Source organism: Burkholderia sp. MSMB1588 (assembly GCF_001546925.1).
Lineage (GTDB): Bacteria > Pseudomonadota > Gammaproteobacteria > Burkholderiales > Burkholderiaceae > Burkholderia > Burkholderia humptydooensis.
Genome location: NZ_CM003770.1, coordinates 1434398 through 1491091 on the forward strand (window position 1 = coordinate 1434398; position 56694 = coordinate 1491091).

General features: G+C 67.9%; 52 protein-coding genes and 1 pseudogene (2 of these 53 only partly in view). 42 read left to right on the forward strand and 11 right to left on the reverse strand.

All coding sequences use genetic code 11. From position 1 onward, the window contains the following. The 7 genes from WS92_RS05700 to gltA form a co-directional block, all read left to right on the forward strand. On the forward strand, positions 1-136 hold the end of the coding sequence (locus WS92_RS05700) for a GntR family transcriptional regulator (RefSeq protein ID WP_080595196.1). Its footprint begins 665 nt before the window's first position; only the last 136 of its 801 coding nucleotides appear in the window; the start codon falls outside the window, past its left edge; its stop codon occupies positions 134-136. A gap of 199 nt (positions 137-335) precedes the next feature. Beyond that, the gene (sdhC, locus tag WS92_RS05705; RefSeq protein ID WP_015602926.1) at positions 336-752 is read left to right on the forward strand and encodes a succinate dehydrogenase, cytochrome b556 subunit; all 417 of its coding nucleotides are present in this window, start codon (positions 336-338) and stop codon (positions 750-752) included. 4 nt (positions 753-756) lie between these two features. Continuing rightward, entirely contained in the window at positions 757-1125 is a 369-nt protein-coding gene (gene sdhD, locus WS92_RS05710) for a succinate dehydrogenase, hydrophobic membrane anchor protein (RefSeq protein WP_006028606.1), read from the forward strand. Positions 1126-1129: 4 nt separating this feature from the next. Continuing rightward, positions 1130-2905: a succinate dehydrogenase flavoprotein subunit gene (gene sdhA / locus WS92_RS05715; protein WP_009915682.1), complete on the forward strand. Its 1776-nt coding sequence runs from the start codon at positions 1130-1132 to the stop codon at positions 2903-2905. Positions 2906-2926: 21 nt separating this feature from the next. Beyond that, positions 2927-3628, forward strand: a complete 702-nt coding sequence (locus WS92_RS05720) for a succinate dehydrogenase iron-sulfur subunit (RefSeq protein ID WP_006028608.1) — start codon at positions 2927-2929, stop codon at positions 3626-3628. 1 nt (position 3629) lies between these two features. Beyond that, positions 3630-3902 carry an FAD assembly factor SdhE gene (locus WS92_RS05725; RefSeq protein ID WP_006028609.1) on the forward strand — a complete coding sequence of 91 codons (273 nt, stop codon included), beginning with the start codon at positions 3630-3632 and terminating at the stop codon, positions 3900-3902. 52 nt (positions 3903-3954) lie between these two features. After that, entirely contained in the window at positions 3955-5256 is a 1302-nt protein-coding gene (gltA, locus tag WS92_RS05730; protein WP_009915680.1) for a citrate synthase, read from the forward strand. A gap of 97 nt (positions 5257-5353) precedes the next feature. On the opposite strand, the gene WS92_RS05735 is transcribed toward gltA, so the two are convergent. Then, the gene (locus tag WS92_RS05735) at positions 5354-6322 is read right to left on the reverse strand and encodes a helix-turn-helix domain-containing protein (RefSeq protein WP_059931931.1); all 969 of its coding nucleotides are present in this window, start codon (positions 6320-6322) and stop codon (positions 5354-5356) included. Between the two features lie 75 nt (positions 6323-6397). Here WS92_RS05735 and WS92_RS05740 point away from each other — a divergent pair, with 75 nt between their 5' ends. Both WS92_RS05740 and WS92_RS05745 read left to right on the forward strand, forming a co-directional pair. After that, positions 6398-6787: a VOC family protein gene (locus WS92_RS05740; RefSeq protein ID WP_015602997.1), complete on the forward strand. Its 390-nt coding sequence runs from the start codon at positions 6398-6400 to the stop codon at positions 6785-6787. 233 nt (positions 6788-7020) lie between these two features. Continuing rightward, positions 7021-8265, forward strand: coding sequence for a DUF1479 domain-containing protein (locus WS92_RS05745; RefSeq protein WP_009915676.1), 1245 nt, complete (start codon positions 7021-7023; stop codon positions 8263-8265). A gap of 90 nt (positions 8266-8355) precedes the next feature. On the opposite strand, the gene mdeB is transcribed toward WS92_RS05745, so the two are convergent. Continuing rightward, positions 8356-11088: an alpha-ketoglutarate dehydrogenase gene (gene mdeB, locus WS92_RS05750; RefSeq protein ID WP_015603271.1), complete on the reverse strand. Its 2733-nt coding sequence runs from the start codon at positions 11086-11088 to the stop codon at positions 8356-8358. 173 nt (positions 11089-11261) lie between these two features. Here mdeB and WS92_RS05755 point away from each other — a divergent pair, with 173 nt between their 5' ends. From WS92_RS05755 to leuB, 5 genes are all read left to right on the forward strand, one after another. Continuing rightward, a complete protein-coding gene (locus tag WS92_RS05755; RefSeq protein WP_006028615.1) occupies positions 11262-11789 on the forward strand; it encodes an Lrp/AsnC family transcriptional regulator in 528 nt (175 codons plus the stop codon). Positions 11790-11986: 197 nt separating this feature from the next. Then, entirely contained in the window at positions 11987-13396 is a 1410-nt protein-coding gene (gene leuC, locus WS92_RS05760; RefSeq protein ID WP_059931933.1) for a 3-isopropylmalate dehydratase large subunit, read from the forward strand. Positions 13397-13398: 2 nt separating this feature from the next. After that, positions 13399-13542, forward strand: a complete 144-nt coding sequence (locus WS92_RS05765; RefSeq protein ID WP_009915673.1) for an entericidin A/B family lipoprotein — start codon at positions 13399-13401, stop codon at positions 13540-13542. 77 nt (positions 13543-13619) lie between these two features. Then, positions 13620-14270: a 3-isopropylmalate dehydratase small subunit gene (gene leuD / locus WS92_RS05770; RefSeq protein WP_006028617.1), complete on the forward strand. Its 651-nt coding sequence runs from the start codon at positions 13620-13622 to the stop codon at positions 14268-14270. 96 nt (positions 14271-14366) lie between these two features. Beyond that, positions 14367-15434 carry a 3-isopropylmalate dehydrogenase gene (gene leuB, locus WS92_RS05775; RefSeq protein ID WP_015603699.1) on the forward strand — a complete coding sequence of 356 codons (1068 nt, stop codon included), beginning with the start codon at positions 14367-14369 and terminating at the stop codon, positions 15432-15434. Positions 15435-15615: 181 nt separating this feature from the next. On the opposite strand, the gene WS92_RS05780 is transcribed toward leuB, so the two are convergent. After that, the gene (locus tag WS92_RS05780) at positions 15616-15777 is read right to left on the reverse strand and encodes a hypothetical protein (RefSeq protein WP_009915671.1); all 162 of its coding nucleotides are present in this window, start codon (positions 15775-15777) and stop codon (positions 15616-15618) included. On the opposite strand from WS92_RS05780, the gene asd reads away from it, so the two are divergent. The 14 genes and pseudogenes from asd to WS92_RS05850 form a co-directional block, all read left to right on the forward strand. Beyond that, entirely contained in the window at positions 15776-16897 is a 1122-nt protein-coding gene (gene asd, locus WS92_RS05785; protein WP_059931935.1) for an aspartate-semialdehyde dehydrogenase, read from the forward strand. The genes WS92_RS05780 and asd overlap by 2 nt on opposite strands. Positions 16898-17032: 135 nt before the next feature. Then, positions 17033-19423 (forward strand): FimV/HubP family polar landmark protein, encoded by a 2391-nt coding sequence (locus WS92_RS05790; protein WP_059931937.1) that lies wholly within the window; start codon positions 17033-17035, stop codon positions 19421-19423. Then, positions 19423-20235, forward strand: a complete 813-nt coding sequence (truA, locus tag WS92_RS05795; protein WP_059931939.1) for a tRNA pseudouridine(38-40) synthase TruA — start codon at positions 19423-19425, stop codon at positions 20233-20235. The genes WS92_RS05790 and truA overlap by 1 nt, the downstream gene beginning before the upstream one ends. After that, positions 20232-20993, forward strand: a complete 762-nt coding sequence (locus WS92_RS05800) for a phosphoribosylanthranilate isomerase (RefSeq protein WP_015602534.1) — start codon at positions 20232-20234, stop codon at positions 20991-20993. The genes truA and WS92_RS05800 overlap by 4 nt, the downstream gene beginning before the upstream one ends. 70 nt (positions 20994-21063) lie before the next feature. Next, the gene (trpB, locus tag WS92_RS05805) at positions 21064-22257 is read left to right on the forward strand and encodes a tryptophan synthase subunit beta (protein WP_059931941.1); all 1194 of its coding nucleotides are present in this window, start codon (positions 21064-21066) and stop codon (positions 22255-22257) included. A gap of 10 nt (positions 22258-22267) precedes the next feature. Then, a complete protein-coding gene (locus WS92_RS05810) occupies positions 22268-23128 on the forward strand; it encodes a DNA-methyltransferase (protein ID WP_059931943.1) in 861 nt (286 codons plus the stop codon). Between the two features lie 42 nt (positions 23129-23170). After that, on the forward strand, positions 23171-23986 hold the full coding sequence (gene trpA / locus WS92_RS05815; protein ID WP_015603360.1) for a tryptophan synthase subunit alpha: 816 nt from the start codon (positions 23171-23173) through the stop codon (positions 23984-23986). A gap of 81 nt (positions 23987-24067) precedes the next feature. Then, positions 24068-24940, forward strand: coding sequence for an acetyl-CoA carboxylase, carboxyltransferase subunit beta (accD, locus tag WS92_RS05820; protein ID WP_006028626.1), 873 nt, complete (start codon positions 24068-24070; stop codon positions 24938-24940). A gap of 111 nt (positions 24941-25051) precedes the next feature. Further along, positions 25052-26365, forward strand: coding sequence for a bifunctional tetrahydrofolate synthase/dihydrofolate synthase (gene folC / locus WS92_RS05825; protein WP_059931982.1), 1314 nt, complete (start codon positions 25052-25054; stop codon positions 26363-26365). Positions 26366-26484: 119 nt separating this feature from the next. Continuing rightward, entirely contained in the window at positions 26485-27219 is a 735-nt protein-coding gene (locus WS92_RS05830; RefSeq protein WP_171845189.1) for an SPOR domain-containing protein, read from the forward strand. A 6-nt stretch (positions 27220-27225) separates the two neighbouring features. Further along, positions 27226-27720: a CvpA family protein gene (locus WS92_RS05835; RefSeq protein ID WP_006028629.1), complete on the forward strand. Its 495-nt coding sequence runs from the start codon at positions 27226-27228 to the stop codon at positions 27718-27720. Positions 27721-27772: 52 nt separating this feature from the next. Beyond that, a complete protein-coding gene (gene purF, locus WS92_RS05840; RefSeq protein WP_006028630.1) occupies positions 27773-29308 on the forward strand; it encodes an amidophosphoribosyltransferase in 1536 nt (511 codons plus the stop codon). 266 nt (positions 29309-29574) lie between these two features. Continuing rightward, entirely contained in the window at positions 29575-30777 is a 1203-nt protein-coding gene (locus WS92_RS05845) for an O-succinylhomoserine sulfhydrylase (protein ID WP_059931984.1), read from the forward strand. Then, positions 30773-31009, forward strand: a pseudogene (locus WS92_RS05850) (cupin domain-containing protein); the annotation flags it as partial. The gene WS92_RS05845 and the pseudogene WS92_RS05850, both read left to right, overlap by 5 nt. On the opposite strand, the gene WS92_RS05855 reads toward WS92_RS05850, so the two are convergent. From WS92_RS05855 to WS92_RS05865, 3 genes are read right to left on the reverse strand one after another with little or no spacing between them, the layout of a single operon-like run. Continuing rightward, positions 30994-31962, reverse strand: coding sequence for an NAD-dependent epimerase/dehydratase family protein (locus tag WS92_RS05855; protein WP_059931947.1), 969 nt, complete (start codon positions 31960-31962; stop codon positions 30994-30996). The pseudogene WS92_RS05850 and the gene WS92_RS05855 overlap by 16 nt on opposite strands. Next, positions 31949-32992 (reverse strand): GDP-mannose 4,6-dehydratase, encoded by a 1044-nt coding sequence (gene gmd / locus WS92_RS05860; RefSeq protein ID WP_006028634.1) that lies wholly within the window; start codon positions 32990-32992, stop codon positions 31949-31951. Before gmd ends, WS92_RS05855 begins: the two co-directional genes overlap by 14 nt. A gap of 35 nt (positions 32993-33027) precedes the next feature. After that, positions 33028-34086 (reverse strand): acyltransferase family protein, encoded by a 1059-nt coding sequence (locus WS92_RS05865; protein WP_059931949.1) that lies wholly within the window; start codon positions 34084-34086, stop codon positions 33028-33030. 93 nt (positions 34087-34179) lie between these two features. On the opposite strand from WS92_RS05865, the gene WS92_RS35570 reads away from it, so the two are divergent. The 4 genes from WS92_RS35570 (at position 34180) to WS92_RS05880 (ending at position 40786) form a co-directional block, all read left to right on the forward strand. Further along, entirely contained in the window at positions 34180-34485 is a 306-nt protein-coding gene (locus tag WS92_RS35570; RefSeq protein ID WP_156436736.1) for a hypothetical protein, read from the forward strand. Between the two features lie 164 nt (positions 34486-34649). Continuing rightward, positions 34650-36812: an NHL repeat-containing protein gene (locus WS92_RS05870; RefSeq protein ID WP_061083812.1), complete on the forward strand. Its 2163-nt coding sequence runs from the start codon at positions 34650-34652 to the stop codon at positions 36810-36812. A gap of 48 nt (positions 36813-36860) precedes the next feature. Continuing rightward, positions 36861-38327, forward strand: coding sequence for an oligosaccharide flippase family protein (locus WS92_RS05875; protein ID WP_006028637.1), 1467 nt, complete (start codon positions 36861-36863; stop codon positions 38325-38327). Beyond that, positions 38324-40786: a glycosyltransferase family 4 protein gene (locus WS92_RS05880; RefSeq protein ID WP_059931952.1), complete on the forward strand. Its 2463-nt coding sequence runs from the start codon at positions 38324-38326 to the stop codon at positions 40784-40786. Before WS92_RS05875 ends, WS92_RS05880 begins: the two co-directional genes overlap by 4 nt. A 425-nt stretch (positions 40787-41211) precedes the next feature. Here the strand turns inward: WS92_RS05880 and WS92_RS05885 are convergent, their stop codons facing one another. After that, positions 41212-42384, reverse strand: a complete 1173-nt coding sequence (locus WS92_RS05885; protein WP_059931955.1) for an acyltransferase family protein — start codon at positions 42382-42384, stop codon at positions 41212-41214. A 218-nt stretch (positions 42385-42602) separates the two neighbouring features. Between WS92_RS05885 and WS92_RS35575 the strand changes: the two genes are divergently transcribed. From WS92_RS35575 to galU, 3 genes are read left to right on the forward strand one after another with little or no spacing between them, the layout of a single operon-like run. Further along, positions 42603-42746 (forward strand): hypothetical protein, encoded by a 144-nt coding sequence (locus tag WS92_RS35575; protein ID WP_009915643.1) that lies wholly within the window; start codon positions 42603-42605, stop codon positions 42744-42746. Next, positions 42747-43028, forward strand: coding sequence for a hypothetical protein (locus WS92_RS37115; RefSeq protein ID WP_331457919.1), 282 nt, complete (start codon positions 42747-42749; stop codon positions 43026-43028). Further along, positions 43022-43909 (forward strand): UTP--glucose-1-phosphate uridylyltransferase GalU, encoded by an 888-nt coding sequence (gene galU / locus WS92_RS05895; protein ID WP_009915639.1) that lies wholly within the window; start codon positions 43022-43024, stop codon positions 43907-43909. Before WS92_RS37115 ends, galU begins: the two co-directional genes overlap by 7 nt. Positions 43910-44055: 146 nt before the next feature. Here galU and WS92_RS05900 read toward each other — a convergent pair whose 3' ends face one another. Then, positions 44056-45183: an acyltransferase family protein gene (locus WS92_RS05900; protein WP_059931957.1), complete on the reverse strand. Its 1128-nt coding sequence runs from the start codon at positions 45181-45183 to the stop codon at positions 44056-44058. Between the two features lie 274 nt (positions 45184-45457). On the opposite strand from WS92_RS05900, the gene WS92_RS05905 reads away from it, so the two are divergent. Further along, the gene (locus tag WS92_RS05905; protein ID WP_015603490.1) at positions 45458-45901 is read left to right on the forward strand and encodes an HU family DNA-binding protein; all 444 of its coding nucleotides are present in this window, start codon (positions 45458-45460) and stop codon (positions 45899-45901) included. 785 nt (positions 45902-46686) lie between these two features. On the opposite strand, the gene WS92_RS05910 is transcribed toward WS92_RS05905, so the two are convergent. The 3 genes from WS92_RS05910 to WS92_RS05920 form a co-directional block, all read right to left on the reverse strand. Continuing rightward, entirely contained in the window at positions 46687-47841 is a 1155-nt protein-coding gene (locus WS92_RS05910) for a porin (protein WP_059931959.1), read from the reverse strand. Between the two features lie 460 nt (positions 47842-48301). Beyond that, on the reverse strand, positions 48302-49225 hold the full coding sequence (locus tag WS92_RS05915) for a YihY/virulence factor BrkB family protein (RefSeq protein ID WP_015604112.1): 924 nt from the start codon (positions 49223-49225) through the stop codon (positions 48302-48304). A gap of 166 nt (positions 49226-49391) precedes the next feature. Next, complete coding sequence (locus WS92_RS05920; RefSeq protein WP_015603502.1) at positions 49392-49625, reverse strand: DUF7661 family protein; 234 nt, start codon at positions 49623-49625, stop codon at positions 49392-49394. A 279-nt stretch (positions 49626-49904) separates the two neighbouring features. On the opposite strand from WS92_RS05920, the gene WS92_RS05925 reads away from it, so the two are divergent. The 6 genes from WS92_RS05925 to WS92_RS36965 all read left to right on the forward strand — a co-directional run. After that, positions 49905-50927 (forward strand): succinylglutamate desuccinylase/aspartoacylase family protein, encoded by a 1023-nt coding sequence (locus tag WS92_RS05925; RefSeq protein ID WP_059931986.1) that lies wholly within the window; start codon positions 49905-49907, stop codon positions 50925-50927. Positions 50928-51207: 280 nt separating this feature from the next. Then, entirely contained in the window at positions 51208-51759 is a 552-nt protein-coding gene (locus tag WS92_RS05935) for a GNAT family N-acetyltransferase (protein ID WP_015603462.1), read from the forward strand. A 69-nt stretch (positions 51760-51828) separates the two neighbouring features. Beyond that, the gene (locus WS92_RS05940) at positions 51829-52776 is read left to right on the forward strand and encodes an ABC transporter substrate-binding protein (protein ID WP_043283085.1); all 948 of its coding nucleotides are present in this window, start codon (positions 51829-51831) and stop codon (positions 52774-52776) included. Positions 52777-52836: 60 nt separating this feature from the next. Beyond that, entirely contained in the window at positions 52837-53835 is a 999-nt protein-coding gene (locus WS92_RS05945) for an LLM class flavin-dependent oxidoreductase (protein WP_015603538.1), read from the forward strand. Positions 53836-53894: 59 nt separating this feature from the next. Beyond that, positions 53895-55217, forward strand: a complete 1323-nt coding sequence (locus WS92_RS05950; RefSeq protein ID WP_006028667.1) for an LLM class flavin-dependent oxidoreductase — start codon at positions 53895-53897, stop codon at positions 55215-55217. 139 nt (positions 55218-55356) lie between these two features. Beyond that, positions 55357-56694 carry the 5' portion of an amino acid ABC transporter permease/ATP-binding protein gene (locus WS92_RS36965; protein WP_082743713.1) on the forward strand. Its footprint extends 528 nt past the window's final position, so 1338 of the gene's 1866 nt are visible here — the first part of the coding sequence; it begins with the start codon at positions 55357-55359; the stop codon falls past the right edge of the window.

Below are 56694 nucleotides of genomic sequence, written 5' to 3' on the forward strand. Positions count from 1 at the left end.
CGTGCTCCGCGTGCCGCCCGGCTTCCCGCTCCTGTCGGTCGAGCGCGTGTCGTACACGTATGGCGATCGTCCCGTCGAAGTGCGGCGCGGATGGTATGTCACAACCGGGTACTACTATCAGAACGATTTGAGCTGAAATTCGGATTCAAGGTAAGGCTTAGCCTGAACCAAGGTAAGGCGAAACGACAGGTAATTGCGCACCCCATGCGCATAGCACGTTTCGCGGCGCGTTTATACCGTGAATTGCAACGCTCCAGAGCAGAGCTTTCGCTGCAGCGCGAAATAAAAAGGCGCTAAAATCACGGATTAGTGTGACAACATAGTAGGGGTCTAGCATGTCTGAAACAGTAAGAAAACCGAGGCCGGAGTACCGGAACATCGGGTTCGGCGACATCACGCTCAAGTACCGCATGCCGCTCGCGGCCCGGGTTTCGATCCTGCACCGGGTCAGCGGCGCTCTGCTGTTCCTGTTCCTTCCTTTCCTGCTGTACCTCTTCGATCAGAGTCTCACGTCCGAACTCAGCTTCGAAGTCTTCAAGGCCTTCCTCTCCAGCATCATCGTCAAGCTGATCGTCCTCGCGCTGTCGTGGGCGTTCCTGTTCCACTTCTGCGCCGGCATCCGCCATCTGATGATGGACATGAACCACGACGCGGTGTCGAAGGAACGCGGCCAGAAGACGTCGGTCGTCGTGTTCGCGGTGTCGACCCTTCTCACGATCGCCGTCGCGCTCAAACTGTTCGGAGCATTCTAAGAAAATGGCAGCGAATAACCGTATCGGCTCGAAGCGCCTCGTCGTCGGCGCTCACTATGGTCTGCGCGACTGGCTCGCGCAGCGCGTCACCGCCGCCGTGATGGCGATCTACACCGTCATCCTGCTCGTCTGGTTCTTCACCGCGCGCGATTTCTCGTACGAGGGTTGGGCGTCGATCTTCGCGACGCAATGGATGAAGCTCGCGACCTTCGTCACGCTGCTTTCGCTCTTCTATCACGCCTGGGTCGGCGTGCGCGACATCTGGATGGACTACATCAAGCCCGTCGGTGTGCGCCTGCTGCTGCAATCGCTGACGATCGTCTGGCTGCTCGCGTGCGCGGGCTACGCTGCGCAGATTCTCTGGAGAGTTTAAAAGAATGGCTGCAATCAAAACTTCCCTGCCGCGTCGCAAGTTCGACGTGGTGATCGTCGGCGCGGGCGGCTCGGGGATGCGCGCGTCGCTGCAACTGTCGCGCGCGGGCCTCTCCGTCTGCGTGCTGTCGAAGGTGTTCCCGACCCGTTCGCACACGGTCGCCGCGCAAGGCGGGATCGGCGCATCGCTCGGCAACATGAGCGAAGACAACTGGCACTATCACTTCTACGACACGATCAAGGGCTCCGACTGGCTCGGCGACCAGGACGCGATCGAGTTCATGTGCCGCGAAGCGCCGAACGTCGTATACGAGCTCGAGCACTTCGGCATGCCGTTCGACCGCAACGCGGACGGCACGATCTACCAGCGCCCGTTCGGCGGCCACACGGCCAACTACGGCGAGAAGCCCGTCCAGCGCGCGTGCGCGGCGGCCGACCGCACCGGCCACGCGCTGCTGCACACGCTGTACCAGCAGAACGTCGAGGCGAAGACGCAGTTCTTCGTCGAATGGATGGCGCTCGACCTGATCCGCGACGCGGACGGCGACGTGCTCGGCGTGACGGCCCTCGAAATGGAGACGGGCGACGTCTACATCCTCGAAGGCAAGACGACCCTGTTCGCCACGGGCGGCGCGGGCCGGATCTTCGCGGCGTCGACCAACGCGTTCATCAACACGGGCGACGGCCTCGGCATGGCGGCCCGCTCGGGCATCGCGCTGCAGGACATGGAATTCTGGCAATTCCACCCGACGGGCGTCGCGGGCGCGGGCGTGCTGATCACCGAAGGCGTGCGCGGCGAAGGCGGCATCCTGCGCAACGCGAACGGCGAGCGCTTCATGGAGCGCTACGCGCCGACGCTGAAGGATCTCGCGCCGCGCGATTTCGTGTCGCGCTCGATGGACCAGGAAATCAAGGAAGGCCGCGGCGTGGGTCCGAACAAGGACCACGTGCTGCTCGACCTGTCGCACATCGGCGCCGAGACGATCATGAAGCGTCTGCCGTCGATCCGCGAAATCGCGCTGAAGTTCGCGAACGTCGACTGCATCAAGGAACCGATTCCGGTCGTGCCGACGATCCACTACCAGATGGGCGGCATCCCGACCAACATCCACGGCCAGGTGGTCGGCACGTCGCGCGACCACAAGGAGCCGGTCAACGGCTTCTACGCGGTGGGCGAATGCTCGTGCGTGTCCGTGCACGGCGCGAACCGCCTCGGCACGAACTCGCTGCTCGACCTCGTCGTGTTCGGCCGCGCGGCCGGCAACCACATCGTCGAGCACGTGAAGAACCAGAAGGAGCACAAGCCGCTGCCGGCCGACGTCGCCGAATTCTCGCTGTCGCGCCTCGCGAAGCTCGAGAAGTCGACGTCGGGCGAGTACACGCAGGACATCGCGAACGACATCCGCTCGACGATGCAGAAGCACGCCGGCGTGTTCCGCACGTCCGCGCTGCTCAAGGAAGGCGTCGAGCAGATGGCGGGCCTGAAGGAGCGCGTCGCCAACGTCCACCTGAAGGACAAGTCGAAGGTGTTCAACACCGCGCGCGTCGAAGCGCTCGAGCTCGCGAACCTGATCGAGGTCGCGCGCGCGACGATGGTGTCGGCGGAGGCGCGCAAGGAAAGCCGCGGCGCGCACGCGCACAGCGACTACGAGCACCGCGACGACGAGAACTGGCTGCGTCACACGCTCTGGTACAGCGAAGGCGATCGCCTCGACTACAAGCCCGTCCAAATGAAGCCGCTGACGGTCGAGTCCGTGCCGCCGAAGGCGCGTACGTTCTAAGCCAGCGCAAAGGAATCTGAAATGGCAAAACGCATTTTCGAAATCTACCGCTACGATCCGGACAAGGACGCCGCGCCGCGCATGCAGACGTATGAGCTGGAGCTCCAGCACGAGCGCATGCTGCTCGACGCGCTCGTCAAGCTGAAGTCGGTCGACGAGACGCTGTCGTTCCGCCGCTCGTGCCGCGAAGGCGTGTGCGGCTCGGACGCGATGAACATCAACGGCAAGAACGGTCTCGCTTGCCTGACGAACCTGAACGACCTGCCGCAGAAGATCGTGCTGCGTCCGCTGCCGGGCCTGCCCGTCGTGCGCGACCTGATCTGCGACTTCACGCAGTTCTTCAACCAGTACCACTCGATCCGCCCGTACCTGATCAACGATGAGCCGCCGCCCGAGAAGGAGCGCCTGCAGTCGCCGGAAGAGCGCGACGAGCTCGACGGCCTCTACGAGTGCATTCTGTGCGCGAGCTGCTCGACGTCGTGCCCGAGCTTCTGGTGGAATCCGGACAAGTTCGTCGGCCCGGCGGGCCTCTTGCAGGCGTATCGCTTCATCGCGGACAGCCGCGATCGCGCGACGGGCGAGCGCCTCGACAACCTCGACGATCCGTACCGTCTGTTCCGCTGCCATACGATCATGAACTGCGTCGACGTGTGCCCGAAGGGCCTGAACCCGACCAAGGCGATCGGCAAGATCAAGGAATTGATGGTTCGTCGCGCGGTCTGACATGAGCGAATCGTCGCATCAATCCGACCCGCATCGCCGCGCGCGGCTTCGCTGGCGCGCGCGGCGCGGTCTGCTGGAGAACGATCTGATTTTCGAGCGTTTCTTCGCCAGACACGAGCACGACCTCAGCGACGCAGACGTGAGCGCACTGTCGCGCTTGCTGGATCTAAGCGACAACGACCTGATGGACTTGCTGCTCGCGCGCAAGGAACCAGAAGGCGACCTTGCCAGCCCGGACATGTCCAGGCTGCTGGAGATGCTGCGCAGCGTTTGAGAGCGTTGTGCCCGTTATCGAATCCGTTTCTATTTTCGATTGAGGATGTGTCATGACCCCGTCTGATGTTAAAGCCACGCTATCGTTCAGCGATAACTCGCCGAGCGTAGAACTGCCGATCTACAAGGGTACGATGGGCCCCGACGTGATCGATATCCGCAAGCTGTATGGCCAGACCGGCAAGTTCACTTACGACCCGGGTTTCATGTCGACGGCAGCTTGCAATTCGGCGATCACGTACATCGACGGCGACAAGGGCGAACTGCTGTACCGCGGCTACCCGATCGACAATCTCGCTCAAAACGCGGACTTCCTCGAATCCTGCTATCTGCTGCTGAAGGGCGAGCTGCCGAACGCGGCGCAGAAGAAGGAGTTCGTCGCCACCGTCACGAAGCACACGATGGTGCACGAGCAGATGCAGTTCTTCTTCCGCGGCTTTCGCCGTGACGCGCACCCGATGGCGATTCTCGTCGCCGCGGTCGGCGCGCTGTCCGCGTTCTACCACGACTCGCTCGACATCAACGATCCGCGTCACCGCGAAGTGTCGGCGATCCGCATGATCGCGAAGCTGCCGACGCTCGTCGCGATGGCATACAAGTACAGCATCGGCCAGCCGTTCGTGTATCCGCGCAACGATCTGTCGTACAGCGCGAACTTCATGCGCATGATGTTCGCGAACCCGTGCGAGGAATACCAGGTCAACGACGTGCTCGTCCGCGCGCTCGACCGCATCCTGATCCTGCACGCCGATCACGAGCAGAACGCGTCGACGTCGACGGTCCGTCTCGCCGGCTCGTCCGGTGCGAACCCGTTCGCGTGCATCGCGGCCGGCATCGCGTGTCTGTGGGGCCCGGCGCACGGCGGTGCGAACGAAGCCGCGCTGAACATGCTCGAGCAGATCGGCACGCCGGAAAACATTCCCGAGTTCATCAAGCAGGTGAAGGACAAGAACTCGGGCGTGAAGCTGATGGGCTTCGGCCACCGCGTGTACAAGAACTACGATCCGCGCGCGAAGCTGATGCGCGAAACGTGCTACGAAGTGCTCAACGAGCTGGGCCTGCACGACGATCCGCTGTTCAAGCTCGCGATGCAGCTCGAGAAGATCGCGCTCGAAGACGAATACTTCGTGTCGCGCAAGCTGTATCCGAACGTCGATTTCTACTCGGGCATCGTCCAGCGCGCGCTCGGCATCCCGACGTCGATGTTCACGTGCATCTTCGCGATGGCGCGCACGGTCGGCTGGATCGCGCAGTGGAACGAGATGATCGCCGATCCCGAGCAGAAGATCGGCCGTCCGCGGCAGCTCTTCATCGGCGAAACGCCGCGCACGGCGAAGCCGATCGATCAGCGCTGATCGACGGCGCGCGTCGCGTGCGGGCGGGTTGCCGCGCGCAATGTGCGCAACGTGCAATGAAACACCCCGACGGGTCGCCCGTCGGGGTGTTTCTTTTTCAGCGGCCGGTTTTGCCGGTGCGCGGCGGGCCGTGGTCGAGCGAAGGCGGGCGCGCGTCGATGCTGGCTGCATTCGCCGGCGCGTCATCGGGCGCGCGGCCGTGCTCGGCGAGGAGTCGACGGTACGCGCGCGGCGTCATCCGGCGCGCGGCGAGGAACTGACGATTGAAATTCGCGAGGTTCCCGTAGCCGGAGCGCGTCGCGACGAGCGACACGGGCCAGTCGGTCGACGCGAGCAGCCGCGCCGCGTGCGCGAGCCGCAGCCGCTGCAGGTAGCGCCCGATGCTCTCGCCGACGTGTTGCGCGAAGCGCCGCTGCAGCGAGCGCTCGGACAGGTGCGCGAGCGTCGCGAGCTCGGCGACGCGCAGCGGCTCGTGAAAGCGGCGGTCGAGCAGATCGAGCACGCGATCGAGCCGCGCGGCCTCGGGCGCGAGCGCTGCGCCCGAGGCCGCGCGGTAGGCGGCGGCCGTCGCGAGCGGCGCCGCGGGCGCGTCGGCGAGGAACGCGAGCACGTCGAGCGCGGCCGCGAGCCGCACGCGCGGCGCACGATCGACGAGCGCGGGCAGCCGTGCGCGCATGCCGGCGGCGGCGTTTGGCGCGAACGCGAGCCCGGGCGCGGCCCGGCGCAGCAGCGTGCGCAGGCCGGCGAATTCCGGGCAGCAGTCGGCGACGCGTTGCGCCCAGTCGCCGTCGAACCACAGGACGAGCGCGACGAGCGGCTCGTCAGGATCGAGGCGCTCGTCCGACGCCCACGTATGCGGCAGGTTCGGCGGCACGAGCACGAGATCGTCGCCCGCGTAATCGGCGACGTGATCGCCGACGAAGCGCTTGCCGCGGCTATTGAGCGTGAGCGTCAGCTCGTATTCCGGGTGGTGGTGCCATTCGAACGGAATTCGCGCGAGCCGGCGCCGATAGACGCGCACCGAGCAGCCGTCGGGAATCGCGACTCGCTCGTAGCGCGGCTTCATGTCCGCCTCCGTTCGCTCGCGCGCGGCGCGCGCGTGGCATCATCGTCGGGTTTCGACGACACAGGAGGCACGCAAATGTTTTCACATGTCTGCATGGGCGTAACCGACGTGGAACGCGCTTTCGCGTTCTACGCGCCGTTGATGGAAGCGTTGCAGCTCGACCTCAAGTTTCGCGATCCGCACGGCTGGACGGGCTGGAAGCCGGCCGATGCGGCGCGGCCGCTGTTCCTGATCGGCCGGCCGTTCGATGGCGCGCCGCACGCGCCCGGCAACGGCCAGATGACCGCGTTCCTCGCGGCGAACCGCGCAACCGTCGATCGCGTGTACGCGCTCGCGCTGCGGGCGGGCGGCACGAGCGAAGGCGCGCCGGGCTTGCGGCTGCATTACCACCCGAACTACTACGGCGCGTATTTTCGCGATCCTGACGGCAACAAGCTGTGCGTATGCTGCCACGAGCCGGCGTAGCTGTGCGCGTCGCCGCGCTGAGGCGGGTGCGCGCGCCGGCGTTCGGACAGCCCCGTCGACGATCGCCCTGGATTCGGGGCGAGCGGGCAGGCTGTCGGTCCCGGCCGGACGCTTGGCGTCATCGTATCGATAGTTGGCGGGATGGCATCGCTTCGGACGGTTCGGGCGATCTACGCTGAATGCCCGCGTTGCATTGCGCGGCGCCCATTCAGATCAGATCCAGGAGACATCCGATGCCGTTACATATCGACGACCTGCCGGCGGCGATCCGCACGACGAAAGCCACGCTGCGCGCCGCATTGCCGAACCGCACGCAGGTGTTTCGCGAGCTGGAAGGCGAGATTGCGCGGCAGGCCGACGCGATCCTTACCGATCGCGCCCAGGGCCGCGATACCGTCCCCGTGCTGCATTTCGCCGACGTTGCCGCGAACCGCGTCGATCCGGCGTCGCTCGCCGCGCTCAAGACGCGCGGCGCGTGCGTGATCCGCGGCGTGTTCGACGCGCGGCAGGCGAGCGACTGGAACGACGAGATCGCCGTGTACGTCGAGTCGAACCGGCTCGACGACAAGCTCGCGCATCGCGCCGAGGACCGCTATTTCGGCGCGCTCGCGTCGAGCAAGCCGCAGATCTACGGCGTCTACTGGTCGAAGCCGCAGATCGCCGCGCGCCAGTCGCCCGCGCTCACGCAGGCGCGCGTGTTCTTGAACCGACTGTGGCGCGCGCAAGGCGAAGGGCGGGCGCACTTCGATCCGGCGCGTGTGCCGGCCTATGCAGACCGCATCCGCCGGCGGCCGCCGGGTTCGTCGTCGCTCGGCCTGTCGCCGCACGTCGACGGCGGCTCCGTCGAGCGCTGGCTCGGGCCGAACTTCCGGCGCGTGTACCGGCACGTGCTCGCGGGCGACTGGCGTGCGTACGACCCGTTCGACGCGGCGTTCCGGCCGGACGTCGAGGAGATTCCGTCGCCCGCCGTCTGCTCGATGTTCCGCACGTTCCAGGGCTGGACCGCGCTTACGCCGCAAGGGCCGGGCGACGGCACGCTGCAACTGATTCCGGTCGCGAACGCGATGGCCTACATCGTGCTGCGCGCGCTGCAGGACGACGTGCCCGACGACGACCTGTGCGGCGCGCAGCCGGGGCGCGCGCTGTCGGTGCTGCCGGCGTGGCATGCGCCGCTGCTCGCGGCGCTCGTGCCGATTCCGCCGATGGAGCCGGGCGATGCGGTGTTCTGGCATGGCGACGTCGTGCATGCGGTCGAGGATGCGCATCGCGGAACCGGTTACAGCAACGTGATGTACATCGCGTCGGCGCCGGGCTGCGTGAAGAACGACGCCTATCTGAAGCGGCAATTGCCGAGCTTCCTGCGCGGCGAGAGCCCGCCGGATTTTCCGGCCGATCACTTCGAGACGGATTTCGCCGGGCGTGCGCTGGCGGACGATCTGACCGCGCTGGGGCGGGAGCAGATGGGGTTGGGTGCGTGAAGCGCGGGCGCCGTCGGCGGGCTGCGCGATCCGTGCCTGCGCTCGCTCGCCGAAGCGCATCGAGACGCCGCACGCGCCGAATCCGCGTCGTCACAGCTCCCAGGGCGGCGTGCGCGGCGCGTCCTGCTTGCCGTACCGCGCGATCGCATCGCGCACGACCGCGCGCGCGACGACCCCATCGTCGGCGAGCGCATGCAGCGCCGCGATCGCGATCGATGCGCGATCGACCTCGAAGAACGCGCGCAGCGCCTGGCGCGTGTCGCTGCGGCCGAAGCCGTCGGTGCCGAGCGTCACGTAGCGGCGCGGCACGTACGCGCGAATCAGCTCGGGCAGCGCGCGCGCGTAGTCGGTTGCGGCGATCACGGGCCCTTGCGTCGCGGCAAGCGCCGACGCGACGTAGGACGCCGGCGCGCGCCCGCCCGCTCCGTCGGCATCGTCGGCGCCGAACAGGCGCTGCGCGCGCTCGGCCGCGATGCCGTCGCGCTGCAGCTCGGTGAAGCTCGTCACGCTCCAGACGGCCGCATCGATCCGCCAGTCGTTGCGCAGCAGGCGCGCGGCCGCCTGCACTTCGCCGAGAATCGCGCCCGAGCCGAGCAACTGCACGCGCGCGCCGGGCAGCGCGGCCGCATCGAGCGGATACATGCCCTTCAGGATGCCGTCGCGCGCCGCGTCGAGCCGGTCCGCGGGCAGCGGCGGCTGCGCGTAGTTCTCGTTCGTGACGGTCAGGTAGTAGAGCGTGTCGCGCTGCCGCTCGACCATCTCGCGCATCCCTTCGTCGACGATCACCGCGACCTCGTACGCGAACGCCGGGTCCCACGCGCGGCAGTTCGGCACCGTCGACGCCGCGAGATGGCTCGTGCCGTCCTGGTGCTGGAGCCCTTCGCCGCCGAGCGTCGTCTTGCCCGACGTCGCGCCGATCAGGAAGCCGCGCGCGCGCTGGTCGGCCGCGGCCCAGATCAGATCGCCGATCCGCTGGAAGCCGAACATCGAGTAGTAGATGTAGAACGGCAGCATCGGCAGGTCGTGCACGCTGTACGACGTCGCCGCCGCGATCCACGACGACATCGCGCCCGCTTCCGAGATCCCTTCCTCGAGGATCTGCCCGCGCGTGTCCTCGCGATAGTAGAGCATCGAGCCGAGGTCTTCGGGCTCGTAGCGCTGGCCGAGCGGCGAATAGATGCCGACTTGCCGGAACAGGTTCGCCATCCCGAACGTGCGCGCCTCGTCGGCGACGACGGGCACGATGCGCGGCCCGAGCGTCGCGTCCTTCAGCAGGCCGCCGAGCATCCGCACGATCGCCATCGTCGTCGACATCTCGCGGCCGCCGTCGAGCGCGAATTGCCCCCAGGAAGGCAGCGACGGCACGGTCAATGCCGTCGTCGCCGCGGTCCGCCTTCTGGGCAGACAGCCTCCCAGGGCAGCCCGGCGCGCATGCAGGTATCGCATCTCCGGGCTGTCTTCCGCGGGCTTGCAGAAACGCAGTTGCGCGACGTCTTCGTCCGTGAGCGGCAGCCGGAAACGGTCGCGGAACGCGAGCAGGTGCTCGACGTCGAGCTTCTTCTGCTGATGGGTCGTCATCCGGCCCTGGCCGGTCGCGCCCATGCCGAAGCCTTTCATCGTCTTCGCGAGAATCACCGTCGGCCGGCCCTCGTGCCGGACGGCGCGGTCATACGCGGCGTACAGCTTGCGCGCGTCGTGGCCGCCGCGGCGCAGCCGGTCGATATCCTCGTCGCGCAGATGCGCGACGAGCGCCGCGAGCGCGTCGTCCTGGCCGAAGAAGCGCGCGCGGTTGTACGCGCCGTCGTTCGCCGAAAACGTCTGGAACTGGCCGTCGACCGTCTGCGCGAACGCGCGCGCGAGCGCGCCCGTCGCGTCGCGCGCGAAGAGGGCATCCCAGTCCGAGCCCCACAGCACCTTGATCACGTTCCAGCCGGCGCCCGCGAACTGCGATTCGAGCTCGTCGACGATGCGGCCGTTGCCGCGCACCGGGCCGTCGAGGCGCTGCAGGTTGCAGTTGATCACGAACACGAGATTGTCGAGCCCCTCGCGCGCGGCGAGCGACAGCGCGCCGATCGATTCGGGCTCGTCCATCTCGCCGTCGCCGAAGAAGCCCCACACCTTGCGGCCGTCGGTGCGCAGCAGGCCGCGGTTCTGCAGGTAGCGCATGAAGCGCGCCTGGTAGATCGCGTTGATCGGCCCGATGCCCATCGAGCCCGTCGGGAACTGCCAGAAATCGGGCATCAGCCACGGGTGCGGGTACGAGCAGAGGCCCGGCCCGGCGATCTCGCGCCGGTAGTGCTCGAGCTGCGCGTCGCTCAGGAAGCCTTCGAGGTACGCGCGCGCGTAGACGCCCGGCGACGAATGCGGCTGGAAATAGACGAGATCGCCGCCCGACGCGTCGCCCGCCGCGCGGAAGAAGTGGTTGAAGCCGACCTCGAACAGATCGGCGGCCGACGCGTAGCTCGCGATGTGGCCGCCGAGCTCGCCATACGCGCGGTTCGCGCGGACCACCATCGCGAGCGCGTTCCAGCGCAGCACCGCCGCGAGGCGCTCCTCGAGCTGCGGGTCGCCCGGATACGGCGGCTCTTCGTCGACGGGGATCGTGTTCACGTACGGCGTCGCGCTCGCGTGCGGCGGCGCGAGCCGGCGGCGCGCCGCGTGCTCGGCGAGCCGCGCGAGCAGATACTGCGCGCGCTCCGCGCCCGCGTGCGCGACAACGCCGTCGAGCGCGTCCAGCCATTCGGCGGTTTCCTGCGGATCGGTGTCGTCGTGGCGGCGCGCGGTCGCGAGGACCGGGCGGATTCCGTTCGATAAATCGTTCATGCGCGGCTCCGGGCGGGCGGGTTCGAGGTGGCGACAGCGGGTGGAGACAGCAGCGGCAACAGTCATCAAGGTTATCCATCGAGCCGCAGAATGTGCATCTCTTTTGCGTGGGATTTGGGGTCCGTGTAACGTATAAATTCCTGAAAAATCGCCGTTTTCGGAATATTTGCACGATGAGCGCACCTTCTCGCCGGCTGGACCGGATCGACATCGGCATCCTGAACCAACTGCAGCAGAACGCGCGGATCACGAACGCCGAGCTCGCGCGCGCGGTGAACCTGTCGCCGACGCCGTGCTTCAACCGCGTCCGTGCGCTCGAGAAGCTCGGGCTCATCAAGCAGCAGGTGACGCTGCTGAATCCGGAGCCGCTCGGGCTGCGGATCAACGTGTTCATTCAGGTGAGCCTCGAGAAGCAGGCGGAGGATGCGCTGCGCCGCTTCGAGGAGGCGATCGACAAGCGCCCCGAGGTGATGGAGTGCTATCTGATGTCGGGCGACGCCGATTACCTGCTGCGCGTCGTCGTGCCGAGCATGAAGAGCCTCGAACGCTTCATCCTCGATCAACTGACGACGATTCCGGGCGTGTCGAACATCCGCTCGAGCTTCGCGCTGAAGCAGGTCCGCTACCGGACCGCGCTGCCGCTGCCGGCGGACGGGCTCACGCTCGCCGACGGCGACGACGAGCCGCAGGAATGGGTGTGAGCGCGGCGTTCGCGGTTTTGCCGGCGCGAACGCGTCCGGAGGTAGCCGGGTAATTCTGATACCCGTATCGGATGTACCATTCAACTCACTGTTTTTTATGGGTTTTTTCGTTTTCCTGGTACAAGAGTGCGCGCTTCGCGTGGCATAATCGACCGCATCCGAACGCTTGTTCGCCGTTACAACGACCCCGCATACCCATGGCACAGACGCTCTACGACAAATTGTGGAATTCGCACGTCGTCCACACCGAAGAGGACGGCACCGCATTGCTCTATATCGATCGCCAACTGCTGCACGAAGTCACGAGCCCGCAGGCGTTTGAAGGGCTGAAGCTCGCGCAGCGCCCGGTGTGGCGGATCAGCGCGAACCTCGCGGTGTCCGACCACAACGTGCCGACCACCGACCGCAGCCACGGCATCGCCGATCCGGTGTCGAAGCTGCAGGTCGACACGCTCGACGCGAACTGCGACGCATACGGCATCACGCAATTCAAGATGAACGACGTGCGCCAGGGCATCGTCCACATCATCGGCCCCGAGCAGGGCGCGACGCTGCCCGGCATGACGATCGTGTGCGGCGATTCGCACACGTCGACGCACGGCGCGTTCGGCGCGCTCGCGCACGGCATCGGCACGTCGGAAGTCGAGCACGTGCTCGCGACGCAGACTCTGCTGCAGAAGAAGAGCAAGAACATGCTCGTGAAGGTCGAGGGCCAACTGCCGCGCGGCTGCACCGCGAAGGACATCGTGCTCGCGATCATCGGCAGGATCGGCACCGCGGGCGGCACCGGCTACGCGATCGAATTCGGCGGCTCGACGATCCGCGCGCTGACGATGGAGGGCCGGATGACGGTCTGCAACATGGCGATCGAGGCGGGCGCGCGCGCCGGCATGGTCGCCGTCGACGACACGACGGTCGACTACCTGAAGGGCCGTCCGTTCGTGCCGACGGGCGCGGAGTGGAATCAGGCGGTCGAGTACTGGAAGACGTTCAGGTCCGACGAAGGCGCGCAGTTCGACCGCGTCGTCGAGCTGAACGCGGCCGAGATCGTCCCGCAGGTCACGTGGGGCACGTCGCCGGAGATGGTCACGTCGATCGACGGCCGCGTGCCCGATCCCGAGCGCGAGAAGGACCCGGTCAAGCGCGACGCGATGGAGCGCGCGCTCGCGTACATGGCGCTCGCGCCGAACACGCCGATCGAGGCGATCAAGGTCGACAAGATCTTCATCGGCTCGTGCACGAACGCGCGCATCGAGGACATCCGCGCGGCCGCGTATGTCGTGAAGAAACTCAATCGCCGCGTCGCGCCGAACGTGCGGCTCGCGATGGTCGTGCCGGGCTCGGGCCTCGTGAAGGCGCAGGCCGAGCGCGAAGGGCTCGACAAGGTGTTCACCGAAGCCGGCTTCGAATGGCGCGAGCCGGGCTGCTCGATGTGCCTCGCGATGAACGCCGACCGGCTCGAGCCGGGCGAGCGCTGCGCGTCGACGTCGAACCGCAACTTCGAGGGGCGTCAGGGCCAGGGCGGCCGCACGCATCTCGTCAGCCCGGCGATGGCCGCGGCGGCGGCGATCGAAGGCCACTTCGTCGACATTCGCCAGTTGGGGTGAGCATGGACGCAGCGGTTTTCCGGCGCATTGCCGCCGTGTTCGCGCTGGCGGGCTTCGTGTTCGGCCTCGCCGGCTGCAACACGGTCGCGGGCGTGGGCGAGGACATCAACGCCGCCGGCCGCGCGATCAAGCGCGCGGCGGACTGACGGCGCGCGCGAGCGCGCCGATTCGGGATTCGATTTCGCCGGCACTCGCGGCCGGCCTCCAATCTGGTTGACGGATCATGGAAAAATTCAATGTGCATACCGGCGTCGTGGCGCCGCTCGATCGCGAGAACGTCGATACCGACGCGATCATTCCGAAGCAGTTCCTGAAGTCGATCAAGCGCACGGGCTTCGGCCCGAACGCGTTCGACGAGTGGCGCTATCTCGATCATGGCGAGCCCGGCCAGGACAACTCGAAGCGTCCGCTGAACCCGGACTTCGTGCTGAACCAGCCGCGCTACCAGGGCGCGTCGATCCTGCTCGCGCGCAAGAACTTCGGCTGCGGCAGCTCGCGCGAGCATGCGCCGTGGGCGTTGCAGCAGTACGGCTTCCGCGCGATCGTCGCGCCGAGCTTCGCCGACATCTTCTTCAACAACTGCTACAAGAACGGGCTCTTGCCGATCGCGCTGACCGAGCAGCAGGTCGATCACCTGTTCAACGAGACGGTCGCGTTCAACGGCTACCAACTGACGGTCGATCTCGACGCGCAGGTCGTGCGCGCGCCGGACGGCCGCGAATATCCGTTCGAGATCACCGCGTTCCGCAAGTACTGCCTGCTGAACGGCTTCGACGACATCGGCCTCACGCTGCGCCACGCGGACAAGATCCGCCAGTTCGAGGTGGAGCGGCTCGCGAAGCAGCCGTGGCTCGACAACCGGCTGATCGGCTGACCGACGTCCTGCGTTTCTCGCGCGAGCGCGCGGGCCGTGCATCGCGGCGCGCTCGCGTCGCCCGAATCCCACCATTCATCTAGTCAGGAATTTCGCATGAAGATTGCAGTGCTGCCCGGCGACGGCATCGGTCCGGAAATCGTCAACGAAGCGGTGAAGGTGCTGAACGCGCTCGACGAGACGTTCGAACTGGAAGAAGCGCCCGTCGGCGGCGCGGGCTACGAGGCGAGCGGCCATCCGCTGCCCGACGCGACGCTCAAGCTCGCGAAGGAAGCGGACGCGATCCTGTTCGGCTCGGTCGGCGACTGGAAGTACGATTCGCTCGAGCGCGCGCTGCGGCCCGAGCAGGCGATCCTCGGCCTGCGCAAGCACCTCGGGCTGTTCGCGAACTTCCGCCCGGCGATTTGCTACCCGCAGCTCGTCGATGCGTCGCCGCTGAAGCCCGAGCTCGTCGCGGGCCTCGACATCCTGATCGTGCGCGAGCTGAACGGCGACATCTATTTCGGCCAGCCGCGCGGCGTGCGCGCCGCGCCGGACGGCCCGTTCGCGGGCGAGCGCGAAGGCTTCGACACGATGCGCTACTCGGAGCCGGAAGTGCGCCGCATCGCCCATGTCGCGTTCCAGGCGGCGCGCAAACGCGCGAAGAAGCTGCTGTCGGTCGACAAGTCGAACGTGCTCGAGACGTCGCAGTTCTGGCGCGACGTGATGATCGACGTGTCGAAGGAATACGCGGACGTCGAGCTGTCGCACATGTACGTCGACAACGCGGCGATGCAGCTCGCGAAGGCGCCGAAGCAGTTCGACGTGATCGTGACGGGCAACATGTTCGGCGACATTCTGTCCGACGAGGCGTCGATGCTGACGGGCTCGATCGGCATGCTGCCGTCCGCGTCGCTCGACAGGAACAACAAGGGCCTGTACGAGCCGTCGCACGGCTCCGCGCCGGACATCGCGGGCAAGGGCGTCGCGAACCCGCTCGCGACGATCCTGTCGGCCGCGATGCTGCTGCGCTACTCGCTGAACCGCGCGGAGCAGGCGGACCGGATCGAGCGCGCGGTCAGGACGGTGCTCGAGGCGGGCTACCGGACGTCCGACATCGCGACGCCGGGCTGCAACAAGGTCGGCACGACGGCGATGGGCGACGCGGTGGTCGCGGCGCTGTAAGCGCCGCTAGCCCGGCAAGCGGGCCGCGCGCCTGAGCGCGGCTCGCCGCCGCAAGGCGGCGCGGCGGCTGCGAAAACGGGGTCCGTCCGGCTTTTCCGGCCGTTGTGCGGCCCCTCAGGTTTGTGTAGACTCGAACGATGGCGACTTCCCTGATCTCCCCGGTCTCGAAACTCCACGGCAATCAAGCCCGTGCGGGTGCGCGCGCCATCGTCATCGGCAAAATCACCATCATCACGAAAACGATCACGAAAATCTGATCGTCGTCCGTCGTGCCCGCCTGTTTCCCCGCGCGGTCGCGCCGGGGACGGAAAAGGCGGGGAAGCTCCAGCAAAGGGTTACTCATGAACGTAGGTCTCGTAGGTTGGCGCGGCATGGTCGGCAGCGTGCTGATGCAGCGCATGCAGGAAGAAGGCGATTTCGATCTGATCGAGCCGGTGTTTTTCAGCACCAGCAACGCGGGCGGCAAGGCGCCGTCGTTCGCGAAAAACGAGACCACGCTCAAGGATGCGACGAGCATCGACGACCTGAAGAAGTGCGACGCGATCATCACGTGCCAGGGCGGCGATTACACGAACGACGTCTTCCCGAAGCTGCGCGCGGCCGGCTGGAACGGCTACTGGATCGACGCGGCTTCGGCGCTGCGGATGAACGGCGACGCGGTGATCGTTCTCGATCCCGTGAACCTGAACGTGATCAAGGACGCGCTCGTCAAGGGCACGAAGAACTTCATCGGCGGCAATTGCACGGTCAGTCTGATGCTGATGGCGCTCGGCGGCCTGTTCCGCGAGAACCTCGTCGACTGGATGACGGCGATGACGTACCAGGCCGCGTCGGGCGCGGGCGCGCAGAACATGCGCGAGCTGCTCGCGCAGATGGGCGCGCTGAACGGCGCGGTGGCGGCGCAGCTCGCCGATCCGGCGTCGGCGATCCTCGACATCGACCGCCGCGTGCTCGCCGCGATGAACGGCGACGCGATGCCGACCAGCCAGTTCGGCGTGCCGCTCGCGGGCTCGCTGATTCCGTGGATCGACAAGGATCTCGGCAACGGGATGTCGCGGGAAGAATGGAAGGGCGGCGCGGAAACCAACAAGATCCTCGGCAAGCCGGCGATGGGCGAGCCGGGCTCGATTCCGGTCGATGGCCTGTGCGTGCGGATCGGCGCGATGCGCTGCCACTCGCAGGCGCTCACGATCAAGCTCACGAAGGACGTGCCGCTCGACGAGATCAACGGCATCCTCGCATCGGCGAACGACTGGGTGAAGGTCGTGCCGAACGAGCGCGACGCGTCGATGCGCGATCTGTCGCCGGCGAAGGTGACGGGCACGCTGTCGGTGCCGGTCGGCCGCCTGCGCAAGCTCGCAATGGGTGGCGAATACCTGTCGGCATTTACCGTCGGCGATCAATTGTTGTGGGGCGCGGCCGAGCCGCTGCGCCGGATGCTGCGCATTCTGCTCGACAAGTAAAGTAAACTACGCGATTACGACGCGTACACAACCCGAAAGCGTCGCGTTTCACGCGACGCTTTTTTTATTTGCGGTCCGATTTTGTCTCAATCCAAACGCGAACTCAGGCCGCGTCATGCCGCGGCAACCAAGCCGATGACGCTTCGATTCCTTTCTTCGACGACGATCTCCGATGGCCTGCCGTCCGCGCGGCGCGCAGTCGCGGTCGCCGTTCTCGCGCTGGCCGGCGCGAGCGCCGCCTACGCGGCTCCGGATGCGGCGAGTGCCGCGGCGGCCGACCAGGCCGCGCCGCTCACGATCACCGTGCGGCCGGGGCAGTCGCTCAACGACATTGCCGTTGCCGTCACGCAATCGCACGATCCCGGCGTGCTGGCGCGCGCGGGCCGCGCGCTCTTCGACGCGAATCCGCAGGCGTTCATGAAGCGCGATCCGAGCCGCCTGAAGATCGGCGCGCAATTGACCGTGCCGGCGCTCGACGCGACGGGCGCTGCGGCCGGCACGGCTGCAAGCGGCGCGGCGGCGAGTGGCGCGCCGGCGGCTTCGGCGGTTTCGGCAATTGCCGGCGCGGCGTCGCATGCGGGCGCATCGGCCGCGCCGGCTGCGGCGTCGCATCCGGCAGCATCGCATGCCGCGGCGGCAAGCGGCGCGACGGCGTTCGCGGCTTCTGGCGCAGCCGGCTCGGCCTTCGGCGCGAACGGCGCGTCGGCGCCCGGCGCGGCGTCGGTGCACGCATCGTCGGCGGCCGCTCAAGTGGTGGCGTCTGCGGCTCAAGCGGCGGCGCCTGCGGCTTCGTCCGGCGTCGGCAGCGCGCACGTCTGGAGCGGCTCGATTCAGCAAGCGCCGGCCGGCGCGAACGGCGCGTCGGCGGCCGGCGCGGAGGCATTGCTCGCGCCCGGGGCCGCGAGTCATGGGCTGTCGGGTTCGGCCGCGCAGGCGGCGACGGGTGCCTCGCAGGCGCGACCGTCGAGCCTGCAGCAGTTGCTCGCACTGAAGAATCGCGTGCTGATGGAGTTGCAGAAACACGGGATCGGCAAGCCTGCCGCGACCGTCGCGCCTGCGCCGGCGCCCGCGGCGGGGAGTGCGCAGAAGCCGCAGGCGAGCGCCGCGGCCGGTACCGCGACGTCAGCGCCGACATCGGCGTCGGCGAGTGCCGAAGCCGCCGCATCCGAAGCCGCGGCCGGATCGGCGACGAGCGCCGCGTCCGCATCCACCGCGACGCCGCCCGTGAGCGCTTCGCCGCGCGCAGCAGCGCCGCAGGCGCCGTTCAACACGGGCGCCGCGATCGCGGTCGGTGCGGCGGTCGTCGCGCTGATCGCGGGCTTCGCGCTGCGCCGACGCAAGAAGGGCGCGTCCGCCGACGCGATCGAGCCGGGCGCGTTCACGCCGGCGCCCGCGCTTGATCCGGACGCGGTTGCCGCGATCGCCGGCGCGCCGGCCGGGCCGGATGCGAAGGAAGAAGACCGGCACGATAGGGACGACGAGGCCGACAGGGGCGGGCGAGGCGTGACGGCTGCCGCTGCGCAGCACGCGCCCTTGCCGAGGGGACCGGAGCCGTCGCCGGCTGCCGACGAGGACGCCGCGCCGGCTCGCGAGCCGCAGGCGCCGGCCGTCGAGCCGCTGACGCTGAAGATCCCGGGCCCGGACGAGCAGGGCGGCGCGCCGCGCGCGCCCGAATCGACCGGCGACAAGCCGTCCGGCGTTCCGCAGACGGGCGCGAAGCTGGCGCCGCACGCATGGCGACAGACGTTTCCGAGCGACGCGATCGCGGCGCTCGACAGTCTCGACATGCCGTTGCCGCCGCGCGAGTCGACATCGACCGATGCGGACCAGACGGCGCAATTGCAACATGCCGAGCCGACCGATTCTCGCGGTGCGCAAAGTGCAACTAACGGCCCACCCGCCGCCCATCCGTCAATTGGCGCGGAAAATCCGCGTGGAGCGCAAACACGTAGTGATGCAACAGGGGCGTCGGACCTTGACGGGGTCGAATCGTTTGACGACGACGCCCGTGTAGCGCCGCGGCAGACGGAAGGGGACGCTGCGGGGCCTGGCGAAACCGGGCGCGACGACGGCCAGGCGCAAGCCGCGCCGCTCCCGGCCGGCGATGTGCCACAGCCGCCGCGAGCCACCGCGCCGCACGAAGCCGCGACGCCGCGCATCGAACCGCCGTCCGCGGCCCCGCGGCCGCCCGGCGCATCGTTCGCCGCGCCGGCGCCGGCCGAGCCGGGCCATGCGCCGGCCGCGCAGACGGCGAACCCGCCGCCGCTCGGCGTCGCGCAATTCGGCGCGCTGAACCTCGATTTCGACCTCGAGTTGCCGTCCGGCCCGAGCGCGTCGCTGCCGGCGTTCACGCCCGAGGCGCTCGCGAAGATCGCGCGCAACAAGCTCGAGCTCGCGTCCGAATACGTCGAGCTCGGTGACTTGGCCGGCGCGCGCACGCTGCTGCACGAAGTGATCGAAGCCGATCACGCCGACACGCGCGACGAAGCGCGCGTGATGCTCGCAAAACTCGCCGATCTGTCGTGATGAGAATCGCACTCGGCATTCAGTACGACGGCGCGGCGTTCTGCGGCTGGCAGTCGCAGCCGCACGGCAAGACCGTCCAGGACTCGCTCGAGGCGGCGCTCGCGGAATTCGCGCAGACGTCGCTGCACACGACGGTCGCCGGCCGCACCGACACCGGCGTGCACGGCCTCGGCCAGGTCGTCCATTTCGATACCGACCTCGATCGCGCGGATTTCTCGTGGGTGCGCGGCACGAACGCGTTCCTGCCGTCGACGATAGCGGTGCAGTGGGCGAAGCCGATGCCGGACACGTTCCACGCGCGCTTCGCCGCGTACGAGCGCACCTATTACTACGCGCTGTACGTGCATCCGGTGCGCTCGCCGATGCTCGCGGGGCGCACGGGCTGGGTCCACACGCCGCTCGACGTCGACGCGATGCGCAAAGCGGCCGGCCACCTCGTCGGCGAGCACGATTTCTCGGCGTTCCGCTCGTCCGAGTGCCAGGCGAAATCGCCCGTCAAGCATCTGTACCAGATCGGCATCCGCCCCGACGGCGATTTCATCCATTTCCGCTTCCGCGCGAATGCATTCCTGCACCACATGGTGCGCAACCTGATGGGCTGCCTCGTCGCGGTGGGGCGCGGCCGCTATCCGGCGTCGTGGCTCGCCGACGTGCTCGAGAGCCGCGACCGCGATTGCGCGGCGCCGACTTTCATGCCCGAAGGGCTCTATCTCGCGCACGTCGGCTATCCGGCCGAATTCGCGGTGCCGCCCGCGCAGCTCGGCAGCGTGCCGTGGAGCAGCGTGTGGGCCGATCTGGACGGACGACCATGACGACCGATACGACCCATCCGGCCCATCCGGCCCATCCGGCCGTTGCGACGACGGCCGACGCGCCTGCCGCCGGCGCACACGGCGACACGGGCGGCGACGCGCCGCCGCCGCGCACGCGGATCAAGCTCTGCGGGCTGTCGAAGGCGGGCGACGTCGACTGGGCGGCCGAACTCGGCGCCGACGCGATCGGCCTCGTGTTCTACCCGAAGAGCCCGCGTGCGGTGACGCTCGAGCAGGCGGCCGCGCTCGCCGCGCGCGTGCCGCCGTTCGTGTCGGTCGTCGGGCTGTTCGTCAATCCGACCGAGGACGAGATCGCGCGCGTCGCGAACGCAGTGCCGCTCACGCTGCTGCAATTCCACGGCGACGAGACGCCCGAACAGTGCGCATCGCTCGCCGCGGCGGCGCGGCTGCCGTGGCTGCGCGCGCTGCGCGTGGGCGTGGCGAGCCGGCCGGCCGATTTGGTAGAATCGGCACTTCACTATTCGGCAGCCCGCGGCCTGTTGTTCGACACGCTCGTCGAGCACTACGGCGGCAGCGGCAAGGTCTTCGATTGGTCACTTATCCCAGCAGAGCTCGCGCGTCGGGCCGTTTTGAGTGGTGGGTTGAACGCGCAAAACGTCGGTGACGCGATCCGTCAGGTGCGTCCGTTCGCGGTCGATGTCTCGAGCGGCATCGAAGCGCCGGGCGCGAAGGGCGTGAAGGATCGCGCCCGCATGGCGGCGTTCGTGCGCGCAGTGCGCGAAGCGGACGCCGGGTGATGCCAGTCCGCGCGGCGGGCGCCGGAATCGAGAATCCGGCGCGCCGCGCGGTCGAACCGAGAGTGACGTCATGTATAACCTTCCCGATGATCGTGGCCATTTCGGCCCATATGGCGGCGTGTTCGTCGCCGAAACGCTGATTCACGCGCTCGACGAGCTGCGTGCCGCGTACGAGAAATTCAAGAACGATCCCGATTTCGTCGCCGAGTACGACCGTGAGCTGAAGCACTTCGTCGGCCGTCCGTCGCCGATCTATCACGCGCAGCGCTGGAGCGAGACGCTCGGCGGCGCGCAGATCTACCTGAAGCGCGAAGACCTGAACCACACGGGCGCGCACAAGATCAACAACGTGATCGGCCAGGCGCTGCTCGCGAAGCGGATGGGCAAGAAGCGCGTGATCGCCGAGACGGGCGCGGGCCAGCACGGCGTCGCGACCGCGACGATCTGCGCGCGCTTCGGGATGGAGTGCGTTGTCTACATGGGCTCGGAAGACGTGCGCCGGCAGGCTGCCAACGTCTACCGGATGAAGCTGCTCGGCGCGACCGTCGTGCCCGTCGAATCCGGCTCGCGCACGCTGAAGGACGCGCTGAACGAGGCGATGCGCGACTGGGTCACGAACATCGAGAACACGTTCTACATCATCGGCACGGTGGCGGGCCCGCACCCGTACCCGATGATGGTGCGCGACTTCCAGCGCGTGATCGGCGACGAATGCAAGGTGCAGATGCCCGAGCTCGCCGGCCGGCAGCCGGATGCGGTGATCGCGTGCGTCGGCGGCGGCTCGAACGCGATGGGCATCTTCTATCCGTACATCGACGACGCGGCCGTCCGGCTGATCGGCGTCGAGGCGGCGGGCGACGGGCTCGACACCGGCCATCACGCGGCTTCGCTGATCGCGGGCAGCCCGGGCGTGCTGCACGGCAACCGCACGTATCTGCTGCAGGACGGCGACGGCCAGATCATCGAGACGCATTCGGTGTCGGCGGGCCTCGACTATCCGGGCGTGGGCCCCGAGCACGCGTGGCTGAAGGACAGCGGCCGCGCGCAGTACGTCGGCATCACCGACGACGAGGCGCTGAAGGCGTTCCACGATTGCTGCCGGATCGAGGGGATCATCCCGGCGCTCGAATCGAGCCACGCGATCGCATACGGCGTGAAGCTCGCGCCGACGCTGCCGAAGGACAAGATCCTGCTCGTCAACCTGTCGGGGCGCGGCGACAAGGACATGCACACGGTCGCCGAGCGATCGGGCCTCGTGCTCTGAACCCCGACCGATGCGCGACCTGATCGAAGAGCCGGGCGGCGGCGCCGCGAGCGACGCGGAAGCGGTTCAGCCTGCCGCCGTCGCGCCGCGCGCGCTGTCCGCCGGCATCGAATTGCACAACCGCGATTTCCTGCACGACGCCGCGAGCCTGCCGGACGCGTCGATCGACCTGATCGTCGCCGATCCGCCGTACGGGCTCGGCAAGGACTACGGCAACGACTCGGACAAGCGCTCGGGCGACGAGCATCTCGCGTGGACGCGCGAGTGGCTCCAGCTCGCGATACCGAAGCTCAAGCCCACCGGCTCGATGTACGTGTTCTGCACGTGGCAGTACGCGCCCGAGATCTTCAGCTTCCTGAAGACGAAGCTCACGATGGTCAACGAGATCATCTGGGACCGGCGCGTGCCGAGCATGGGCGGCACGACGCGCCGCTTCACGTCGGTGCACGACAACATCGGCTTTTTCGCGGTTTCGAAGGGCTATTACTTCGATCTCGATCCGGTCCGCATCCCGTACGACGCCGATACGAAGAAGGCCCGCTCGCGCAAGCTGTTCGAAGGCAGCAAGTGGCTGGAGATGGGCTACAACCCGAAGGACGTCTGGTCGGTCTCGCGCCTGCACCGGCAGCACGCGGAGCGCGTCGATCATCCGACCCAGAAGCCGCTCGAAATCATCGAGCGGATGGTGCTCGCGAGCTGCCCGCCGGGCGGCCGCGTGCTCGATCCGTTCATGGGCAGCGGCACGACCGCGGTGGCCTGCGCGCGGCAGCGGCGCGACTTCGTCGGCTACGAGATCAACGAAAGCTATTGCGCGATCGCACGCGAACGCGTCGCGTCGCTCGCGGCAATCTCGGCGCCGGCCGACGCGTGAGCAGTGCGATACGCGCGATAGCAAAACGATTTGGAAAAAGTCATGTCCCGTATTCAGAACACTTTTGCCGCACTCGCCGCCCAAGGCCGCAAGGGGCTGATCCCGTTCATCACCGCGGGCGATCCCGATCCGGCGAGGACCGTCGAACTGATGCACGCGCTCGCCGAAGGCGGCGCCGACGTGATCGAGCTCGGCGTGCCGTTCTCCGATCCGATGGCGGACGGCCCCGTGATCCAGCGCTCATCGGAGCGCGCGCTCGCGAAGGGCGTGACGCTTCACCGCGTGCTCGACGACGTGAGGCGCTTCCGCGAGCGCGACCAGAAGACGCCCGTCGTGCTGATGGGCTACGCGAATCCGATCGAGCGGATGGGCGAGGATGCGTTCGCGGCGGCCGCGCGCGACGCGGGCGTCGACGGCGTGCTCGTCGTCGACTATCCGCCCGAGGAATCGCACGATTTCGCCGCAAAGATGCGCGCGGCGGGCATCGATCCGATTTTCCTGCTCGCGCCGACCTCGACCGACGACCGGATCGCCGCCGTCGGCCAGGTGGCGAGCGGCTACGTCTACTATGTGTCGCTCAAAGGGGTGACGGGCGCCGCAAATCTGGATGTTTCCAGCATTGCGGGTAAAATCCCGGCCATCAAGTCGCGCGTGCCGCTTCCCGTCGGGGTCGGTTTCGGCATCCGCGACGCCGCGACGGCGCGCGCGGTGGCCGGGGTGGCGGATGCCGTCGTGATCGGCAGCCGCCTCGTCCAGTTGCTGGAGCAGGCCGCGCCGGAGAACGCCGCCGCCGAGCTCCAGGGGTTCGTCGCCGAGTTGCGCGCCGCGATCGACGGCGCGGCGAAGCCGGCGGCGTAAGCCGCGCGCGACACGTCAACACAAGCTGACCGCGGGCCGGGCGCGCAACGCCCGGTCCGTCACCGAACAGGAAACCATACGATGAGCTGGCTCGACAAACTGTTGCCGCCGAAGATCAAGCAGACCGATCCGAAAAGCCGCAAGGGGATTCCCGAGGGCCTGTGGGTCAAGTGCCCGTCGTGCGAAGCGGTGCTGTACCGCAACGACGTCGACGCGAATCAGCACGTGTGCCCGAAGTGCGATCACCACATGCGCATCGGCGCGCGCGAGCGCCTCGACGCGCTGCTCGATCCGGAAGGCCGCTACGAGATCGGCCAGGAGATCGTCCCGGTCGATACGCTGAAGTTCAAGGACAGCCGCAAGTATCCGGACCGTCTGAAGGAAGCGATGGACGAGACGGGCGAGACCGACGCGATGGTCGTGATGGGCGGCGCGATCCACACGCTGCCCGTCGTCGCCGCGTGCTTCGAGTTTTCGTTCATGGGCGGCTCGATGGGCTCGGTCGTCGGCGAGCGCTTCGTGCGCGGCGCGCAGAACGCGCTCGAGCAGCAGGTGCCGTTCATCTGCTTCGCCGCGTCGGGCGGCGCGCGGATGCAGGAGAGCCTGCTGTCGCTGATGCAGATGGCGAAGACCACCGCGATGCTGACGAAGCTGTCCGAGGCGAAGCTGCCGTTCATCTCGGTGCTGACCGATCCGACGATGGGCGGCGTGTCGGCGAGCTTCGCGTTCCTCGGCGACGTCGTGATCGCCGAGCCGAAGGCGCTGATCGGCTTCGCCGGCCCGCGCGTGATCGAGCAGACGGTGCGCGAGAAGCTGCCGGAAGGCTTCCAGCGCGCGGAGTTCCTGCTGCAGAAGGGCGCGATCGACATGATCGTCGACCGCCGCAAGATGCGCGACGAAATCGCGCAGTTGCTCGCGCTGTTGCAGCGCCAGCCGGCCGACGCGCTGGCTTGACGGCCGCGCGCGTGATCGCACGACCGCGCGCCGCTCGGCTTGCGCCGAGCGGCGCGTTTGTTTTTTTGGCGTATCCGTTTTGATTCGCCGCTTTGATTCGCCTTGGATTCGATGAGCACTTTTCCCACTCTCGACGCGTGGCTCTCGCACCTCGAAAGCGCGCATCCCGTCGGCATCGACATGGGCCTCACCCGCATCGGCCGGGTCAAGGACGCGCTGAAGCTCGAATTCGCGTGCCCGGTGATCACGGTCGGCGGCACGAACGGCAAGGGCTCGACCTGTGCATTCCTCGAGACGATCCTGACGCGCGCGGGCTACAAGGTCGGCTGCCACACGTCGCCGCATCTGCTGCGCTTCAACGAGCGCGCGCGCATCGACGGCCGGATCGTCGACGACGAAGCGCTGCTGCCGCACTTCGAGGCGGTCGAGGCGGCGCGCACGAGCCTGCCGGAGCCGGTGTCGCTCACGTACTTCGAGTTCACGACGCTCGCGATCATGCACTTGTTCGCGTCGCGCGGGCTCGACGCGGTGATCCTCGAAGTGGGGCTCGGCGGCCGGCTCGACGCGGTCAACGTGATCGATACCGATTGCGCGATCGTGACGAGCATCGACGTCGACCACATCGACTATCTCGGCGACACGCGCGAGAAGATCGCGTTCGAGAAGGCGGGCATCTTCCGGCCGGGCAAGCCCGCGATCTGCGGCGACCCGGCGCCGCCGCACGCGCTCGTCGACCATGCGGCCGCGATCGGCGCGGATCTGTGGCTCGTCGGGCGCGACTTCCGCTTCTCGACGCAGCCGGGCAGCGAGCGCCAGCAATGGGCGTACCTCGGCCGCGACAAGCGCTATCCGGCGCTCGCGTATCCGGCGCTGCGCGGCGCGAACCAGTTGCTCAACGCGTCGGCGGCGCTCGCCGCGCTCGAGGCGCTGCGCGAGCGGCTGCCCGTGTCCGCGCAGGACATCCGGCTCGGGCTCGCGAACGTCGAGCTGCCGGGGCGTTTCCAGGTGCTGCCCGGCAAGCCGCTCGTGCTGCTCGACGTCGCGCACAATCCGCACGCGGCCGCGGTGCTCGCGCAGAATCTCGATTCGATGGGCTACTACCCGTACACGCACGCGGTGTTCGGCGCGATGGCAGACAAGGATCTCGTGGGAATCGTCGCGCGGCTGAAGGGCGCGATCGATCACTGGCATCTGACCGATCTGCCGCTGCCGCGCGCGGCGTCGGCCGACGTGCTCGAGCGTGTGCTGCGCGGCGCGGGCGTCGAGAACGGCGCGCAGCACAGCGTCACGCGCCACGCGGCGCCGGCCGATGCGTTCCTCGATGCACTAAAAAGCGCATCCGACAATGATAGAATCGTGGTTTTCGGTAGCTTCTACACGGTAGCGGGCGTGATGCCCGTCGTGGACCGCCGCCATGACCACTGACTGACGAGTAGCTTCGGGTTCAGCCATACATGGGAATTTTCTCGTTCGGCAAGAAAGAGGACGACGCGCCGCAAAGGCGCGGGGCGCGGTCCGGCGCCCGGGCCGTGCGCACCGAACGCGTGGAACGCCGTTCGCGCCGCACCGAGCGGCCCGACACCGACGCACTGCTGCTCGATCCGACCCTTCCTGAAAAACAACGCGCGCGCCGGCGGCTCGTCGGCGCGATCGCACTCGTCGTCGCCGCGGTGATCGTGCTGCCGATGGTGCTCGATTCGCATCCGAAGCCCGTCACCGACGACGTCCAGATCGACATCCCGAATCGCCCGTCGCACCAGGCGGCCGCCGCGAACGACGAAGACGCGTCGGACGTCCAGGCGGGCGTCGCGCACGACGAGCCGCCCGCGTCCGAGACGGCCGCTGCCGCCGCGCCCGCGCCTGCCGTGGCCGCCAAATCGGATGTGAAGCCGGATGTGAAGCCGGACACGAAGACGGGCGCCAAGGAAGCCAGGAAGGCCCAGACCGCCGCCGCGCAGAAGCCGGCCGCGCAGCCGTCGCAGGATGCGGTCCCGGCGTCGCGCGCGCCGGCCGCGACCGCATCGGCCGACGGCGACGCGTCTTCGCCCGCATCGCCGCCCGGCGCGCGCTTCGCGCTGCAGCTCGGCGCGTTCCGCGACGACGCGGCCGCCCGCAACTGGGCGACGAAGCTGAAGGCGGCGGGCGTGCCCGCGTATGTCGAGCACCGCAAGCAGGCCGACGGCAGTACGGCTACACTGTTGCGCGCGGGGCCGTTCGCCGATCGCGCGGCCGCTTCCGCCGCGATCGCGAAGGTGCGCGAAGCGGGCCTCACGCAGTAACGGGCGATGCTGACTGCTTTCGATTATGCCGTGCTGCTGGTGATCGGTTTGTCGGCGCTGCGCGGCGCGTGGCGGGGATTCGTCGGCGAGATCTTCGGCCTGATCGGCTGGATCGCCGCATTTCTGATCGCGTGCCGTTTCGTCGGCGTCGTGCTGCCCTATATTCCGGCGACTTGGCCGGGCGGCGCGCTGACCCAGTGGGTCGTCGCGTTCGCGTTGATCATCATCGGCGTCGTGCTCGTCGCGGGCGTCGCGAACGCGCTGCTGTCGCGGATCGCGCAGGCGACGGGCCTGGGCGGCGTCGACCGGTCGCTCGGCATGATGTTTGGCCTCGTGCGCGGCGTGCTGCTCGTGCTGCTGCTCGTCGCGGCGGCGGGACTCACCGAGCTGCCGAAACAGGATTTCTGGCGCGACGCGTTGCTGCGTCCGTTCGCCGAACAGGGCGTGCGCGAGCTCAAGCCGCTCTTGCCCGACGGGCTCGCTGCGTACATTCACGTCTGATCCGCGCGAGCGCACCGACCGAACCGTTTTTTGTATCGTTGAAGGACATGCCATGTGCGGCATCGTAGGCGTTATCTCCCAGTCCCCGGTCAACCAGCTTGTCTACGACAGCCTGCTGCTGCTGCAGCATCGCGGTCAGGACGCGGCGGGCATCGCGACGGCGGACGGCAGCAATTTCCATATGTACAAGGCGAACGGCATGGTGCGCGACGTGTTCCGCACGCGCAACATGCGCAGCCTGCCCGGCACGGCCGGGATCGGTCAGGTCCGTTACCCGACGGCGGGCTCCGCGTCGAGTGAAGCCGAAGCGCAACCGTTCTACGTGAACGCGCCGTTCGGCATCATCCTCGCGCACAACGGCAACCTGACGAACTGGCAGCAGTTGAAGGACGAGATGTTCCGCATCGACCGCCGCCACATCAACACGAATTCCGACAGCGAGGTGCTGCTGAACGTGCTCGCGCACGAGCTGCAGCTCTCGACGACGGGCCTCGAGCTCGATCCCGATTCGCTGTTCAAGGCGGTCGCGGGCGTGCACCGCCGCGCGCGCGGCTCGTATGCGATCGTGTCGCTGATCGCGGGCTACGGCCTGCTCGCGTTCCGCGATCCGTTCGGCATCCGCCCGCTTTGCATCGGCAAGCTCGAAACCGAACAGGGCACCGAGTGGATCGTCGCGTCGGAATCGGTCGCGGTCGAGGGCATCGGCTTCGAATTCGTCCGCGACGTGAAGCCGGGCGAGGCGGTCTTCATCGACGTGAACGGCAGGTTCCACAGCCGCCAGTGCGCGGACAAGCCGAGCCTGAACCCGTGCATGTTCGAGTACGTGTACCTCGCGCGCCCGGATTCGTGCCTCGACGGCGTGCCCGTCTACAACGTGCGCCTGCGCATGGGCGACTATCTCGCCGAGAAGGTCAGGCGCGAGCTGCCGAACGTGCCGATCGACGTCGTGATGCCGATTCCCGATTCGTCGCGGCCGGCTGCGATGCAGGTGGCGGCGAAGCTCGGCGTCGAGTATCGCGAGGGCTTCTTCAAGAACCGTTACGTCGGCCGCACGTTCATCATGCCCGGCCAGGCGGTGCGCAAGAAGTCGGTGCGCCAGAAGCTCAACGCGATGAGCATCGAGTTCAAGGACAAGCACGTGCTGATCGTCGACGATTCGATCGTGCGCGGCACCACCTCGCACGAGATCGTGCAGATGGCGCGCGACGCGGGCGCGAAATCGGTGATCTTCGCTTCGGCGGCGCCGCCCGTGAAATTCCCGAACGTCTACGGGATCGACATGCCGACGCGCGGCGAGCTCGTCGCGCACGGCCGCACCGACGAGGAAGTCGCGAAGATCATCGGCGCCGATTACCTGATCTACCAGGACGTCGACGATCTGCGCCGCGCGGTGCGCGACATCAACCCGTCGCTCGAGGGCTTCGAGGCGTCGTGCTTCGACGGCGACTACATCACGGGCGACGTCACGCCCGAGTATCTGGACGCGATCGAGCGCGCGCGCCTCGCGCCCGCGTCGCAGGCGGATCGCGATCCGAGCGGCGAAGGCGCCGAGCGCTCGCAGATGAACCTGCAACTGTCGGTCGAGTGAGCGCCCGCGCACATGACCGAAAAGGCGTGATACGATGGCGCCTTGCGTCGATTTGATTTCAGCTTGCGGACGCGGGGCAACCCGAAACAGCTAAAGCGAAGGCCGGCGAGCAGCGCCACGTCGGCCCGAGTCGATAGCTGTTCGTACCGCACACCAAGCCCGCTGATGCCGACGCATGAGCGGGCTTTTTGTTGATCTGCGCATCGCGGCATGCGCGCCGTGCGGTGCGCATGGCGGCGATGCGCTTGAAAACGGATGAACGGAACATGGACGACTCTCTCAACTTCGACACGCTCGCCGTCCGCTCGGGCACGCTGCGCAGCGAATTCAACGAGCATTCGGAAGTGCTCTTCCTGACGTCGAGCTTCTGCTACGCGAGCGCGGCCGAGGCGGCCGAGCGCTTCAAGCATTCGGAAGACTATTACACGTACTCGCGCTTCACGAACCCGACCGTCACGATGTTCCAGGACCGCCTCGCGGCGCTCGAGGGCGGCGAGGCGTGCATCGCGACCGCGTCCGGGATGGCGGCGATCACGTCGGTCGTGATGGCCGCGTTGCAGGCGGGCGACCACCTCGTCAGCTCGCGCAGCCTGTTCGGCTCGACGCTCGGGCTGTTCGGCCAGATCTTCGCGAAGTTCGGGATCACGACGACGTTCGTCGATCCGGCCGATCTCGACGCATGGCGCGCCGCCGTGCGCCCCGAGACGAAGATGTTCTTCCTCGAGACGCCGTCGAACCCGATGACGGAGCTCGCCGACATCGAGGCGATCGGCAAGATCGCGAAGGCCGCGAACGCGCTCTTCGTCGTCGACAACTGTTTCTGCAGCCCGGTGCTGCAGCAGCCGCTCAAGCTCGGCGCGGACGTCGTGATGCACTCGGCGACCAAGTTCCTCGACGGCCAGGGCCGCGTGCTCGGCGGCGCGCTCGTCGGCTCGAAGGCGTTCATCATGGAGAAGGTGTTCCCGTTCGTGCGCACCGCGGGGCCGACGCTGTCCGCGTTCAACGCGTGGGTGCTGCTCAAGGGGATGGAGACGCTGTCGCTGCGCGTGAACCGGCAATCGGAGAACGCGCTCGAGATCGCCCGCTGGCTCGAAGCGCATCCGGCCGTCAAGCGCGTGTTCTATCCGGGGCTCGAATCGCACCCGCAGCATGCGCTCGCGAAGCGTCAGCAGAAGTCGGGCGGCTCGGTCGTGTCGTTCGAGCTGAAGGGCGACACGCCGGAGCAGCAGCGCGCGAACGCGTGGCGCGTGATCGACGGCACGAAGATCGTGTCGATCACCGCGAACCTCGGCGACACGCGCACGACGATCACGCATCCGGCGACGACGACGCACAGCCGGATCGCGCCTGAGGCGCGCGAGGCGGCGGGGATCACCGAAGGGCTGATCCGGCTCGCGGTCGGACTCGAGGCTCCGGCGGACATCCGCGACGATCTCGCGCGCGGGCTCGCGGGCGGGTTCGCGGGCTGACGAGGACGAGATGTTCTACGTCGTCTACGGCAGCTTGCGCATTCAATTCGAGGGGCGCGACGACGTCGTGCTGAACGCCGGCGACTTCTGCATCGTGCCGAAGAACACGATGCACAACCCGGTCGCCGATGCGGAGTGCGGGATCGCGCTGATCGAGACCGTCACGACGCTGCACACGGGCGACACGCCGTCGCCGCTCGCGAAGAGCATCGACGCTCAGCTCGCCGGCTGACCCGCGCGCGCGGCGAGCGCCGCGCGCATGTCGCCGTACATCCAGCGCAGCGTCTCGTCGAGCGGCGTGCGGCGCGCGTCGCCGATCACGCCGCGCAGCTTCTGCCGCGAGCCGACCAGCTTCTTCACCTCGTTTGCGCGCACGAAACGCGGATCGACGCTCACGTCGATCACGTAGCCCGCGATCCGCGCGAGCATCGCCAGCACTTCCTTCAACGCATGGCCGCGCTCCGCGCACACGTTGAACGTCTCGCCCGCGGGCGCGGCATCGACGAGCCGCGCGTAGGCGTCGACGACGTCGCGCACGTCGGAGAAATCGCGGCTCACGTCGAGATTGCCGAGCGAGATCCGCGGCTCGCCGCGCGCGTAATGCGCGACGAGCTTCGGCAGCAGATACGCGTCGCTCTGGCCGACGCCCGTATAGTTGAACGGCCGCGCGATCACGATCGGCAGGCGGTCGAGCCAGAGCTTCGCCATGTATTCCATCGCGAGCTTGCTGACCGCGTAGTCGTTCGCGGGCCGCGGCGGCGCCGATTCGTCGAGCACTTCGATCGGCGCGTTGCCGTAGACGTTCGCGCTGCTCGCGAGCAGCACCGCGTCCGGGCTCGCGTCGAGGCCCGCGAGCGACGCGAGCAGGTTGCGCGTGCCGACCACGTTGACGAGGTACGTGTCCTGCGGATCGCCGTGCGCGACGTGCGCGCGCGCGGCGAGGTGCACGACCGCGTGCGGCCGTGCGTCGGCGACCGCCGCGTGCAGCGAGTCGACGTCGAGCAGATCCGCCTTCACGCAGCGCCAGCGCCGCAGCAGCGGGTCGTCCGGCGCGTCGGTGTCGGGCGCGACCGTGCCCCACACGTCGTAGCCGTCGGCTTCGAGGCGCGCGGCGAGATGGCGGCCGGTGAAGCCCGCGATGCCGGTGACGAGCGCGCGCCGCGCGCCGGGCTCAGAAGGTCTCATGGTGGCGGTTGCGCGTGATGTCGGCTTCGACCATCATCCGGCACAGTTCCTCGAGCGTCGTCTTCGGGGCCCAGCCGAGCTTGTCCTTCGCCTTGTCCGCGCAACCGATCAGCAGATCGACTTCGGCAGGGCGGTAGAACTTCGGATTCACCGACACGAGCACGTTGCCCGTCGCCGTGTCGATGCCGCGCTCGTCCTCGGCCTTGCCGCTCCATTCGAGCTGGTAGCCGGCCGCCGCGAACGCCATCCGCACGAAATCGCGGACCGTCTCGGTGCGGTTCGTCGCGAGCACGTAGGTATCGGGCCTGTCCACCTGCAGCATTCGCCACATCCCTTCGACGTACTCGAGCGCGAAGCCCCAGTCGCGCTTCGCATCCATGTTGCCGAGCTCGAGCCGGTTCGCCTTGCCGAGCTTGATCTTCGCGACGGTGTCGGTGATCTTGCGCGTGACGAACTCGCGCCCGCGCAGCGGCGATTCGTGATTGAACAGGATCCCGCTCGAGCCGAAGATGCCGTACGACTCGCGATAGTTGACCGTCGTCCAGTGCGCGAACAGCTTCGCGACGCCGTATGGGCTGCGCGGATAGAACGGCGTGCTCTCGGTTTGCGGAATCGCCTGCACCTTGCCGAACATCTCCGAGGTCGACGCCTGGTAGTAGCGGGTCTTCGGGTTCACGATGCGGATCGCCTCGAGCAGGTTCAGCGCGCCGAGGCCCGTGACTTCGGCCGTCGTCGCCGGCTGGTCGAACGATACGCCGACGAAGCTCTGCGCGGCGAGGTTGTACAGCTCGTCCGGCTGCGTGCGTTCGATGAGGCGCAGGCTCGAGCCGAGATCGGTCAGGTCGTGCTCGACGAGCGTCAAGTTCGGATGCTTGTCGACGCCGAGTTCGGCGATGCGCCAGAAGTTCACCGAGCTCGTGCGGCGATACGTGCCGACGACTTCGTAGCCCTTGTCGAGCAGAAGCTTCGTCAGATAAGCGCCGTCCTGGCCCGTTATCCCGGTGATGATCGCCTTGCGTGCTTGGGTCATTGCGGTTTCCTAATCGAACGATGGAGTGAATCGGATCATGCGGATGCGCGCGCGGCGCCCGCGAGCGCCGGCCGGGGCGCGCCGCGCGTCAGGCGCCGCTCGAAGCCGTACCAGCTCGCGCTCGCGTACCCGAGCGTGATGGCGAACGCGAGCGCGGCCGTCAGGTAGCGGTTCAGATGCAGCGGCCAGAGCGCGTACAGCACGCTCAGGTGGACGAGATAGATCGTGTAGCTGACGGTGCCGACATAGACGAGCGCGGGATTCGTCAGCACGCGCTGCACGAGGCCGCGCCCGCGCAGCGCGATCACGACGATCGACGTGCACAGCACGAGCGACACGCTGTAGAGCGTCGCATTGGAGAGGGGCGTGTTTGCCGCGCGAAAGCGCGGGAACGACAAATGCAGCCACGCGAGCACCGCGAGCGCCGCGCAGGCGGCCGCGATCGCCGCGCCGTAGTACGGCTCGAGCGCGCGCCGGTCGCGGCGCAGCGCGACGGCGAGGAGCGCGCCCGCGGCGAGCAGGTCCATCCGGAACGGCGTCAGGTAGTAGATCGGCCAGAACGAATCGAACCACGGCGTCGCGAGCGCGCGCAGAAGCGGCGCCGCGACGATCAGCGCGGCCGCGACCCACGCGAGCGCGCGCGCCGGAACGAGCAGCACGACGAACGGCCAGAAGATGTAGAACTGCTCCTCGACGGCGAGCGACCACAGCACGTTCAGGCTGTCGTGCCCGATGCTGCCGAGCGACAGCCCGATATTCGTCGAGAAGAACGCATACCAAGGCCAGTACCTCGCCCATTCGACGCCGAACAGGATCGACGACACGACGAGCAGCAGCAGATACGGCGGCAGGATGCGGCGCACGCGGCGCGCGTAGAAATAGCCGAAGTACGACGCGCCGCGCGCCTTGCGCTCGAGCAGGATGCCGGTGATGAGCAGGCCGCTCAGCACGAAGAAGAGGTCGACGCCGATCCACAGCGGGGCCTTCAGCGCATGCTGGAAGAACACCGCGAGCACGGCGAGCGCGCGCAGGCCATCGAGCTGGACGATGCGGCCGGCGTGGGCGGGCTGGGCAACGAGCGTATCGCGAGTCATCGGGCACGGGGGCGAACGACGACGATCCGGCGCCGGCCGCGCATTGCGCTTTCTGCGCGCTCGCTCCGAATCGTTGTGCATCCGCTGAAATAAATGAAAGATCGAGTCGAAATCGATTCTAGGGAAAAGAAATCGGCAAAAAAACGCGCCGAGATTCGTTCGATTTTTTCCGCAAGCGGCGCGGCGGCCGCATTCACGGGGCGCGGCGAGCGAATTCGGCGCGGCATTCGACCCCGATCGCCTTGGCCGCGCATGCTGCGGCGCGGCATTTTCTACGCGTCCGCGCGGGTGCCGCCGGTCGTTCTTGCCGGCGCGCGGCCATGCGAAACGATTCGATTTGATCATTCGATACATTCTTGCGCGTCGAAATATCCGCAAATATTTCCAAATTTCTTGTGAATATTTTTGCTTGTAACCTGCTTCGCATCGTTTGAAACCTATTTTGCGATGCATGCATGCGTCGCAAACTCACGAGCGTTTCGCGCGTCGGGCTCGCTGGTGGCCGGGCGCGCCGGCGTCTCGTCACGGTCGAAGGGAGAAGCGTCTTGCGACGTTTGATGCGAATGGGAGTGGCGGTGTGCGCGGCGGCGACGCTCGCGGGCGCCGCGCGAGCGGAGAACGTGCTGCCCGCGACGACGTCGTGGATCGGCAATACCTATGGCTACGGCGACGGCACGTGGACGCAGATCGACATTCGCGCGATCGCGGTCACGCCCGACGGCAAGGTGTATACGAACGCGCCGTGGGACGAGAGCGGCGCGGAGGCGAGCGTCTATCAGGACGGCAAGATGCTCGGCTTCGCGGGCGGCACGCACGGCTGGGGCAACGCGGGCGGCAGCGCGATCGCGGTGAACAGCCGTTATGCGTACGTCGCGATCGCGGTCGGCAACGAGAAGGGCCGGCTCGTCGCGCCGGGCATCTGGCCGGACAAGGGCCGGCAGTGGTACGGCATCTCGCGCCGCGAGATCGGCGATGTGAAAGAGGCCGCGCCGTTTCGCAGCGCGAAGGCGGGCGACGCGCGCGCGAAGCTCGCGGCGAGCTTCCTGATGGTCAACGACGTGCCGACCGACACGCACGCGGAAGTCGCCGGGCTCGCCGCGAACGACAGCGCACTGTACGCGACCGATCCGCTGCACGACACCGTCAACGTGTACGACGCGCAGACGATGCAGAAGAAAGGCGCGTGGAGCGCGCGCGAGCCGGGCCGGATCGCGCTCGCGGCCGACGGCACGCTGTGGTTGTTGACCGACACGCGCAACGGGCCGGCGAAGCTCGCGCACGTGCGGCCCGACGGCCGCGCGATCGACGACGCGCCCGAGCTGCCGTCGGGCGTCGACGCCGTCGACGTCGCGACCGACGCGAAGGGCCGCGTGCTCGTCGCCGACAACGGCGCGCGCCAGCAGATCCTGATCTTCTCGAAATCGGCCGAAGGCGGCTACGCGATGAGCGGCGCGCTCGGCGAGCGCGGCGGCATCTTCTCGGGCTACGCGGGCCGGCCGGGGCCGCAGCGCTTCAACGGGCTGACGGGCGTCGGCGTCGATCGCGCGGGCAATGTGTATGTGGCGACGAACGGCATCGGCCCGCGTCACGGCACGATCGGCGCGGGGCTCGGCAGCACGCTCGAGAGCTATGCGCCCGACGGCCGGCTGCGCTGGCAGGTGCAGGGCCTGTTGTTCGTCGACGGCGCGTGGATCGATCCGGGCCGGCCGAACAGCGTCTACACCGGCAACAAGCGCTTCGAGCTCGATCTGTCGAAGCCCGTGGGCAAGGAATGGAAATATGCGGGATTCCTGTCGAATCGCTTCAAGTATCCGGACGATCCGGTGTTCAACACCGATCAATGGCCGGGAATGCCGTTCGCGCGCAAGGTCGCGGGCCGCACGTTCCTGTACCTGACCGACATGTACGCCGATCATCTGAAGATCTATCGCTTCGATCCGAAGCGCGACGGCGAGACGGCGATTCCGTCGGGGCTGCTCGCGGGGCGCGCGCGGCCCGTCGACAAGGTGCCGAACCGGCCTCCGGGCGGCGACTGGATCTGGCGCGACGCGAACGGAAACGGCCGCTTCGACGAAGGCGAATTCGAGCTGAACACGACCGGCAAGGGCATGGCGGGCGGCTGGGGCTGGTGGGTCGACACGAACGGCGACATCTGGCGCACGAGCGACACGCGCGGCATCCGGCGCTTTCGCTTCGGCGGGCTCGACAAGGCCGGCAACCCGATCTACTCGTACGACAAGCTGACGACCTACCCGACGCCCGCGCCGTTCACCGAGCTGCGCCGCGCGCTGTACGACGCGTCCGCGGACACGCTGTACGTGACGGGCTACACGGCCGACGCGGCGCGCGTCGGCGGCCTGTCGAAGGAGGTGGGGCGCGTGCTCGTGCGTTTCGACAAGTGGTCGAGCGGCTCCCCCGTCGTGCGCTATCAGGTTTCGCTGCCGTGGCAGCTCGACGCGAAGCCGATCTTCACGCTGATCGGGCTGACGCTCGAGGGGCGCTATCTGTTCGGCGTCGAGCCGGTCGGCACGGTGCACGTGTACGACAAGGACAACGGCCGCGAGCTCGGCGTGATCAAGCCGGGGCCGGAGGTCGGGCGCGCGTCCGGCTGGGTCGACGTGCCGTTCGGGATCAGCGCGTACCGGCGCGAGAACGGCGAGTACCTGATCTTCGTCGAGGAGGACGCGCGCGGCAAGGTGATGATGTATCGATGGAGGCCGCAATGACCGGCGCGGGAGCGACGGCGGGCGCGAACGGAGCGGGGCGGCGCGACCATGGATAAAGGCATGCTGAAGAACGTCGCGATCAATTTCTTCGGATTGATCCTGCCGACCTTCGTGTCGCTCGTGACGGTGCCCGCGTACATCAAGGCGCTCGGCGTCGAGCGTTACGGCGTCGTGAGCCTCGTGTGGACGCTGATCGGCTATTTCGGGATTCTCGATCTCGGGATGAGCATGGCCGCGCAGAACCACATCTCGAAGGCGCTCGCGGGCGGCGACGCGAAAGAGAGCGCGCGCGTGTTCTGGAGCGCGTTCTGGCTGAACCTGGCCACGGGCGTCGCGGGCGGCCTGCTGATCTACTTCGGCGCGTTCATGTACACGGCGTACTTCACGAAGGTGTCGGCCGAGCTGCAGCACGAGGTGTATCTCGCGCTGCCGTGGCTCGCGCTCGCGATTCCGCTCGCGAACGTGTCATGGGTGTTCGCGGGCGCGATCAACGGCGCCGAGCGTTTCGGCGTGTTCAACACGAACCAGACGATCGGCACGTTCCTGTTCCAGTTGATGCCGCTCTTCGCCGCGTGGCTCGTCGCGCCGACGCTGCAGGTCGTGCTCGCGGCCGCGGTGGGCGCGCGCCTCATCGCGGCGGTGATGCTCGGCGCGGCCAGCATGAAGGTGCTCGGCATCCGCAGGATCGAGCCGCCGCAGCTCGGCACCGCGAAGGGGCTCTTCAACTTCGGCGGCTGGATGCTGATCGCGAGCATGACGGGCATGATCGCCGACACGCTCGATCGCGTGATGCTCGGCGCCGGGCTCGGCGCGAAGTACGTCACGTATTACACGGTGCCGCAGAACCTCGTCACGCGCCTGAACATGCTGCCGAACGCGCTCGTGCGCACGCTGTTCCCGCGGCTGTCGGCCGTCGGCCGCGATCACGCGGACACGCTCGTCAAGCAGTCGCTCGAATTCCTGAACGGCGTGTTCACGCCGATCGCGATCGCCGCGGTCTTCGCGCTCGGGCCGTTTCTCACGCTGTGGGTCGGCCGGGATCTCGCGGAGCTGTCGGCGCCCGTCGGGCGCGTGCTCGTGATCAGCGTGTGGCTCGTCGGCCAGGCGAGCGTCACGCGCATCCTGATCCAGTCGCAGGTGAACCCCGCGCGCGCGGCGGCCGCGGGCCTCGTGCAGATGCCGTTCTTCGTCGGCGCGCTGTGGGTCGGCATCCATCATTTCGGGCTGATCGGCGCGGCGGTGGTCGTCGCGGCGCGCGCGCTCGTCGATTACGGCGTGCTGCTGTATCTGTCCGCGATCCGGATGCGCGCGATCGCGCTCGACATGTTCGCACACCTCGCGTTCCTGCTCGCGAGCCTGTACGTCGCGCATGCGCTGCCGGGACTCGCCGCCGCGATCGCCGCGTGCGCGGCCGCGGTCGCGCTGAATGTCGGCTGGTCGATCACGATGACGCCCGGCATGCGCGCGCTCGCGCGCAGCGTGCTCGTGCGTCTGAACCCGAGGAAGAGCGTATGAATCGCGATCTTGCAGAACATCCGTTGCAGCGCGCCGCGACGTTTCAGGACGTCGAGCGCGCCGCGCGCGACGCGCGCATCACCGATGCGCCGCCCCCCGCGCATCGCGCGCGCGATGCGGCGCGGCCGCTGCGCGTCGCGGTCGTCCACGACTGGCTCGTCACCTACGCGGGCGCCGAGCGCGTGCTCGAGCAGATCGTCGCGTGCTTTCCGGACGCGGACCTGTTCGGCCTCGTCGATTTCCTCGACGACCGCACGTTCCTGCGCGGCAAGCCGGTCACGACGTCGTTCATCCAGAAGCTGCCGTACGCGCGCACGAAGTACCGCAGCTACCTGCCGCTGATGCCGCTCGCGATCGAGCAGCTCGACGTATCCGCGTACGATCTCGTGATTTCGAGCAGCCACGCGGTCGCGAAGGGCATCCTGACCGGGCCGGACCAGGTGCACGTGAGCTACGTGCATTCGCCGATCCGCTACGCGTGGGATCTCCAGCATCAGTACCTCGAACAATCGCAGCTCACGCGCGGCGTCAAATCGGCGCTCGCGCGGCTGATCCTGCATTACATCCGCAACTGGGACGTGCGCACGTCGAATTCGGTCGACCGTTTCGTCGCGAACTCGGCGTTCATCGCGCGGCGCATCCACAAGGTCTATCAGCGCGACGCGGCGATCGTGTTTCCGCCCGTCGACGTCGACGCGTTCACGCTGTCGATGAAGAAGGAAGACTTCTATCTGACCGCGTCGCGGATGGTGCCGTACAAGAAGATCGACCTGATCGTCGACGCGTTCGCGCAGATGCCGGAGCGCCGGCTCGTCGTGATCGGCGACGGGCCGGACATGCGCAAGATCCGCGCAAAGGCCGCGCCGAACGTCGAGATCATGGGCTATCAGCCGTTTTCGGTGTTGCAGGACCGGATGCGCCGCGCGAAGGCGTTCGTGTTCGCGGCCGAGGAGGATTTCGGGATCTCGGTCGTCGAGGCGCAGGCATGCGGCACGCCCGTGATCGCATTCGGCAAGGGCGGCGCGCTCGAGACGGTGCGCGACGCGGCGTCGCACGAGCGGCCGACCGGCGTGTTCTTCGACGAGCAGAGCGCGCGGGCGATCGTCGCCGCGGTCGACGATTTCGAGCGCGCGCCGGCGCGCTTCAAGCCGGAGGATTGCCGCGCGAACGCCGAGCGGTTCTCCGCCGCGCATTTCCGGCGGCGCTTCGTCGCGCAGATCGACGCGCTGCTGCCGAACGCGCAGGCGCGCGCGAAGCTGGCGGGCGCGGCGCAGCCGGCCGGCCGCGCGTCGCTCGCGGCGCGCGGCCTGAAGGCGCTCGTGCTCGATCAGAGCGGCGTGCTGGGCGGCGCCGAGCTGTCGCTGCTCGAGATCATGAAGCATCTGCGCGATTCGGCCGACGTCGTGCTGTTCGACGACGGGCCGTTTCGCGCGGCGCTCGACGAAGCGGGCGCGCGGGTCGACGTCGTCGGCCAGCGCGCGCTCGCGGGCGTGCACAAGCAGGGCGGCGTGTCGCTGCGCGCGGCGGGCAGCCTGCTCGCGCTCGTGCGCGAAGTCGCGCGTCGCGCGCGCGACGCCGACGTGATCTACGCGAACACGCAGCGCGCGATGGTGGTGGGCGCGCTCGCCGGGCGGCTCGCGCGCAAGCCGGTGGTCTGGCATCTGCGCGACATCGTGAGCGAAGCGCACTTCGGCCCGAAGCAGCGGCTCGCGATCAAGCAATGCGCGCGGCTCGGCGTGACGCGCGTGATCGCGAACTCGGACGCGTCCGCGCGGGCGTTTCTCGAATTGACGGGCTTCGAGCGGCGCGCGGTGCAGGTCGTCTTCAACGGCATTTCGGCCGAGCCCTTCGTCGCGCTGGAACCGGTCCGCCAGGCCGCGCTGCGCGTGCGCTTCGGGCTGCCCGCCGATGCGTGGATCGTCGGCTCGTTCAGCCGGCTTGCGCACTGGAAAGGGCAGCACGTGCTGCTCGAGGCGGCGCGGCTCTATCCGGACATGCACGTCGCGCTCGTCGGCGCGCCGCTCTTCGGCGAGGACGAGTACGCGGCCGAGCTGCGCGGCTTCGTCGCACTGCACGGGCTTGGCGAGCGCGTGCATTTCCTCGGCTTTCAGCGCGACGTCGCCGCTTGCATGAAGGCGGTCGATGTCGTCGCGCACACGTCGATCACGCCGGAGCCGTTCGGCCGCGTGATCGTCGAAGGGATGCTCGCGAAGCGGCCCGTCGTCGCGGCGCGGGCGGGCGGCGTCGTCGAGATCATCGACGACGACGTGAACGGCCTGCTCCGCGAGCCCGGCGACGCGCATGCGCTCGCCGACGCGCTCGCCGCGCTGCGCACCGACGCGGTGCTCTGCGAGCGGCTCGTCGCGAACGGCTACGACACCGCGGTGAACCGGTTCGGCACGCAGACCTACGTCGAGCAGGTCGAGCGGATTCTCGTCGAGACTGCGCGGCGGCGGTGAAACCGGTTTTGTCGTGAGCGCGGGCGCGGCGAGCGGCTGCGGGAGTGACTTCGCGGCCGGCGATATCGGCGACCGGATGCCCGGATTGTTGCGTGTTCGTTCACGTTGCCGAACGCCGCGCCCGATGCACACATGCGGCCGTTCATTTCCGGTTGTTTCGTCGACGTCCGGACAAGACGCGCTGTCGGCCGATATCCGAATCCACGTGAGATCCGCAGCGGGTTGCGCGCTTGCGGCAACACCACGTTAAGCCGTTCGTCGCGACGCCGCCGTGCCAATGCGCGATCTGACGGAGGATGAAGCGAGCGTCGGCTGCATGGATTCGTGCCGTGGCGGGCGATCCGGCTCGATTGGCTGTCCTGCCGGTTTCAAGAGGGCGACTGCACGCAGCCGGCTCGCGCGCCGTGAGCCGCGCGCATTGCCCGTCAGACGGGCATCTGCCGCTGCGCGGCCGCCGCCACGGCCCGCTTCGGCTTCAGGCTCGCCGACCAGCGCATCGCCGGCAGCTCGAACATCCGGTAGAACAGGTACGCGACGGGGACGACGGCCGCGATGAACGCGAACGACGGCCAGATCGACAACTGCAGCTCCGAGCGGTACAGCACCGACGCCAGGCACACGAAGAACGGCAGGTGGATCAGGTACAGCGAATAGCTGAAGTCGCCGAACCACGACAGCGCCCGCATCGGCACGGACGCGGACACGGGCCGCGCGAGCGCCGCGTACAGATAGCATGCGAAGCCGGCTGCCCATAGCTGAAACGCGCCATACTGCCCGAAATGGAACGCGACGCAGCCGAGCGCGACGCCGGCCGCCGCGGCCGCATACCAGAGCCGCGAAGGCGCCGGCGCAGCGTGCGCGTCGCGTTGCGCGCGGACGTCGGCGATCCACGCGCCGACCGTCCAAGACAGCCAGTACGACGTGAAGAATTGCAGATCGTGCCGTTCGAGCAGCCAGGCCGACACGACGTTGACGAGCGCGATCGCGACGACGACGGGCAGCATCCCGAAGCGGCGTCGCGCCGCGAAGAGGAGCGGATAGATCGCGTAGAACTGCACTTCGAGCGACAGCGTCCACAGCGCGCCGTTCGAGCCGTACGTGTAGCCCGCGACGCCCTGCAGCGACAGCAGGTTGACGACGAACGACGTGAGCCCGATGTCGCGGATCTTGTGGCTGACGGGCTCGAACTGCAGGCTGATCGAATCGAACACGAGCGTCGCGACGAGCGCGGCGAGCAGCACCGGGTAGATGCGCGCGAAGCGGCGCGCCCAGAAGTTCGGCGCGTTGAGCCGGTATGACGGATCGGCGGCGAGCTTGAGCGCCGCGTTGCGATGGATGCAATAGCCGCTGATCACGAAGAAGATCGGCACGCCGGCCGAGCCCCATGCGAACGGAAACGTCAGGTAGCCGGCGATCGCGCTCGGGTCGAGCGAATGGCCATACGTCCGATGGAAGTGCTGCATTCCCACCCACGCGACCTGCCGGCAGTGGAAGTACGCGACAAGCAGCGCGGCGAAGCCGCGCAGCGCGTCGATCAGGTGTTCCTTGTGGTCGGTGGCGTTCGGCCGCGCACCCGACGCCATGCTCGAAGCATTCATGCGATCCGGTTCCTTGCAATGAGAAAGGCGCAAAAGGCGCCATTCGATCGTAATCCGCAAGAAATCCGGACGGGAGAATAAAAAAATCGCCTATTGAATAGATGTAATTAAACGTATCCGTTCGTAACGGTTCTCACGTTGCGGCATGGCGGCAAATTATTTATCGATTTTTTTCTGATAGCTTGAGATCCCATGTCGATTGAAGGAAGGAGTGCGCGATGGACATGCATTGGATTGCAAGCGGCGCCGTATTGCTCGTGATGGCCGTTCTGTCGGCCTATCGGGACGCATTGAAGAACGAGCCGATCAACCGTTTCGGCTTCGGTCGCGGCGGCGCGCCGTATTCGGAGGAATTCGAATAATTGAACGCGCCGGATCGAATCGGTAAATTGTCGCGAAGCACCCGGCGGGTCGGCAAGATCGACCGACTTCGCGGCGATTATCCGAATATGCTTATATCCGGACAACTCTTTCATATTAATGAGAGCAGCGCCGGAGCGAGCGGATCTTTATTCAGATTGATGGGTTGCCGGCGCGTCGAATGCCGATGCGCACCGTCCGTCGAGCGCAGCCGCGCCCGGCGTGCGCCCCCGACATTTGACGTCCGGCCAATCGTCAACACTTTCGGGATGCGATCATGTTGAAAGTCACCAAAGCCGTGTTCCCCGTTGCCGGTCTCGGCACACGGTTTTTGCCCGCCACCAAGGCGAGTCCGAAGGAAATGCTGCCCGTCGTCGACAAGCCGCTGATCCAGTATGCGGTCGAAGAGGCGATCAATGCGGGCATCACCGAGATGATCTTCGTGACGGGCCGCAGCAAGCGCGCGATCGAAGATCACTTCGACAAATCGTTCGAGATCGAATCCGAGCTCGAGGCGCGCGGCAAGGAAAAGCTGCTCGAGCTCGTGCGCGGCATCAAGCCGAGCCACGTCGACTGCTTCTACGTGCGCCAGCCGGCCGCGCTCGGCCTGGGCCACGCGGTGCTCTGCGCGGAGAAGCTCGTGCACGGCGAGCCGTTCGCGGTGATCCTCGCCGACGATCTGCTGCACGGCGACCAGCCGGTGCTCAAGCAGCTCGTCGATGTCTTCAACCACTATCACAGCTCGGTGATCGGCGTCGAGACGATCGAGCGCGAGGACAGTCGCTCGTACGGCGTCGTCGAGGGCCGCGAGTGGGAAGAGGACATCATCAAGCTGTCGGGCATCATCGAGAAGCCGGCGCCCGAGCATGCGCCGTCGAATCTCGGCGTCGTCGGGCGCTACGTGCTGATGCCGAGCATCTTCGAGCATCTGCGCAAGATCAAGCCGGGCGCGGGCGGCGAGCTGCAACTGACGGACGCGGTGCAGTCGCTGCTGACCGAGGAGCAGGTGCTCGCGTACCGCTACTACGGCACCCGCTTCGACTGCGGCAGCAAGCTCGGCTATCTGAAGGCGACGGTCGAGCTCGCGCTCCAGCATCCGGAAGTGGGCCGCGAATTCGAGGCGTACCTGCGCAACTGCCTGCCGGTGCTCGCCGCGGTCGCTTAGCATCCCTGTCTTTTGACGTCCAAGGTGTGTGGTGGTTGTTCCGTTGGCCCCGGTTCTCGCGAGCCGGGGCATTTTTGTATCCGGACGGAGCGGAGCGAGGCGGGAAGGCGCTCGCCGCGGCACGCGCCCATGCTCCGGCGCGCCGGTCAGCGCGCGGCCGGACGTTCGCTCGGCGCGAACCGGCGGCGCAGCGCGGCGTCGAGCGGCTTCTTGTAGTCGAGCACGCGCTTTTCCAGGTACTGCCACGACAGATGCGCGAGCAGCACCGCGAGCAGGAATTGCAGGATTTCGGGCAGCAGTTCCTGCAGCGCGGGCGGAACGCGCAGCCGTTCGTAGAGGCCCGGCATCACGCCGATGCGCTCGGGAATCAGGTTGTGGAACAGATAGAACCCGTAGCTGATCGTGCCGAGGTACGCGAGCGGCGCCCGCTCGAGCAGCGAGACGGCCGGATGTTCGGGACGGCTCACGATCCAGAACAGCAGGATGGCGATCGACACGCCAAGGCCGATGTCCGCGACGCCGCCCGCCGTCGCGGAAAGCGGTGCGGCCCATAGCGCGAGCGTCGCGCAGAACGCGGCGCCCGCCGCGCCGATCCACGGCATCAGCGCGCCCGCGACGCCTTCGGGCGCCGCCGCGCCGCCGCTGCGCAGGATTGCGCCGATGCCGCCGAGCGCGATCAATGCGAAATTCCACGGCGAAAACGCGTAAATGAGCACGGGCGACGCGTGCTGCAGATAGAGCAGCAGATGCGCGGCGGCGGCGAGCGCGACGGTCGCGGCACAAATCGCGAGATGGCGCGATGCGCGGGTGGCGAGCAGCACGATCGGCGCGATCAGGTAGAACTGCTGCTCGACGGCGAGGCTCCAGAAGTGCGACGTGCTGCCCGGCCAGCCTTCCTTGACGACGCCGATCCAATAGTCCGATAGAAACACCGCGTGCCAGCGCAGCCCGAGATCGACGTCGTGCTGATAGAGATGGCGATGCGCGATCGCGATCGCGGCGAGCAGCAGGTAGTAGACGGGCAGGATGCGCAGCGCGCGCTTGCCCGCGAACAGCCAGAACGCGTAGCGGCGGCACGACGTGCCGCGTTCGATCGCGAGCCGGCTGCGGTGCAGCTCGCCGACGATCAGGAAGCCGCTGATGAGGAAGAACGTCCAGACGCCGATCTGGCCGACGTCGACCGCGCCGAAGTGCGCGCGGTGCGACAGGAAGACGAGTGTGACGGCGACGGCGCGCAGGCCGTCGAGCCCTCTCACGTGTTTGACTGCGCGCATTCCAGGTCCCAAGCGATGCGATGCCGACGGACAGTATAGGAATGCAAATGTCGAACATAATTCGCTCGGGCGATTCGATATGCGACGTAAAAACCGCTGCGCGCGCGGGCCGAAACGACATCCGTAGTCAGCGGCGCGCAACAAAACCTGCGGGAAACCCGCGGATAACGCATAAAAGTGCTGCACGAAGCGGCGCGGCGCTTGTAGAATCCGGCGTTGAAGCTCGCATGTCGCGCGCTTCGTGTATCCAACGACCACACCTGGTAGGAGAAACATGGCGACTTCCGCAAAAAAGGTGGCTAAGAAGGCTGCCGCACCGGCCAAGAAAGTGGCTGCCAAAAAAGCAGCGCCCGCGAAGAAAGTAGTGGCGAAGAAGGCTGTCGCGAAGGCACCCGCCGCTCCGACGCCGCTCAAGGACAAGTTCACGAAGGCTTCGCTCGCGACGCACATCGCCGAGCGCGCAGCCATCGAAGTGAAGGCTGTCAAGGCAGTGCTCGCGGCACTCGAGAACGTCGTGCTGGGCTCGGTCCACAAGAAGGGCGCAGGCGAGTTCACGCTGCCGGGTCTGCTGAAGATCACGGCGCAAGCCGTGCCGGCGAAGAAGAAGCGCTTCGGCAAGGACCCGTTCACGGGCGAAGAGCGCTGGTTCCCGGCGAAGCCGGCCAGCGTGCGCGTGAAGGCTCGCGCGCTGAAGAAGCTGAAGGATGCGGCAGCGTAAGGACGGCGTGTGGTTTGCCGGAATCGTCCGGTAGCTGCGACAGTCCGAAAAAATCCCCGCGTGCGCGAGCGCGCGGGGATTTTTTTGTCCGCGCGCGGGCGGAGCGCAGCGTGCGGTTGCGAACGCAAGGCGCGTGGCGTGATGACGAGCGTCGATCGGGAATGCTCGCGGCAACGTAGTGAGATGTACGTTTCTCGTTTGCCGTCGAACGATGGACCGATGCGGTTGCGGTGCGACGAGATGTCACCGCGCGATACGCGATGCGCGCGGAGTCGCTGACGTTCGAGCGAGCGGCCGCGGCAGCCGCACGGCGATCGATGACTCGCCGCATGAAGGTGCGGGTTCATTTTGAGAGGGCGCACGCACTGATGCGCCGGCACAGGCGTTCAAATTCGCATTCGCTGAGGCAGCGGCGTCATGCTGGATGAACGGGAGGCCGGTGCGGCGCGTCGACGATGCTTCCTGCACGACCCCGAAGCGATCGACCAGTCGTCGACGACGTTCGTCCTTGCCGAGCCTTGGGCGCGTCGAACAGGCCGGCCCGGGGCAGAGGCGTTGCCGAAGCCTTCGGAGCGCGCGTAGCGCCCGCTATGCGGCTCCGCGCGCATGGTCCGCGCGCGGCGTCCCGCGCGATGTCGTCGATCGGTCGCCGCCTCGCGATTCACGCGTCACGCACGGCGCACGCATCACAAAAAAGCCAGCCTGGCGCATCTGCGCCAGGCTGGCTTTGCGGTTGCGGCCGGCGACGCCCGAAGGCGCCGGCGAGCCGCGCGTCGCGGCTGCGCTTAGAACTTGTGGCGCAGGCCCAGCGCGACCATCTCTTGCGACTTCGTACCGTTGACGCTGTACGAGCCGATCGATGCTTGCGCCGATTGCGTCGTCGTCGCATCGACGCGCTGCGTGCCGCTCGCGTGCTGGTAAGCACCCGCGAGGTAGACGTCCGTGCGCTTCGACAGTGCGTAGTCCGCGCCGATCGACACCTGGTGGTACTTCGCGTCCGTGTCGCCGCTCGCCTTCGTGTACGCGTAGCCGAGGCCGAGCAGCAGTGCCGGCGTGGCCTGGTACGTCGCGAAGCCGCGGCCCGTGTTGTACTTCTCTGTCGACGAGAAGCCCGAGAAGCCGTCCGGCTTGTATTGCGCGTTGCTGTAGCCGAGGCCGACCGTAACCGGGCCGAACACGTACTGGCCGGCCACCTGTGCGATGCCGATCGACTTCGCGCTTGCGTAGCCGGAGTTGATCGCGCCGTCGAAGATCGCGTCGGACGAACCGCTCCACGTCGTGCGCACGCCGCTCGCCGGCGACGGGTTCGACGTGTAGAAATAACCGGCTGCGACGCCGATCGGGCCGTTGTTGTACGCCGCCGCCGCCGACCACGTCTGGCCTTGGCCCGCCGCACCCGCAATGCCGCTGAAGCCATACAGCGCTTCGAACTGGAAGCCCGCGAACACAGGCGACGTGTACTTGACCGTGTTGTTCACGCGCAGGCTGTTGTCGTTGTTGTCGACGTCGCCAGGGGTGGCGAACAGGCTGCCGAAGTAGTTGTCTGCCGTGACCGGCTGCACCAGGTCGACGAGCGGATCGTACTGGCGGCCGAGCGTCACCGTGCCGTATTGATCGCTTTGCAGACCGACGAACGCCTGGCGGCCGAACATGCGCTTGCCCTGGCTGAGCGTGCCGTCATTCGAGCTGAAGCCGTTTTCCAACTGGAAGATCGCCTTCAGGCCGGCGCCGAGATCCTCGGTGCCCTTCAGGCCCCAGCGGCTGCCTTGCAGATTGCCGCTGCCCATCAGCCATGCGTTGTTGGCCTTGCCATCGTTACCATGAACATAAGTGATCGACGTATCAATCACGCCATACAGCGTGACGCTGCTTTGAGCCTGGGCTGCACCGGCTGCGCCCAGCAGCGCGAGCGAGAGGGTAGACAGAGCGAGTTTCTTCATCGAGTTATTTCTCCACGCGAGTGAGTCGTTATTTGTTGCGGATTGGAGAATAGCGCACTGCACCAGACGCAAGAAATCCAAAAAAATAAAGTGTCTCAAAAAGGTGACAGCGATGGAAAGTCGTTTTATATCAATCACATAAACGACTATTTCGATTCGGGGAACACTGGCCGATTGCTGCGTTGCGATTGTTGTGGGAACAAGTATCTTGCTCGCGGAGGGGAGGGTTTTCGGGCGGGTTACGCAACAAAAACAGTGTGTGCAAACGTTTGCGGATGTACGGCCGGCCAGCATGGCGACAATCGTGCGCACGAACGCCGCGACGTGATGCGGCTCGACGCACGCCTGCACCTTTCCGCTCTTGACACGCGGCATGCCGAGCCGGATGTTTGCTCGCGCGCAACAACCGGAAAGGCCGGCGTAAGGCGCGGGCGGCTTCCTGATGCGCTCGCCGGGCGCGTCAGTCGTGCGGGCTGTCGCGCGCCGGCGTCGCATCGGCTTGCGGCGCGGCCGCGTTCGATGCGCGCGCCGCGCCGCGCGCCGCCGCGAATTCCGCGCCGAGCAGCAGCACCGCGGCCGAGAAGTACAGCCACATCAGCAGCACCGCGAACGATCCCGCGGCGCCGAACGCGCTCGCGGTGCCCGCGTGCGCGAGATACAGCGCGAAGAGCTTCTTGCCCGCCGAGAACAGCACGGCGGAGACGATGCCGCCCGTCATCGCGTCGCGGTTCGACACGCGCGCGTCCGGCAGGAATTTCATCAGCGTGCCGAATGCGAACGCGAGCACCGCGATGCCGATCGAGAACTGCAGCAGGTTGCCGATCGCGACGTATGGCGACGCGCCCCACAGCCAGCGGCCGATGAACGTGATCGCGGTATCGAGCACGAGCGACACGATCAGCAGGAACGCGACGCCGAGCACGAGCCCGAACGAGATCAGCCGCACCCGCACGAGACCGAGCACCGACGACGCGCGCGTTTCGGTCGCGGGCCAGATCACGCTGAGCGCGGTGTTCAGCGATGCGAACGTCGCCGACGCGCCGATCGCGAGCATCGCGAACGAGATCAGCGCCGCGGTGCCGCCGCGGCTGCCGCTGCGATGCGCGTTCTCGACGATCGTCTGCACGCCGGCCGCCGCCTCGTTGCCGATCAGCTCGTGCACGTGGCTGAACACCTCGCCGCGCGCGGCGTCGGCGCCGAAGAACCAGCCGGCGACCGCGATCACCATCACGAGCGTCGGCGCGAGCGAAAACGCCGAATAGAACGCGATGCTCGCCGCCATCGCGGCGCAGCGATCGGCGGAGAAGCGCTTGAACGCATCGAGCGCCCAGTTGACGTTGTGACGGACGAGCTTTTGCCGTTGTTGCGGGATCAAGGATTTCATGGGTTGCGCGTACGGGCGCGAGCATCGCGCGCCGGGGGCGTTTGCCGTTTTTGCGTCGGACGCCGCCTGATCAGAAAAGTTTATTCAATCCGGCGAAGCAGGGCGACGACGTGCAGCGGCTGCGGCTGCGGCTGCGGCTGCCGCGCGCGGCGCCACGCGGCGCCGTTCAGTCGGGCTCCGGCAGATCGAGGCGCTCGACGTCGCCGTTATCGGGTGTCGCGCTCTCATGGAACAGATCGCCGAGATACTGGCCGAGCTCGTCGGCTTCGAGAAAATCCGGAATGACGAAATGCGCGGGACGGCGCTTGCCGTCCGCGCCGGGGTAGAACGGCACCCAGCGGTCCTGCGCGCGCTCGACCAGGATCTGCTTGCCGAACACGTTGAAACGATATGTGGTCATGCGCAGGCTCCCGAGGGATCGGTGCTTCGGTGGCGTGCGTCCGGAGGCGGGCCGCGCGAACGACCGTGTGCCCGGCGGCTCGCGCATGCGCCGGCCGAACGCGGCCGTAAGGCGACATTAGCAGAAAACCGCGCCGCACGGCATTCGAAGCGTCCGGCGGCATCGACGGCGCGGCGCCGCTCGGTCGCGCATCGCGCCACCGAGCGAGCGCCGACGATTGCCGGTATGCTCCTTTTCACCGCCTTGTTATGCCCAGGCCGCCGCAGGCCGATGCCGACCATGACCGACACCTCCCGCTTCCGAAATCCGATCCGCAGCGAAGTCGATCTCGACGCGAACGGCAAGCACGCCGGCTATCTGCGCGTGCCGCACTCGGTCCATCGTTCGGCGTACGGATGGATTCCGGTGCCGATCGTGTCGATCCGCAACGGCAGCGGCCCCGTCGTGCTCGTGATGGCGGGCAACCACGGCGACGAGTACGAAGGCCAGATCGTCGTGTCGCGAGCCGTGCGGGAGATCGACGCGGCGCAGGTCGCCGGGCAACTGATTTTCCTGCCGATGGCGAATTTCCCGGCGGCGGACGCGGGCTCGCGCGTGTCGCCGATCGACGGCGGCAATCTGAACCGCAGCTTTCCCGGCGATCCGGCCGGCGCGCCGACCGCCGTGATCGCCGACTACATCGAGCACACGCTGCTGCCGCGCACGCAGTATCTGGTCGATCTGCATTCGGGCGGCAGCTCGCTCGTCTATCAAGGCGGCAACATGCTCGCGCTCGAGCCGCGCGACGCGGCCGAGCGCGCGCGCGTGCGGGCGCTGCTCGCCGCGTTCGGGCTGCCGCGCGCATTCCTGCATGCGCCGAATCCGGTGCACGCGTCGTCGGCCGCGCGCAGGCAGGGCGCGATCTCGATCCTGACCGAGCTGGGCGGCGGCGGCATGTCGGACCCGGCGCTGATCCGCGACGCCCGTCGCGGCCTGCTGCATTTCCTCGGCTTCGTCGGCGCGCTGCACGGCCCGCTCGTGCCGGACAGCCCGCCCGCGACGACGCGTTTCATGCGGGTGAGCGGCGCGCATCACTATGTGTACGCATACGACAAGGGCCTCTACGAGCCGCTCGTCGAGCTCGGCGCGCGCGTGCGCGCGGGGCAGCCGGCCGCGCTGATCCATTTTCCCGATACGCCGCTGCGCGAGCCCGTCACGCAGTGCTTCGCGAGCGACGGCGAAGTCGTTTGCAAGCGCGTGCCCGCGCAGGTGCAGCGCGGCGACTGTCTGTTCCAGCTCGCGGAAGACGACGCGCCGGCCTGACCGCGCGCCGCCCGCTCCATCGAAATCCTTGCTACGCCGCCGCCGATATCGATATCGAAATTGCTTGGTTAGGCTTTGCGAGTCGAAACGCTAATGTGATGAATAGCGGTAGCGCGATGACATCGCGAAAGGCGCGCATCGGATCACGCGGGTGCGCGTCGGATAGCGATGCCGCGCCCCGCTGCCCGGATTCCGCAGATCGAACGGGCGCGCCGCCGCGGCAGGCCGTCGTATCGGCCGCGCCGGCCGTGCGCAACCGTTCGCCATCGACGACATCGCCATGACCGACAGCATTATCGATACCGCGCCGCACGACGCGCGCGCGAAACCCCTGATCGACGCGCTGATCGACGAATACGCGACGCGCTATCACGCGTATCGGCCCGACAGCCGTGCTTCGGCGCAAGCGGAGCTCGCGCGCTATCCGGCCGAGCTGTTCGCGCCGCCGGAGGGTGCGTTCATCCTGCTGATCCGCGGCGGCGAGACGATCGGCGGCGGAGCCTTCAAGCGATACGACGCGCACACGGCGGAGCTCAAGCGGATCTGGACGCGCGCCGATCTGCGGCGGCAAGGGCTCGCGCGGCGCGTGGTCCGCGAGCTCGAGCTGCGCGCGGCGCGCCAGGGCTATCGGCGCGTCTATCTGACGACGGGCTTCCGGCAGCCGGAAGCATGGGCGCTGTATCTCGACACGGGCTACGCGGCGCTGTTCGATCGCGACGTCGACCCGGAGATCTACGTGCATTTGCCGTTCGGCAAGGATCTGATCGAGCCGGGCCGCGTCGGCACGCTCGACGACCTGCGCGCGCCCGTGCCGGCCGCGCCGGTCGAGTGACGCGCCGCGGCCCGTCTGTCGCCTCGAACGCGACCACGCATTCGCCACGAACGAGAACAGGAATCGTCGATGAAATCACCCTACATGAAGTCGTTCGCCGGACCGATCGCGCGCGCCGTCGTCGCGGCCGTGCTGGCCGGCATCGGCGCGGCGGCGTTCGCCGCCACGTTCGATCTGAGCCCCGAGCAGCCCGGACGCGTGCGCGGCGCGCGCGACGAGGCGGTGATCCGCGCGCTGCCCGCGGGCTTCAGGTTCGCCGAGCCCGATACGCTGACGGTCGGCATCGCGCCGAGCCAGCCGCCGATCAGCGCGTATGCGACCGACGCGCACACCGTCGTCGGCTTCGACGCCGATCTCGCGCAACTGCTCGCCGACAGCCTCGGCCGCAAGCTGAAGATCGTCGCGCTCGCGTGGGCCGACTGGCCGCTCGCGCTCGAATCGGGGCGCGTCGACGCGGTGCTGTCGAACGTGACCGTGACCGAGGAGCGCAAGGCGAAGTTCGATTTCTCGACGTATCGCAAGGATCAGGTCGGCTTCTACGTGAAGTCCGACAGCAAGATCGCGTCGATCAAGGAGCCGAGGGACGTCGCGGGCCTGCGCGTGATCACCGACGCCGGCACGAACCAGGAGAAGATCCTGCTCGAATGGGACCGCGAGAACGTCGCGCACGGGCTCAAGCCCGTCACGGTCCAGTATTACGACGATCACGCGGTGAAGAACGTCGCGCTGCAATCGGGCCGCGCGGACGCGATCTTCAGCGTGAACTCGGTGCTCGCGTATCAGGCCGCGCAGCAGCGCCGGACGAAGCTCGTCGGCACCGTGAGCGGCGGCTGGCCGCGCACGGCGGACCTCGCGGTCACGACGCGCAGGGGCAGCGGCCTCGCCGCGCCGTTCACGCTCGCGATCAACGATTTCATCCGGAACGGCGCGTACCGGCGCGTGCTCGATCGCTGGAGCCTCGGCTCCGAAGCGATCGACGCATCGCGAACCAACCCGCCGGGCTTGCCGAAGACGTGACGCGCGACGCCGGACGCGCGCGGTTTCCCCGATTTCCCGTAGCCTGAATACGTACCCGCCATGTCTTATTCGTTATCGCTGCTGGACAAGAGCCCGATCGCCGAAGGCGCGACGGCGGCCGACGCGCTGCGCTTCACGGTCGCGCTCGCGCGGCGCGCCGAGGCGCTCGGCTATCGCCGCTTCTGGATCGCCGAGCATCACGGCGCGCCGGGGCTCGCGAGTTCCGCGCCCGAGATCGTCGTGTCGCACGTGCTCGCGCATACGTCGACGATCCGCGTCGGCTCGGGCGGCGTGATGCTTCAGCACTACAGCCCGTTCAAGGTCGCCGAGACGTTCAAGCTGCTCGCGTCGCTCGCGCCGGGGCGCGTCGATCTCGGCGTCGGCAAGGCGCCGGGCGGCCTGCCGCTCACGACGCGCGCGCTGCAGTCGCTGCACGGCAAGCCGCGCAAGCCCGCGTTCGCCGACCAGCTCGCCGAGCTCGACGCGTTCCTGAACTGGGGCGTCGCCGAGGAGCATCCGCTCGCCGGCGCGCTCGCGCTGCCGGTGCCGCCCGAGGCGCCCGAGCGCGTGCTGCTCGGCGGCTCGCCCGAGAGCGCCGCGCTCGCCGCGCGGCTCGGCTGGCAGTTCTGCTATGCCGGGCACTTCAACGGCGACGAGGCGAACGTCGAGCGCTCGCTCGGCGCCTACCGCAGCGCGACCGGACGCGCGCCGCTCCTCGCGCTGTACGCGGTCGCCGCGCCGACGAAGGGCGACGCCGAGCGGCTGATCGGCGCGCTGCGGATCTTCAAGCTGAAGCTCGCGGGCGGCCAGAGCTTCAATCTCGGCAGCGCGCAGGCGGCGGCCGAGTTCGCGCGCCAGAGCGGCGCGACCGATTACCGGGTCGACGAGCTGCGTCCGCACGTGATCGCCGGCGCGCCGGGCGACGTGCACCGCGAGCTCGATGCGCTGTCGCGCCGCTACGGCGTGGCCGAGTTCGTCGTCGATTCGCCCGTCACGCACTATCCGGCGCGGCTCGCGTCCGTCGAGCTGCTCGCGCGCGAGCTGCCCGTGCGGACCTGAGCGCGCGGCGCGCGCGGGCCGCGCGCCTTTACCCGATCCCAACGACACCGATCTTCGCCATGACCCAGTCCACGATCCCATTCGGCATCATGCTGCAAGGCGCGGGCAGCCACATGAACGCGTGGCGGCACCCAAGCAATCCGCCCGACGCGAGCGTCAACCTCGACTTCCTGGTGCGCGTCGCGCGCAAGGCGGAGGCGAACGGCATCGCGTTCGCGTTCGTCGCCGACGGCCTCTACATCAACGAGAAGTCGATCCCGCACTTCCTGAACCGCTTCGAGCCGATCTCGCTGTTGTCCGCGCTCGCGACCGCGACGTCGAAGATCGGCCTCGCGGGCACCGTGTCGACGTCGTACAGCGAGCCGTTCACGGTTGCGCGGCAGTTCGCGTCGCTCGATCTGCTGAGCGGCGGCCGCGCGGGCTGGAACGTCGTGACGACGCCGCTCGAGGGCACCGCGAAGAACTACGGCACGAAGCACCCGGAGCACGACCTGCGCTACGAGATCGCCGACGAATACCTGAGCGTCGCGCAGGGGCTGTGGGATAGCTGGGACGATGACGCATTCGTGCGTGACCGCGCGAGCGGCCGCTTTTTCGCGCGCGACAAGCTGCATGCGCTCGATCATTCGGGCCGGTTCTTCGAGGTCGCCGGGCCGCTCAACATCCAGCGCTCGCCGCAGGGGCAGCCGGTGATTTTCCAGGCGGGCTCGTCGGACGCGGGGATCGCGCTCGCGGGCAAGTACGCGGATGCGGTGTTCACGCACTCGCCGTCGCTCGACGAGACGCGCGCGTTCACGCGGCGCGTGAAGGACAGTGCGCTCGCGCACGGCCGCCGGGCGGACGACGTGAAGATCTTCCCCGGCATCGGGCCGATCGTCGGGCGCACCGCGGCCGAAGCGGAGGACAAGTACCGCGCGATCCAGGATCTGCTGACGATCGACGACGCGCTCGCGTATCTCGGCCGCTACTTCGACCACCACGACTTCACGCAATACCCGCTCGACGCGCCGTTCCCGGAGCTCGGCGACGTCGGCCGCAACAGCTTCCGCTCGACGACCGACCACATCAAGGCCGACGCGCGCGCGAAGGGGCTCACGCTGCGCGAGACCGCGCTCGCCGTCGCGACGCCGCGCCCGCAGTTCATCGGCGCGGCGCAAGACGTCGCCGACGCGCTGATCCGCTGGATCGACGCGGGCGCGGGCGACGGCTTCATCCTCGGCTTCGCGGTGCAGGCGCAGGGGCTCGACGATTTCGTCGAGCTCGTGATCCCGGCGCTCGAGGCGCGCGGCCGCTACCGGCGCACGCTCGCCGGCGCCACGCTGCGCGACCACCTCGGCCTGCCGCGCAAGGAAAGCCGCCGCGCGGCGGCCGAAATCGCATGACGGCGCGGCCGGCGGCGGCGCGGCGCCGCGCGCATGCCGCGTCGCGCGCGAGCGCTGCGGCCGCGCTCGCCGTTGCAATCGGCATCGGCGCATCGAAGGTGCGCGCGGCACGACATCGAATCAGCAAGGAGCCACGCTCATGAGCGACGTCACTCACGCTGTCGGCGGCGCGTTGCCGGCGCCGGGCATTCCCGCCGCGCGCGCCGACGCGCCGCGTTTCAGGATCGTGCCGGCCCGCTATCGCGCGCGCACGGCGGGCACCGTGCTCGCCGCCGTGCTGATCGCGCTCGTGCTGAACTCGGTGCTCGGCAATCCGCAATGGGGCTGGCCGGTCTTCGCCGAATGGCTCCTGTCCGGGCCGGTGCTGTCGGGGCTCGCGCGCACGCTGTTGCTGACCGCGCTCGGCGCGCTGTTCGGCTTCGCGCTCGGCGTGCCGCTCGCGCTCGCGCGCGTGTCCCGCTCGCCGCTGCTCGCCGCGTGCGCATGGGCGTTCATCTGGCTGTTCCGCTCGATTCCGCTCGTCGTGCTGCTGCTGATCCTGAACAATCTCGGCTATCTGTACGACCACGTGTGGCTCGGCGTGCCGTTCACGGGGATCACGTTCGCCGACGTCGCGACGGCCGACCTGATCAGCCCGTTCTGCGCGGCCGTGCTCGGCCTGACGCTCAATCACGCGGCGTTCGCGGCCGAGGGGATTCGCGGCGGCATCCTGTCGGTCGATCAGGGGCAGCTCGAGGCGGCCGCCGCGCTTGGCCTGCCGCGCGCGCGTCAGGCGACGCGCATCGTGCTGCCGCAGGCGATGCGTGCGTTTCTGCCCGTCGCGTTCAACGATCTGATCTCGCTCGCGAAGGGCACGTCGATGGTGTATGTGCTCGCGATGCCCGAGCTCTTCTACACGGTGCAGGTGATCTACCGGCGCAATCTCGAGGTGATTCCGCTGCTGATGGTCGCGACGGTCTGGTATTTGATCATCCTGACCGTGCTGTCGATCGTTCAGGCGCAGGTCGAGCGGCGCTACGCGCGCGGCGCGGTGCGCCATCCGGGGCGGTCGCCCGTCGCGGCGCTCGTCGGCAAGCTGGTCGATGCATTGCCGCGGCGCGGGCGGGCGGTAGTGTCGGCGGCCCGCTCGGACGATGCGGCGCGCGCCGTGGAAAAAGGCGCGCGTCCGGCCGGCGAGGCGTCGGCTTCCGGCGCGCGATTCGCGCGCGGCGACAGGGCGGCCGCCGCGCCGGCGGGCACGCGCCGCGGCGGCGAGGTCGCCGTGCGTCGCGTATCGAAGAGCTTCGGCCCGCACAAGGTGCTCGACGACGTGTCGTTCGTCGCGCCGGCAGGCAGCGTCACCGTGATCCTCGGCCAGTCCGGCTCCGGCAAATCGACGCTGCTGCGCACGATCAACCATCTCGAGCGCGTCGACGGCGGCTTCATCGACATCGATGGCGAGCTGGTCGGCTATCGCCGCGACGGCGACACGCTGTAC

Coding starts and splice junctions, on each gene's coding strand:
- sdhC (WP_015602926.1), top strand. CDS start 336: ATGTCTGAAACAGTAAGAAAACCGAGGCCGGAGTACCGGAACATCGGG.
- sdhD (WP_006028606.1), top strand. CDS start 757: ATGGCAGCGAATAACCGTATCGGCTCGAAGCGCCTCGTCGTCGGCGCT.
- sdhA (WP_009915682.1), top strand. CDS start 1,130: ATGGCTGCAATCAAAACTTCCCTGCCGCGTCGCAAGTTCGACGTGGTG.
- WS92_RS05720 (WP_006028608.1), top strand. CDS start 2,927: ATGGCAAAACGCATTTTCGAAATCTACCGCTACGATCCGGACAAGGAC.
- WS92_RS05725 (WP_006028609.1), top strand. CDS start 3,630: ATGAGCGAATCGTCGCATCAATCCGACCCGCATCGCCGCGCGCGGCTT.
- gltA (WP_009915680.1), top strand. CDS start 3,955: ATGACCCCGTCTGATGTTAAAGCCACGCTATCGTTCAGCGATAACTCG.
- WS92_RS05735 (WP_059931931.1), bottom strand. CDS start 6,322: ATGAAGCCGCGCTACGAGCGAGTCGCGATTCCCGACGGCTGCTCGGTG.
- WS92_RS05740 (WP_015602997.1), top strand. CDS start 6,398: ATGTTTTCACATGTCTGCATGGGCGTAACCGACGTGGAACGCGCTTTC.
- WS92_RS05745 (WP_009915676.1), top strand. CDS start 7,021: ATGCCGTTACATATCGACGACCTGCCGGCGGCGATCCGCACGACGAAA.
- mdeB (WP_015603271.1), bottom strand. CDS start 11,088: ATGAACGATTTATCGAACGGAATCCGCCCGGTCCTCGCGACCGCGCGC.
- WS92_RS05755 (WP_006028615.1), top strand. CDS start 11,262: ATGAGCGCACCTTCTCGCCGGCTGGACCGGATCGACATCGGCATCCTG.
- leuC (WP_059931933.1), top strand. CDS start 11,987: ATGGCACAGACGCTCTACGACAAATTGTGGAATTCGCACGTCGTCCAC.
- WS92_RS05765 (WP_009915673.1), top strand. CDS start 13,399: ATGGACGCAGCGGTTTTCCGGCGCATTGCCGCCGTGTTCGCGCTGGCG.
- leuD (WP_006028617.1), top strand. CDS start 13,620: ATGGAAAAATTCAATGTGCATACCGGCGTCGTGGCGCCGCTCGATCGC.
- leuB (WP_015603699.1), top strand. CDS start 14,367: ATGAAGATTGCAGTGCTGCCCGGCGACGGCATCGGTCCGGAAATCGTC.
- asd (WP_059931935.1), top strand. CDS start 15,776: ATGAACGTAGGTCTCGTAGGTTGGCGCGGCATGGTCGGCAGCGTGCTG.
- WS92_RS05780 (WP_009915671.1), bottom strand. CDS start 15,777: ATGAGTAACCCTTTGCTGGAGCTTCCCCGCCTTTTCCGTCCCCGGCGC.
- WS92_RS05790 (WP_059931937.1), top strand. CDS start 17,033: ATGACGCTTCGATTCCTTTCTTCGACGACGATCTCCGATGGCCTGCCG.
- truA (WP_059931939.1), top strand. CDS start 19,423: ATGAGAATCGCACTCGGCATTCAGTACGACGGCGCGGCGTTCTGCGGC.
- WS92_RS05800 (WP_015602534.1), top strand. CDS start 20,232: ATGACGACCGATACGACCCATCCGGCCCATCCGGCCCATCCGGCCGTT.
- trpB (WP_059931941.1), top strand. CDS start 21,064: ATGTATAACCTTCCCGATGATCGTGGCCATTTCGGCCCATATGGCGGC.
- WS92_RS05810 (WP_059931943.1), top strand. CDS start 22,268: ATGCGCGACCTGATCGAAGAGCCGGGCGGCGGCGCCGCGAGCGACGCG.
- trpA (WP_015603360.1), top strand. CDS start 23,171: ATGTCCCGTATTCAGAACACTTTTGCCGCACTCGCCGCCCAAGGCCGC.
- accD (WP_006028626.1), top strand. CDS start 24,068: ATGAGCTGGCTCGACAAACTGTTGCCGCCGAAGATCAAGCAGACCGAT.
- folC (WP_059931982.1), top strand. CDS start 25,052: ATGAGCACTTTTCCCACTCTCGACGCGTGGCTCTCGCACCTCGAAAGC.
- WS92_RS05835 (WP_006028629.1), top strand. CDS start 27,226: ATGCTGACTGCTTTCGATTATGCCGTGCTGCTGGTGATCGGTTTGTCG.
- purF (WP_006028630.1), top strand. CDS start 27,773: ATGTGCGGCATCGTAGGCGTTATCTCCCAGTCCCCGGTCAACCAGCTT.
- WS92_RS05845 (WP_059931984.1), top strand. CDS start 29,575: ATGGACGACTCTCTCAACTTCGACACGCTCGCCGTCCGCTCGGGCACG.
- WS92_RS05855 (WP_059931947.1), bottom strand. CDS start 31,962: ATGAGACCTTCTGAGCCCGGCGCGCGGCGCGCGCTCGTCACCGGCATC.
- gmd (WP_006028634.1), bottom strand. CDS start 32,992: ATGACCCAAGCACGCAAGGCGATCATCACCGGGATAACGGGCCAGGAC.
- WS92_RS05865 (WP_059931949.1), bottom strand. CDS start 34,086: ATGACTCGCGATACGCTCGTTGCCCAGCCCGCCCACGCCGGCCGCATC.
- WS92_RS35570 (WP_156436736.1), top strand. CDS start 34,180: ATGAAAGATCGAGTCGAAATCGATTCTAGGGAAAAGAAATCGGCAAAA.
- WS92_RS05870 (WP_061083812.1), top strand. CDS start 34,650: ATGGGAGTGGCGGTGTGCGCGGCGGCGACGCTCGCGGGCGCCGCGCGA.
- WS92_RS05875 (WP_006028637.1), top strand. CDS start 36,861: ATGGATAAAGGCATGCTGAAGAACGTCGCGATCAATTTCTTCGGATTG.
- WS92_RS05880 (WP_059931952.1), top strand. CDS start 38,324: ATGAATCGCGATCTTGCAGAACATCCGTTGCAGCGCGCCGCGACGTTT.
- WS92_RS05885 (WP_059931955.1), bottom strand. CDS start 42,384: ATGAATGCTTCGAGCATGGCGTCGGGTGCGCGGCCGAACGCCACCGAC.
- WS92_RS35575 (WP_009915643.1), top strand. CDS start 42,603: ATGGACATGCATTGGATTGCAAGCGGCGCCGTATTGCTCGTGATGGCC.
- galU (WP_009915639.1), top strand. CDS start 43,022: ATGTTGAAAGTCACCAAAGCCGTGTTCCCCGTTGCCGGTCTCGGCACA.
- WS92_RS05900 (WP_059931957.1), bottom strand. CDS start 45,183: ATGCGCGCAGTCAAACACGTGAGAGGGCTCGACGGCCTGCGCGCCGTC.
- WS92_RS05905 (WP_015603490.1), top strand. CDS start 45,458: ATGGCGACTTCCGCAAAAAAGGTGGCTAAGAAGGCTGCCGCACCGGCC.
- WS92_RS05910 (WP_059931959.1), bottom strand. CDS start 47,841: ATGAAGAAACTCGCTCTGTCTACCCTCTCGCTCGCGCTGCTGGGCGCA.
- WS92_RS05915 (WP_015604112.1), bottom strand. CDS start 49,225: ATGAAATCCTTGATCCCGCAACAACGGCAAAAGCTCGTCCGTCACAAC.
- WS92_RS05920 (WP_015603502.1), bottom strand. CDS start 49,625: ATGACCACATATCGTTTCAACGTGTTCGGCAAGCAGATCCTGGTCGAG.
- WS92_RS05925 (WP_059931986.1), top strand. CDS start 49,905: ATGACCGACACCTCCCGCTTCCGAAATCCGATCCGCAGCGAAGTCGAT.
- WS92_RS05935 (WP_015603462.1), top strand. CDS start 51,208: ATGACCGACAGCATTATCGATACCGCGCCGCACGACGCGCGCGCGAAA.
- WS92_RS05940 (WP_043283085.1), top strand. CDS start 51,829: ATGAAATCACCCTACATGAAGTCGTTCGCCGGACCGATCGCGCGCGCC.
- WS92_RS05945 (WP_015603538.1), top strand. CDS start 52,837: ATGTCTTATTCGTTATCGCTGCTGGACAAGAGCCCGATCGCCGAAGGC.
- WS92_RS05950 (WP_006028667.1), top strand. CDS start 53,895: ATGACCCAGTCCACGATCCCATTCGGCATCATGCTGCAAGGCGCGGGC.